This window comes from Staphylococcus simulans (assembly GCF_047037175.1).
Classification (GTDB): domain Bacteria; phylum Bacillota; class Bacilli; order Staphylococcales; family Staphylococcaceae; genus Staphylococcus; species Staphylococcus simulans_C.
Genome location: NZ_CP178241.1, coordinates 807,399 through 865,069, shown reverse-complemented (window position 1 = coordinate 865,069; position 57,671 = coordinate 807,399). Strand labels below are relative to the sequence as shown.

Here is a 57,671-nt window from a genome sequence, read left to right as displayed (position 1 = left end):
GAAATGAAAGCAGTATTATTTGATGTTGATGGTGTTTTTTTAAGTGAAGAAAGATGTTTTGATGTTTCAGCGTTAACTGTATATGAAATGCTGATGAGTCAGCACTTTTTAAAATTAATGCCGAGCGTGACATTTAATTCTATTAATGATAGTGAAATCAATTTAATTCGTCAAGTAGTTTTTGATCAAGATAATATTTTAAATGCGATGAAATCTCGTGGTTTAAATTCCAACTGGGACATGTTGTTTATTGTCTTATCCATTCACTTGATTGATTTACTTAAAACATTACCTAAAGCAGATAGAGAAGCCTTTTTAACTGCACATCCGTTCACAGATGTGACGCTTCAAGAAGTTGGAGAGTTGGTAGGCAAACAACAAGTCGATTTTATGAAGCCGCTGCACTTTATTGAAAACGCAGAATCAGGTAAAACTAAAATTTACCGCGATTTACGTGATTATGCGGCAGAACAACTTGAGACAGAAAATACCGAACTGTTTGAAATTCGCAGTTCTTTATGGGAAATTGCACAAGAGGTTTTCCAAGAATGGTATTTAGGTCATCGTTTATATCGTAAGGTAGAGGAAAAGACACCAAGAAGTGATTTTAAAACAGGCTATATTTATCATGAAGAAGAGTTGGCAGAAGCAGAAAAAATTAAAACATTGTTAAATGATTTACAAGAAGCGGGCTATACTTTAGCTGTTGCGACAGGACGACCAAGAACGGAAACTTTAGTACCTTTTGAAGATAAAGGCTTCTTGAAATATTTCGATGAGGCACATGTTGTTTCAGCAACAGAAGTGTTAAAAGCAGAAGAATTGTTTCCAAATCTTAAACCATTAGGCAAACCGAATCCGTTTTGTTATATTGCGGCATATAACGGTAATAGCGAAGCAGATTATCAAAATTATGCAGAACAACAAGAACAAAGATTTGCTGGAGAAGAGATATACATAGTCGGTGACTCTCTTGCAGACTTATTCAGTGCTCAAAAGACAGGTGCAACTTTCATTGGGACACTCACGGGTTTAAAAGGGGAAAAAGCGAAAGAAGAATTAGAATCTTATCATGCGGACTATATCGTGGATAATATTCTAGATATTCGTTCAATCTTATTATAATGAAAAACCGGTAAACTGGAATTTATATCCTAGTTTACCGGTTTTCTTAATGGTGTTGAACTATTTATTCAAGTCTACAAATTGAATAGATTCAAAACCATCAATTTGATGTAATGCTGAGATAACATCATCTGAAACAGGGTTATCTACTGAGATAATCATCATCGCATTACCGCCTTGTGTTGTACGTCCTAAATGCATAGACGCAATATTAATACCATATTCACCAAGAATTTGACCTGTGCGTCCAACAATACCTGGACGGTCTTGGTGATGAATAACTAATTGATATTTTTCTGGTTTGAAATCAACAGGGTAATCGTTGATTTGAACAATACGAGGACCATAACCGTTTAAGACAGTAGCACCGACAGTAACTTTACGATCTCTGTTAATCATTGTTAATTCAATATAGTTGTTGAAAGAACGTGATTTCGCATCTTTTTCAACATTATAAACAACATTTTGTTCGTTTAATAAGAAGAGGGCATTTACTAAGTTAACACGTTCAGCCAAGTCTTGAGATAAGAGTCCTTTGGCGATCGTACGTGTTAAAATATTTGTGTCTTCTTTAACTAATTCACCGCTGAATTTAATTTTTAATTCACGTGGTGCTTTACCTAATAATTGAATACATACTTTGCCGACCATGTCACAAAGATTCAAGTATTCTTGTAATTCATTGTCTTCTTCACCAAAAATCATTTTTGGTGCATTGACTGCATGGCGTACGTTACCAGTATGGAAGAATTCTTCAATTTCATTTGAAACAGACACTGCTACTTTTTCTTGTGCTTCAACAGTAGAGGCACCTAAGTGCGGTGTAACGATGATTTTATCATGTTTAGTAAGCGGTGAGTCTGTTGCTGGTTCATGTTCAAATACGTCAATAGCAGCACGTGCAATTAAACCTTGGTCTAAAGCATCAACTAATGCTTGTTCATCAATAATACCACCGCGAGCTACGTTGATAATTTGTAAGTTTGGTTTAGCTTGTGCAAAGAATGATGCATCAATTAAACCTTTTGTTTTTGGTGTTAGTGGGGTATGCACTGTGACAAAATCAGCACGTTGAGCAATTTCATCAACAGTGGCACGTTCGATATCTAACTCTTTGGCTTTTTCAGCTGTTAGATAAGGGTCAAATGCGATAATTTTCATACCGAAACTTTTCGCACGTTTTGCGACACCAAGACCAATACGGCCTGTACCGATAATACCTAATGTTTTATGGTATAACTCAGTACCTTTAAAGTGTGAACGATTCCATTGTCCTTCTTTTAAAGACTGATTGGCTTCTGGAATTTGACGGGCCATAGCAAGAATCATGGCCATTGAGTGTTCAGTTGCTGAAATCGTATTGCCATCTGGTGCATTGATCACTAAAATACCGTGTTTTGTAGCAGTATCTCTATCAATATTATCTACACCAACACCAGCACGTGCAATAATTTTTAAGTTTTCGGCTGCTTCTACGACCTCTGGTGTGACTTGAGTTTGACTTCTGATAATCAAACCATCATAGTCTTTAATTTTTTCAATTAATGCTTCTGGAGAAAGTCCTGTATCAATATCTACTTCGAAATCCGGATCGTCTAATAATGTTTGTAAACCATCTTTTGCAATGGGATCTGAAACTAAAATTTTATACATAAGCTTTTACCACCTCTAAATATGCTGTCGTTCCTTTGCCGATATATACTTGATGACGTAATTCAGAAAGGATAATTTCTAATGCGCTGATGCATTGTAAAATATCAGCAGTATCGATTTGTCCTAAGTGACCAATACGTAGAATTTGGCCTTTTAATTTACCTTGGCCGCCAGCTATAGTGATGTTGAACCGATTTAATAATTCATTTTTAATTGTAGCAACTTCATTTGGTGAACTAGGTACAAAGGCTGTAACTGTCGGTGAAGCAAATTCATCTTTAACAAGTAATGGTAAATCCAACGCTTTTAAAGCAGCTCTTAAACCATCTCTGATAGCATAATGACGTTCAATGACTTTATCAAAACCTTGTTCTTCAATAACATCTGCATAAGCAGCTACACCTTTATATAGGCTTACATTCGGTGTGAATGGCGTAGAATTATTTTCGGCAGATGCAATGTATTTATTGAAATCTAAGTAAAAGCGAGGTGTTTTCACTTCTGCAAAGCGTGTTTTAGCACGATCAGAATATGCAGCAAATGCTAATCCTGGCGGAAGCATGATTGCTTTTTGGCTACCTGAAACTAAGACATCAATGTAATCACGTTTTAAGTTGACATCGACAGCACCGACACAACTTACACCATCGACTACAAAATAAGTGTCAGGATAGTTTTCGTGAATGGCTTTACCTAAATCATGAATAGGGTGAAGGACAGAAGTTGATGTTTCGCAATATTGGCTGTAAACTGCTGTTACAGTTTCAGGCAATGTTTTTAAATATTGAATAAATGCGTCTACATCTACGGCTTCGCCCCAAGGTACTTCAAAGACATGTACATTTTTAAAGTAAGTTTGAGCAATTTGTTTATAACGATTACCGAAGGCGCCAGAAACAATCACAGCAACATGGTCTTCCGGGTTTAAGATATTAACCATACTTGCTTCTAATGCGCTTGTCCCACTGGAAGTAAAGATTAGAACCTCGTTCTCAGCCCCGAACACTGGTTTTAACCCTTTATATGCTTTTTCTGCAATAGCTTCAAATTCTTTTGTGCGGTGACCAATCATCGGTTCTTCAATCACGCGTTGAATGCGTTCAGGAATCGGAGTTGGTCCAGGTGTCAATAACAATGGATGATGATACATATAGATTTCCCCCTAATGTAAGATTTATTAATCTTACCAAATATTCTGAAAATAATAAAGGCAATTTAAGTGTAGTTTTACTTAAAATCCGATATTTTTATATCAAATCGATATTGTAAGCGCTTTTATATATAATAATAAGCAACCCAACACAAGGTTGGGTCACAATTATAAAATGACTGCTTCAATTTGAATTTCAACATTTCCTCTGATGGAATTAGAAATCATGCAGTTATTGTCTGCTATTTTCAGGAGTTTATTTAAGCGTTTTTCAAGTGCTTCCTTTTGGTCAGCTTCAACAGTGATTTTAGGATGATGTACAATTTTTTCCATTTTGAATTTACCGTTGTTGAGTGAAGCAGTTCCGACTGAAGATTGATTAATAGATACATTCGTAAAATGGGCACGTTCTAGTGTTGCTGCTAAAGAAATGATATAACAAGATGAAGCAGCCGCAATTAACATTTCATCTGGATTAGTTCCTTCACCGACACCGCCAAGTGTACTTGGAATTGAAATAGATTCATTTAATACATCACCAGAAACAGTACCAGTTTCGTCTCTGCCGCCGCTCCATTGTGTTGTCACAATAAAATCATGTTCTGCCATATCTCTTTGACCTCCGTATGAATTATGATAGATTGTTCTATAACAAATATAAAAGGGTGAATAACATGGAAAAAGTCATTCCGAGTGAGGATTTTCAAATAATTGCACATCGTGGTTTTTCATTAGATTATCCAGAAAATACATTGTTAGCGTATAAAGCTGCCTTGAATGCTTCTGTTGATATGCTAGAAATTGATGTGCATTTAACTAAAGATCATCAACTCGTGGTTATCCATGATGATAAAATAGATCGTACTTCTAATGGAAGTGGATATGTTAAAGATTATACGCGAGATGAATTAAAAAGCTATGATTTCGGTTCATGGAAAGATACAACTTTTACTGATGCCAAGATTATGACTTTTGATGAAGTTGCTAAACTTATTGAACCTTATGACACAACTTTATTGATAGAAATTAAGAAACCAAGCAAGTATCCAAATATAGAAGAACAATTATTAGAAGAAATAGAACAGACGCATCTCGATGCTGATAAGGTTATCATTCAATCTTTTGATGAAAAGAGTATCGAGAAAATTTCAAAAATCACGCGAAAATATCGACTAGGTGTCTTATTAAGCAAGAAAAAATACTTATTTAAAATGCCAAACTTTAACAAATTAGCTAAATTTTGCGAGTATGCGAATCCCAATTATGAACTCGTAAACAAAAAGTTTGTTGAAAGAGCACACCTGCATCACTTGAAAGTCTTGCCTTATACAGTTAATGATATCCAAGATATTCAAAAACTGATACGAGATGGGGTAGATGGCATTATTACGGATGGACCGAATCACTACTTTGAATTAGATTGATTAAAAAAGATACTGGTTGTATAATTAAATTATCTTATTATAGAAGGGAAGATAAGAGGAAAGCGATCAATCATTTAACGGTGAATTTCCTCATACGACCATGAAAATAAACTTCAAACCTATTAAATGTGCGGATAAAAAAGAATTAATAAGTTGGATCGTTGTCATAATAGGTGTAACTATTTATAGAGTGATAAAACGCAAAAAAGCGAAATCTGCACAAGCATAATAAAAGGATGTCTGATAACTACAGACATCCTTATTTTTTATACATTTTGATAACGGAATTTTACTAGTACCTATTGGTTTTGAAAAGAAGGAGAGGGTAAAAAATATAAAAAAATACTGCACCTTTTGAAAAGATGCAGTATCGAAATCTCGAAATTATTATTTACCTGAGTAGTACTCAACGATAAGTTGTTCGTTGATTTCAGCTGGTAATTCGCTACGTTCTGGAACGCGTACGAAAGTACCTGTTAATTTTTCTTCGTCGAATTCTAAGTATTCTGGTACGAAGTTGTTGATTTCAACTGATTCAAGTACGATGTCTAGTTTTTGAGATTTTTCTCTAACTGAGATCACTTGACCTGGTTTTAAAGTGTATGATGGGATATCAACACGTGCACCGTCAACTTCGATGTGACCGTGGTTTACTAATTGACGTGCTTGACGACGTGTACGTGCTAAACCTAAAGCATATACAACTGCGTCTAAACGACGAGCAAGTAAACGCATGAAGTTTTCACCGTGTACACCAGATTGTTTACCAGCGATATCGAATGTGTTACGGAATTGTCTTTCAGTGATTCCATATAAGTAACGTAATTTTTGTTTCTCACGTAATTGAATCGCATATTCTGATAATTTTTTTCTTTGGTTTGGACCATGTTGACCTGGTGCGTAAGGGCGTTTTTCTAACTCTTTACCAGTACCGCTTAAAGAGATACCTAAACGACGAGATTTTTTCCAGTTTGAACCTGTAAATCGAGCCATATTAAGACTCCTCCTTTTGTTTTTTGTAGTTGTTATGAAAAAACAAAGAAGAGTATTGTATGCTTATTAGGATATATTGTTTTGTGTGTCCTCGCCTCATAGCTCCGGTTACACGGCACGTCCGCGTTGGGAACAACATAGAGCCTAATAATATACAATTGCTACTTTCGTTATTTCACACAAAGAGTATTGTACCATGATGGCGAATAAAGTCAAGGGTTTATCCATATTTCAATGAAAAACAATTATTTCACAGTTTGTGCAATTTGTTCTTCTAGGATCTTCATTAATGAAACTAAACCTTCTTCATCCGTTTGCGTAAATCGATTTTTAATTGGAGCATCAATATCCAATAGCCCAATGACTTTACCATCACGATGAAGGGGGATAACAATTTCAGATTGACTGCGCGCATCACATGCGATGTGTCCAGGAAATTGATGGACATCCTCAACACGCTGCACGATATCTTGTTCTACTGATGTACCGCAAACACCGCTGCCGACTTGAATAGGCGTACAAGCAGGTCGGCCTTGGAAAGGTCCTAAAATTAATTGACCTTCTTCCATTAAGTAAAAGCCGATCCAGTTAATATCAGCTAAATTTTCATTTAATAAGGCAGAGGTATTACTTAATAATGTGATTAAGTATTTCTCGTCTGCATTTAAACCTTTCATTTGTTGAGCAATCGATGAATAATTTGTCGTCGTTTGTTTCATGAAATAGGACCTCTTTTCTGTCTATCGTTTTACATATTATAATATGGATGTCCATAAGACTTCAATTTAAGGTGCTTATTGAGGAATTTGTATAAAGAAAATTAATATTTTATTTTAATGAGGCAAGAAATTACGCTATAATGAGAAGTGATTAAATAGGAGGAGAAAACAATGGCACTGTATATCATCTTAGCAATTATAATTATTGCACTTATAATTGTCGGTATCATGTTCTATCTCCGTTCTTCAAAACGTCAAGTGGTCGAAAAAACCGAAGAGCGCAAGATAGAGGTTGAGAAACTAACATTAGACGATCGTCTGAAGTCTTTAGACGATTTAACCCTCGAGGGTGAAACACAACAAGAATATGACCGCTTAAAGCGCGAATCATTAAAGAATACTAATGATAATTTAAGTCCGGTTGAAGAGAAAATTCATAATGCGGAAGAAAACTTTGATAAATTCAAATTCACTGCGGCGCAAGCAGAATTAGACGATGCTAACGCATTAATGGATCGCTATGAAAGTCAACATGAGAAATTAGCTGAAGAAGTCGAAAACATTCTGGCTTTGCATAAAGAAAGTGACCGCTTATTTGAAGAAAGCAAAGTAGCATATCGTGAGATGAAACGTGATGTTTTAGCGAACCGTCATCAATTCGGTGAAGCTGCAGCACCACTAGAAAAAGAAATTGAGTTATTCGAACCTGAGCTTGTTAAGTACACTGAGTTAAAAGAAGAGGGGAACTACAAACAAGCTTATGAGCATATTAAAACGCTCAACGAAGACATCAATTACTTACAAAAAGATATGCTGGAAATTCCAGAATTAATTCGCGAAGCACAAAAAGAATTACCGGGACAATTCCAAGACTTGAAATACGGTTGCAGAGACTTAAAAGTTGAGGGTTATGATTTAGACCATGTCAAAGTCGACAGCAACTTACAATCCATGAAAACTGAGTTGAGCTTTGTTGAACCGATGATTAGTCGTTTAGAACTTGAGGAAGCAAATGACAAATTAAATGCTATCAACGATCAACTTGATGAAATGTATGATTTAATTGAGCACGAAGTTAAATCTAAAAATAAAGTAGATGAAACGAAAGAAGTCATCACAAATGACTTGTTCCGTGCGAAAGATACGAATTATACATTACAAACTGAAATTGAATATGTACGTGAAAATTATTATATTAATGAAACAGATATTCAAAACGTACGCCAATTCGAAAATGAAATTCAAAACTTGATTTCTGTTTATGATGAAATCTTAAGAGAAATGTCTAAATCGACTGTACGTTACAGTGAAGTACAAGACAATTTAGCTTATATCGAAGATCATGTGAAAGTTATCAATGAAAAGCAAGAAAAACTTCAAAATCACTTAATTCAATTACGTGAAGACGAAGCAGAAGCAGAAGATAACTTATTACGTGTTCAAAGTAAGAAAGAAGAAATTTACCGTAAATTGTTAGCATCTAACTTAACAAGTGTGCCAGAACGATTCATTATTATGAAAAATGAAATCGACCATGAAGTACGTGAAATCAATAGTCAATTTGATGAACGTCCAATTCATGTGAAACACTTAAAAGATAAAGTAACAAAAGTTGTCTTACAAATGAACAACTTTGAAAATGAAGCGATGGATGTCTTAGTCAATGCAGTGCTTGCGGAGAAATTAATCCAGTACGGCAACCGTTATCGTAAAGATGACAGCAGTATTGATAAGAGTCTGAATGAAGCAGAACGTCTATTCAAGAACAATAGATACAAACGTGCAATTGAGATTGCAGAACAAGCTTTAGATTCAGTAGATCCTGGTATTTCACAACGTATTGAAGATGAAGTAGTCTCACAAAGTCAAATTTAGCATTTGAAATGAGAAGGCGAGAACAGTATTTTTAGTTCTCGTCTTCTTTTTTGGATATTGAGAATTCATTGATTTGTGGTAAAATATTAAAATTGGAACAAAAGACTCGAAAGAAAGAATTCATTAAGTGGAAGTGACAAATAGTGATTTATTTAGATAATGCAGCGACGACCAAACCTGCACAAGATGTGTTAGATACCTATGTTAAAGTCAACCAAGATTTATATTTTAATCCAAATAGTCCACACCAAGCAGGTTTACAAGCTGAACAATTGTTGAAACAAGCAAAATTACAAATTAATCAAATTCTGAACTTAGAAGATAGATTCGATATTATTTTTACCAGTGGTGCAACGGAATCTAATAATATGGCATTAAAAGGCGCAGCCTATAATCGCAAGCCTTATGCGGATGAAATCATTGTTTCTGTTCTAGAACATCCCTCTGTGTTGGAAGTGATGCGTCATTTAGAAACAGAAGGCTTTAAGTTGCGTTATGTCAATGTAACAAAAGAAGGTACAATTGATTTAGAACATTTAAAATCATTAATGAATCCAAATGTCGGTTTGGTCACATGTATGCATGTGAATAATATTACTGGACAAATCCAGCCAATTGAAGCTATTGCAGAAATACTTGAAGCATACCCTAAAGCACATTTTCATGTAGATGCTGTTCAAGCAATCGGCAAAGTCCCACTTTACTTTAATGGTGTGGACAGTATGAGCTTTAGCGGTCATAAATTTAATGGCTTGAAGGGACAAGGTTTATTATTAGTGCGTAATATTCATAATCTTGAAACTGTAATACATGGCGGCGGACAAGAATATGGTTTAAGAAGCGGTACGGTCAATTTACCCATAGACATTGCGATTGTAAAAGGGTTGAAGCATGCGGTAAGTGAGCGTGAAGCACTTGTATCAAGATTAAGCCGTTGGAATGAAGATTTGCGTTCTTTCTTAGATGCGTATCCAGGCGTCCATGTGAATTCGCCGCAACAAGCTGCACCGCATATTTTAAATGTCGGTTTTGATGGAGTGAAAGGTGAAGTATTAGTCAATGCCTTTTCAAAACAAGGAATCATGTTATCAACAACGAGCGCATGTTCATCAAAACATAGCCGCTTAAATGAAGTGTTGCTGGCGATGGGTATTAGTGAATCAAAAATTGAAGGCAGTATTCGTATTTCGATGGGTGCTGTTACATCAGAAGAAGATATTGAAGGATTTAAAGAAGCATTTAAAAATGTATATGAAGAGATGAAGGAGTTGTTAAAACGATGATCTATGATCATATTTTAGTGCGCTATGGTGAATTAACACTTAAAGGTGCTAACCGTAAAATGTTTATTAACCGTTTACGTTCTAATGTGAAACAAGCGTTAATGCCGCTTCAAGGCTACCACGTTAAAGCCAATCGCGACAGAATGTATATTGAAGTAACACCTGAAGCGGATATCGAAGAGATTATGCGCCGTATCAGCCAAGTCTTTGGCGTGAAGTCGATCAGTCCTGTTATGAAACTTGAAAAAGACTTAGAAGTTGTTAAAAAACAAGCGAGTGAATTTGCGAAAGCTTATGCAGACGGCGATTCATTTAAAATCGATGTTAAACGTGCAGACAAACAGTTCCCTTACGACACATATGAACTTCAACGTATGCTGGGCGGTGCTGTATTAGAAGCAAATGAACAAGTGCACGTTAATGTTAAACAACCTGATCACGTCATCAAAACAGAAGTCCGTTTAGACGCGATTTATCTTTATGATCGCGTGATTGATGCTGTAGGCGGGTTGCCAGTCGGTACAGGCGGCAAAACGTTATTAATGTTATCAGGCGGTATTGATTCACCTGTTGCTGGTATGGAAATTATGCGCAGAGGTGTAACAGTTGAAGCCATTCATTTCCATAGTCCGCCATTTACTAGCGAAAAAGCTAAAGAAAAAGTGATTGAATTGACACGTATATTAGCTGAGCGTGTGGGTCCAATCAAATTGCATATTGTACCGTTTACAGAAGTGCAAAAACAAATCCATAAAGTTGTGCATGAACGTTATACAATGACTTCTACTAGAAGAATGATGATGCGTATCGCTGACAAAGTTGTTCATCAAATCGGCGCTGATGCGATTGTCAACGGTGAAAACTTAGGACAAGTAGCCAGTCAAACACTAAAAAGTATGTATGCGATTAACCATGTCACATCAACACCTGTACTACGCCCATTATTAACATTAGATAAAGAAGAAATTGTGATTAAAGCCAAACAGTTTGGCACGTATGAAACATCTATCCAACCTTTTGAAGATTGCTGTACAATCTTTACACCGAAAAATCCGGTTACAGAACCTGATTTCGAAAAAGTTGAACGCTATGAAAGTGTTTATGACTTCAGTGAAATGATTGATCGTGCAGTAGAAGGTATTGAAACGATTGAAGTAACTAAGAATTATCAAAGTCAAAAAGATAAAACAACAGAAGCATTAATGGAAGACTTGTTCTAACACGCTTAACGTAAAGGGGATGGACATCATGGAATGGGATCTGACACTGATATTAATCATTATAATATTTGGCTTCTTAGCAGCGTTTATTGATGCGGTTGTTGGCGGTGGCGGTTTAATTTCAACGCCCGCTTTATTAGCGATTGGTTTACCGCCGGCCACAGCACTTGGGACGAACAAATTAGCAAGTTCATTCGGCTCTTTAACCAGTGCGATTAAATTTATTCGTTCAGGCAAGGTGGATTTGAAAATAGTCGGCAAACTTTTTCCGTCTGTCTTTTTAGCAGCGGTAGGCGGTGCGAGCTTAGCTTCTTTTTTACCCGCCTCTGTCTTAAAACCGCTTGTGATAGTTATCTTAACCATCGTGATGATTTATACGCTTGTGCGCAAGGACTGGGGGAGTATCCGTACGTATCAAAAACTTTCGCCTAAGAAAGCAATCTTATTCACCAGTGTCTTGCTGTTGATTGGATTTTATGACGGCTTTTTAGGCGGCGGGACAGGGTCGTTCATGTTGTTTACTTTATTGATTGTCGGCTTTGATTTTTTAAGTGCTGCAGGTAATGCTAAGGTACTTAATTTCGCTTCCAATATCGGCGCACTATTACTGTTTATGCTACTTGGCAAAGTAGATTATGGTATTGGTCTTATTATGGCCTTTAGTATGGTGCTAGGCTCTTATGCAGGTGCCCAATTTGCGCTGAGACAAGGCGTGGGTTATGTCAGAGTATTATTTGTTGTCGTAACGAGTGCACTGATTTTAAAAAATATATATGATTATATCCATCAATGGTTTAATTAAAGCAAACAGCGTTCAATGAGGACGCCGTTTGCTTTTTAATTGAATGTTAATTCTTACAAAACTATGTAAAATCTTCATCAAAGTTGGAAAATAGTTGATTAATTCTGAGGATAATTATTGGAGTTGACGTGTTGATATCGGTATAATGGGGTAAAGAAAAGTACTAACAAATTCTCAGGAGGTTGTTTATTAATATGGTACAAATTACATTTGGCGGAGATCCCGTAACATTAGTAGGTAATGCAGTAGAAGAAGGGCAAGAAGCACCAGACTTTACAGTTGTAAACAATGACTTAGAAGCAGTAACACTTGCAGACTATGACGGCAAGAAAAAATTAATCAGTGCAGTACCTTCAATTGATACAGGGGTTTGTGACAAACAAACACGCAAATTCAATGAAGAAGCAGCATCTGAAGAAGGTGGCGTAGTGCTTACTATTTCTGAAGACTTACCATTTGCTCAAAAAAGATGGTGTGCAGCTAGTGGCTTAGATAATGTTATTTTATTAAGTGACTACCAAAAACATTCATTTGGTAAAAACTTCGGCGTATTAATGGACGACTTACAATTATTAGCACGTTCAGTATTCGTTTTAGATAAAAATAACAAAGTTGTATATTCAGAAATCGTAAATGAAGGTACAGACTTCCCTGATTTCGAATCTGCATTAAAAGCATATAAAGAATTAGACTAAAGTAATTGCTGAGATATAAAGCAATTTTAAGTTAATATATTAGACCAGACTGCTCATAATTAGTGTAAGATTTTAGATTCATTGATTATGAGCAGTCTTTTTAGGAAGGATTTTATTTATTATGACTGAAGCACAAACAATTATGGAACGTCTGTTTCATGCGTTAGATACAAAAACAAAAGCACTCAATAAAGAAAATGGTCAAAGTTTTATTGAGAACTTAGGCCTTGCGATGGAACAGATCTATCGCAACGACCGTGACTTACTAGAACAAGCAACATTAGCTGATCGACGTAAAGCATTCCAATTTGCATATTTAAGTTTATTACAAGAACAAGATATTCAAGCGAATCATCAAATTACGCCTGATTCAATCGGCTTGATTCTAGGCTACTTAGTACAACAGTTTACACAAGGCAAAGAAGAACTGAATATCGTAGACTTAACAAGCGGCAGTGGTCATTTAAGTGCGACTGTCCATGAAGTATTGACCGAGCAGACATTGATGCATCATCTTGTTGAAGTAGATCCAGTGTTATCTCGTGTGAGTGTACATTTAGCAAATTTCTTGGAAATTCCATTTGATGTATATCCTCAAGATGCGATACTGCCGTTGCCGTTTGAAGAAGCGGATGTTGTTATTGGTGATTTGCCTGTAGGCTATTATCCTGTAGATGAACGCAGTCATGAAATGAAACTAGGTTTTGAAGAAGGGCACAGTTACGCTCATTTCTTACTAATTGAACAAGCTATTGAAGCTTTAAGAGGTTCAGGTTTTGCATTTTTAGTTGTTCCTAGCAATATTTTTGAAGGTGAACATGTAAAACAGCTCGAAAAATTCATTGCAACAGATACAGAAATGCAAGCATTCCTGAACTTACCGAAAACTTTGTTCAAAACTGAGCAATCTCGAAAATCTATCTTAATTCTACAGAAAAAAGAACGTGAGGTAACGCATGCTGTTGAGGTGTTGCTAGCCAATATACCAGATTTCAAATCTCCGCAACAGTTTCAAGGATTTTTACGAGAATTGTCAGAATGGCTGCAACAAAATCATCACAAAAAATAAACTGTAATAATCTTGAAATTAAACTGTATTAATGGTTAAATAGATATGGTAAAAGAAAATGTAAATATTGGAGGCATAGTTTTATGTCAAAATTAGTGTTAGCAATTAACGCAGGTAGTTCATCACTGAAATTCCAACTTATAGAGATGCCTGAAGAAAAATTAGTAAGTAAAGGCTTAATTGAGCGAATCGGACTTAAAGGCTCAAAAATCACAGTAGAATTTAATGGTCAAAAATATACGGATGAAAAAGAAATTGGCGACCATATCCAAGCTGTTGATTTAATGTTGGACAGTTTGATCAGTCACGGTATTATCCGTGACATCAATGACATTGATGGTACAGGACACCGTGTAGTACACGGGGGAGAATTATTCCCTGAATCTGCGTTAGTTACAGACGAAGTAGAAAAACAAATTGAATCATTGACAGAATTAGCACCGCTTCACAACCCAGCAAACTTAATGGGTATTCGTGCATTCCGTAAATTATTGCCGAATATTCCACATGTTGCAGTGTTTGATACATCATTCCATCAAACGATGCCGGAACAAGCGTACTTATACAGCTTGCCATTCCACTATTATAAAGACTATGGTATCCGTAAATATGGTTTCCATGGTACAAGTCACAAATATGTATCACAACGTGCTGCTGAAATCTTAGATCGTCCAATTGAAGAATTACGTATTATTTCTTGTCATATTGGTAACGGTGCCTCTATCGCAGCAATCGACGGCGGTGAATCAGTAGATACTTCAATGGGCTTCACACCATTGGCAGGTGTAACAATGGGTACACGCTCTGGTGATATTGACCCTGCATTAATTCCATATATCATGGAAAAAACAGGTAAAAGTGCTGAAGCAGTATTAGATATCTTAAATAAAGAATCAGGTTTATTAGGTATCTCAGGTACATCAAGTGATTTACGTGACTTAGAACAAGACGCTGAAGAAGGTAAAACACGTGCACAATTAGCGTTAGACGTATTCGCTTCACGTATTCACAAATATATCGGTTCTTATACAGCGAAAATGCATGGTGTTGACGTGATTGTCTTCACTGCAGGTGTCGGTGAAAACTCTGACGAAGTTCGCGGCCGTGTATTAGAAGGTTTAGAATTTATGGGTGTTTATTGGGATCCTAAGAAAAATGAACAAATTCATGGTTCAGAAGGATTTATCAACTACCCGCATTCACCAGTTAAAGTATTAGTTATTCCAACAAACGAAGAAGTTATGATTGCACGTGATGCAGTTAAATTCGGTAGTTTATAATTTATAATTTAGATCCAGTTAATAGGGCAGATGGCTTATTAACTGGATTTTTTATTTGTATAATGAAACAAAAAAACCGATCAGTGAAACACTGACCGGCTAAGCATTCATGAGAGATGCTTATCATTATTTAGCTTGATATTGTTTACGTAATTCTTCTGTTGCTACTTGAGGTTGGAAATCTTCAGGCATTTCTTCTGTACGAACTACTAGAACATCACAAGGTGAATGACGAACAATAGCTTCTGAAACAGATCCTACGATAAAGCGTTCTACCGCATTCAAACCAGAAGTACCGCAAATTACTAAGTCAGCATTGACTTCTTGTGCGATTTTTTTAGGAATGATTGCTTTAGGTGAACCAAATTCAAGGAGTGTTTCAACATCCTCTACACCTTCATTTTGAGCAAATTCTTTATAGCCTCTAAGTAATTCTTCAGCGAATTGTTTAGATTTTTCAGTGAACTGAACATCATAAACCTCGTATGAAGTGTATGTTCTAGAGTCAATAACATTAGTGATGATAAGTTTAGCGTTGTTACGTTTCGCTACTTCCACCGCTTTATTGAATGCCCATTCAGCTTCTTGTGATCCATCTACTGCGATTAAAATATGTTTGTAAGTTAACATCGTACATGACCTCCTTCTTCTCTTCATGTTTATTTTACCACATTGTCAGAATATTAGATATAAAAGTAGTGCCTGAATTTTAACAATTAATTGAATTTTACAAATACCTTATCTTTAATGATAAATTAATCTTATCATTCTTTTCTATCTGTAATGATTGCGCTTTCATCGCATACGCGTTAGGATAAGGGTGGGAGGTGTACGGAATGAAAATAGGTATTCCAAAAGAGATAAAAAATAATGAAAACAGAGTAGGTTTATCACCAAGCGGTGTTCACGCTTTAGTTGAAGCAGGGCACACAGTTAAAGTAGAACGCAGCGCAGGTGAAGGTTCATTCTTTACGGATGAAGATTACAAAGAAGCAGGTGCTACAATTGTTGAAGGACCTGGTGAAGCTTGGGATGTAGAAATGGTTATCAAGGTTAAAGAACCAATTGAACCAGAATACAAATATTTCAAGAAAGATTTAATCTTATTCACTTATCTACACTTAGCAAACGACGAAGCATTAACAAAAGAACTTGTTGATAACGGAGTCGTTGCGATTGCATACGAAACGGTGCAATTACCAGACAGATCTTTACCATTATTAACGCCAATGAGTGAAGTTGCAGGTAGAATGGCGACACAAATCGGTGCGCAATTCTTGCAAAAATTCTATGGCGGTATGGGCGTATTACTAGGAGGTATTCCTGGTGTACCTAAAGGTAAAGTCACAATTATCGGTGGCGGCCAAGCAGGTACTAACGCTGCGAAAATCGCTTTAGGTTTAGGTGCTGACGTAACTATCTTAGACGTTAACCCTAAACGTTTACAAGAACTTGATGATTTATTCGGCGGACGTGTGCATACAGTTATGTCTAACCCGCTTAACATCGAGGAAAATGTTAAACAAAGTGATTTAGTTGTCGGAGCAGTATTAATTCCAGGTGCTAAAGCACCAAAACTTGTCACTGAACAAATGGTTAAAGATATGAAAGATGGAGCTGTATTGGTTGATATCGCTATCGACCAAGGTGGTATCTTTGAAACATCTGACCACGTTACAACACATGATGATCCAACATATGTTAAACATGGTGTGGTTCACTATGCGGTAGCAAATATGCCAGGTGCAGTACCACGTACTTCTACTATCGGTTTAAACAATGCGACATTACCTTATGCGTTACAAATCGCAAACAAAGGTTATTTAAATGCATTGAAAGATAACCAACCATTATCTTTAGGATTGAATGTGTACAACGGTCAAGTTACTAATGAAGGTGTAGCTAGTACGTTCGATCTTCCGTATACACCAGTAGATCAAGCATTAAATTCTTAATCAATTTAATGGGATGTAAGGAGCGTCTAAAGCTCTGAAAACATCAATATGACGCCACCTCGTTGCTGTTTGGGGTAATCACAGCAACAAGGTGGCGTCTTTCTTTTTAGTGAAAACATAAAAAAGTGAAGCACTTAGGCTTCACTTTATAACTAACGAATTAAAGCTTATTTATCATAATGTGTTAATACTTCATGACCATCTTCAGTGACTAGGATGTCATCTTCAATACGAACACCGACTACACCCGGTACATAAACGCCAGGTTCAACAGTGACTACCATACCTGGAACGAATTCATTAGTATTGAAACCTGCAACATCTTGATACTCATGTTCTTCTAAGCCTAAACCATGACCAAGACGGTGTACGAAATATTCACCATAACCCGCATCAGCAATAATACCGCGTGCTTTTCTATCTACATCGCCGATTACAACACCTGGTTTAATCATATCAATAGCGGCTTTTTCAGCTTCTAACACAACGTTATAAACAGATTGTGCTTTTTCACTAGGGTTGCCGAAAGCAACTGTACGTGTCATATCTGAACAATAGTTTTCATAAACAACACCTAAGTCGAATAATACATATTCATCTTTTGTAAGTTGACGATCGCCAGGAATACCATGTGGTGATGCAGCATGGTCGCCAAATAATACCATTGTATCGAAACTCATTTCGTCAACGCCATATTTTGTTTGAATTTCATATTCAATATGACGAACAACTTCTTTTTCAGTGACACCTTCTTTTAAGAAGTCGACACCGATTTCAATACATTTATCCGCAAGTTTTGCGGCTTCTTTGATTTTATCAATTTCTTCAGGTGTTTTGACATTACGTAAATTTTTGATGGTTTGATCAATTGGACCAAATGATTCAGCACCGAAACCTTCAATTAATTCTTTTTGACGTTTCAATGTTAAATGATCTTCTTCGACTAAAATTTTATCGAAGTGATAATCCACAAGTTTGAATGGGTCTTCACCATCTGCGTTACCGACAACTTTACCTGTGAACGGAGAGGCTTTAACCTCTTCTACTTCTAATTTAGGGACAAATAATACTTCTTCACCCTCAGCGGTAATTAATAAAGCTAATAGACGTTCATGAGGATCGCTTAAGTAGCCTGAAAAGTAGAATACGTTAAGCGGTGTCGTAATCCAAGCAGCCCCTGCGTCTTGGTTACGTATTTCTTTAACAATTTCTTCTGTTTTCAAAATTCTTCAACCTCCATTCATGTGATTAACTTTATTTTAAGCTAATCGCATACAGAATTCAAAAGTGCAAGGGTGTGATTTAGATTAAAGTAGGGTAAATGTTATACTAGAGTTAAGATTGAAACAGAAGGGGGCTTTAAAAATGGAATTATCATTTCATGGACAATCAACAATCTATTTTGAAGCAAACGGAAAGAAAGTCATCGTAGATCCATTTATTACTGGTAATGATTTATCAGATTTAAATGCAGAAGAATTAGAGGTAGATTATATTATTTTAACGCATGGCCACGCAGACCACTTTGGGGATACTGTGAAAATTGCGCAAAAAAATAATGCGACAGTTGTCGGCCTTGCAGAAGTGGCAGATTATTTATCAACAGCCCAAGGTGTAGAGAATGTACACCCAATGAATATCGGCGGTAAATGGGAATTTGACTTTGGATCAGTGAAGTATGTACAAGCGTTCCATAGTTCAAGTATCACAAACGAAAACGGTATTCCCGTTTATTTAGGGGCTTCAACAGGTCTAATTTTAGAAATCGAAGGCAAAACAATTTATCACTGTGGTGACACTGGCTTATTCAGCGATATGAAATTAATCGCAGATCGTCATCCAGTCGATGTATGTTTCGTACCAATCGGCGATAATTTCACAATGGGTATTGAAGATGCCAGCTACGCAATTAATGAATTGATTAAACCGAAAATTACAGTGCCTGTGCATTACAATACATTCCCTTATATTGAACAAGACCCTGAAGCATTCAAGAAATTAGTTACTGAAGGCGAAGTTCAAATCTTAAAACCAGGTGAATCTGTCGACTTTAAATAAAAAAGTGATAATAAAAATGCTTGTACAATCAAATGTACAAGCATTTTTCATTATTTTACAATTAATACTGGGATATGAGCACGTTTTGCGACTTTATGGCTGACGCTGCCTAGCACGAATTTCTTTTTCTCTTGTGCTTTACGGTTGCTGACTACTAAAATGTCATAATCACCGCTATTCGCAAATTTAACAAGTTCTTCTTTAGGGTTACCGCGTACAATGATTTCATCGTATTCGATACCGTATTCATCAAGAATATCACGTGTAGGCTGTAATTCTTGACTACGTGCTTTTGTTAATTCATTTAAATGCGTACCGCCTTTAATAGAAGCTTGTGCATCTTGTTCAGAAATCGCATTTAATAAAGTGACAATTGTGCCTTCACCAGACAATTTTCTGATATTTGCTAATGCTTTTTTGTTTTCTAAATCAGTATCAACGCCGAGTAAAATATTTTTATACATTCTCAATCCCTCCTTAATACATATTCTAATAAAAATGTGTCAACTTTTCCAATTAAATTTATGCTCAAATAAATAAACTGTGTTTAAATTTCAAAACAGCAACAGTTGAGTTAGGTACTCTGCTTATAACATGTTAAAATTCAAGAGAGGTTAGCTTCGATTTTTAGTCTGAATCAAGTTATAATTAATAAGAAGAGTAAGCAGAGAATGAGGGAAGTAAGTAATGACAAAACATGAACAGATTCTTGCACACATTGAATCACTCGCTGTGGGTCAAAAAATATCTGTCCGCAAAATAGCGAAAGATTTAGAGGTATCTGAAGGAACAGCTTACCGTGCAATTAAAGATGCTGAACAACTCGGACTGGTCGCAACCATCGATCGGGTCGGGACTGTGAGAATAGAAAAGAAGACAAGAGAACAGATTGAACAATTAACATTCGGTGAGATTGTCAAAATTATTGATGGTCAAGTACTCGCAGGGCGTAATGGCTTGCATAATACATTGACTAAATTTGCGATTGGAGCCATGAAATTAGAAAATGTCGTAAAGTATCTAACGAAACATACATTATTGATTGTAGGTAATAGAACAGATGTGCAGTTAGAAGCATTAAGACATGGCAGTGCTGTATTAATTACTGGTGGTTTCAACACAACACCTGAAATCAAACGCTATGCGGATCAACATGATTTGCCGATTCTATCTTCAAACTATGATTCCTATTTAGTCGCAAATATGATTAACCGTGCGATGTATAATCAGATTATTCGTAAAGAAATTCTAATTGTTGAAGACATTGTTAAACCTGTCACTGAAGAAACGGTATTAAAAGAAAATATGACGGTTGCTGATGTTAAAAGACGATCACAAATTACAGGACATTCAAGATTTCCAGTTGTCGATGATGACTTTAAATTAGTGGGTATCGTAACAAGCAAAGATATTATTGCGAAAGATTCAGAAGAATATCTATATAAAGTAATGACTAAACCGGTTTTAGATGTTCAAGTATCGACAACCGTTGCGACATGCGCACATATGATGATTTGGGAAGGAATTGAGCTGTTGCCGGTCACGACGCTTAATAAGAAATTGCTTGGTGTTGTTTCGCGTGAAGATGTTCTGCGAGCAATGCAGCTGTTAGGACGTCAACCGCAAGTTGGTGAAACAATTAACGATCAAGTCGGCAAGTACATTTCCATTCATAAAGATAAGATTACTGTAGATGTTGCACCACAATTGACGAGTCAATATGGGACGTTGAGTAAAGGTGCTTTTGTCGCAATTATCGAAGAAACCATTCGTTATAAGATGCGCCAAATTAAAAAACAAGAAGTGATGATTGAAAGTTTAAGTATTATTTATATGAAGACTGTTTCAATCGAAACTGAACTGGAAATTATTTATGACATGCTTGATGTTGGACGACATTTTGCGAAAATTGAAGTCAGCATGCGTGAAGGTAATCAAGATGTCGCAAAAGCATTGATTATTTGTCAAATGCTGGAAAGCTAATAGACGACATCAACTAAGAATGAAGGAGATTGACATGAATACATTTAATGAAATTATGAACCGTATAGAACAAGAAGATATAATTATTATCCATCGCCATGTGCGACCAGACCCAGATGCCTATGGCTCTCAATTAGGTTTAAAATCTTATTTACAATTAAAATTTCCGGACAAACAAATTTATGCTGTAGGAGAAAGTGAACCTTCTTTAGATTTCATGGGTACCTTTGATGCGGTAAGTGACGACACATATAAAGAAGCATTAGTCATTGTATGTGATACAGCGAATGCACCACGTATAGATGATCAACGCTATGCATCAGGCAAAGGTTTAATTAAAATAGACCATCATCCAGCGTTGGATCAATATGGTGAATTAAATTATGTTAATACAGAGGCTTCATCAACAAGTGAAATTATTTTTGATATCATTTCACATTTCAATGATACATCTATCATCAATGAAGCAACGGCACGTCTATTGTATTTAGGTATTGTTGGAGATACAGGCCGATTCTTATTCAGTAATACAAGTGTGCACACAATGGAAGTTGCAGCACAACTATTAACTTATCCATTTGACCATACTGCAGAATTAAATAAAATGGCTGAAAAAGACCCTAAATTAATGCCATTCCAAGGTTATGTGCTTCAAAACTTTGAAATGAACGACCATGGCTTCGCAAAAGTCCAAATTACGCAAGAAGTATTAAAACAATTTGGACTTAAACCAAATGAAGCTTCTCAATTTGTTAATACTATAGCTGATTTAAGAGGATTGAAAGTATGGGTCTTCGCTGTAGATGAAGGTGAAGATATCCGTTGTCGTGTGCGTTCTAAAAAATTAGTGATTAATGATATTGCACAACAATTCGGCGGGGGCGGACATCCGAACGCTTCTGGTGTAACTGTGTATAGTTGGGAAGAATTTGATCGTTTAGCAGATGCATTGAATCAAAAGTTAGTTGACGAACAATTATAATATTTGAAAAGGAGGGACTCAAGTCATGAAAGCACATCTAAATATCCATACCGCATATGATTTATTAGAATCCAGTCTGCGTGTTTCTGATATTGTTCAAAAGGCAGTTAAAGAAGGTTATCAAGCGCTGGCGTTGACGGATAGAAATGTTATGTATGCAGTCCCTCAATTTTATGATGCATGCCGACAAGCGGGCATCAAACCGATTATCGGTATGACCGTAGATTTAAGTGATGGTTTATCGGAAATAGAGACTATTGTATTAGCTAAAAATAATCAAGGCTTGAGTGCGTTGTATCAACTTTCTTCAGCAATTAAAATTCAAGATAAACAAACGATTTCTACTGAATGGCTAAAACATTATCAAAATGATTTAGTCATTATTTTTAAGCGTGTAAATGCTGAACAAATGAATTTAGCAGAAATGTTTAGTGAACATCCTGACGTTTATTTAGATCATTTAAGCAGTACAGCAGCAGAACATCTCGATTTAAATCAAGTATGGATGCAAGAGGCAAAATATCTGGATGAAAACGATGCGGATACTGTCAGTGCGTTACAGGCGATAAAGCATAATCAAGCCTTAGATTTAGTCAATACAGGCAGTGAACAACATGCGCATTTATATAGTCAAGCAGATATAGAACGCTTTGGCTTACCGCAAGAAATCATTGATAATACAAACACTTTAGCAGAACAATGTAATATCACGATTGATTATCATCAGTCTTTATTACCTCAGTATGATACGCCTGATGGTATTACTTCGAAAGATTATCTATATCAATTGCTTGATAACGCTATTAAACGCATGCATTTAGATAATAAACAATACCGCGAACGTTTAGATTATGAGTTTAGCGTCATCACAAAAATGGGATATGAAGATTATTTCCTTATTGTTAGTGATCTGATTCATTATGCGAAAACAGAGGACATTATGGTGGGGCCTGGTCGTGGATCTTCTGCAGGGTCTTTAATTAGTTATTTATTGAATATTACTACCATTGATCCAATCAAGAACAACTTATTATTTGAAAGATTCTTAAATCCAGAGCGTGTGACAATGCCTGATATTGATATCGACTTTGAGGATACACAGCGTGAACGTGTGATTGAATATGTCCAACAAAAATATGGGGATTACCATGTTTCAGGTATCGTCACGTTTGGTCATCTACAAGCGAAAGCAGTCGCTAGAGATGTTGGTCGTATTATGGGATTTGACGAAAAGACATTAAGTGAAATTTCTCGATTAATTCCCTCTAAGCCAGGTGTAACTTTGGATGAAGCTAATGCAACTGAAGCATTTCAAAGTTTTGTGCAACGTAATCACAGACATGAAATGTGGTTTGACTTGTGTAAGAAATTAGAAGGCTTACCAAGACATACATCTACGCATGCGGCAGGGATTATTATTAATGAACGTCCGCTCTATCAATATGTACCGTTGTTAATGGGTGACACAGGTTTATTGACACAATGGACGATGACCGAAGATGAAAGACTCGGGTTATTGAAAATTGACTTTTTAGGCATTAGAAACTTATCTATCATTCATCAAATTATTAAACAGGTGAAGCGAGATTTAAATATCGACATAGATATCGAAGCAATTCCTTTTGATGATGAAAAAGTATTTAAAATGTTGTCACTCGGTGAAACAACCGGTCTATTCCAATTAGAATCTGACGGCGTTAGAGATGCGCTAAGACGTTTACAACCTCAACATTTTGAAGATATTGTTGCTATGACGTCATTATATCGTCCAGGGCCGATGGAAGAAATTCCAACGTACATTGCACGACGCCACGATCCATCCAGAGTTGCTTATTTGCATCCAGATTTAGCACCGATTTTAAAATCGACATATGGCGTTATTATTTATCAAGAACAAATCATGCAGATAGCCAGCAAATTCGCAGGATTTAGTTATGGTGAAGCGGATATTCTACGTCGTGCAATGAGTAAAAAGAATCGTGCTGTTTTAGAAAATGAACGTCAACACTTTATCGAAGGTGCGAGCCGAAATGGTTACTCTGAACAATTAAGCAAACAGATTTTTGACTTAATTCTTAAGTTCGCTGATTATGGTTTCCCACGTGCGCATGCGGTGAGTTATTCGAAAGTAGCATATACGATGGCTTACTTAAAAGTACATTATACGAATTACTTTTATGCGAATATCTTAACGAATGTGATTGGCAGCGAGAAAAAGACAGAACAAATGATTGCTGAGGCAAAAACTATGAATTTGAAGATTTTGCCGCCAGACATCAATGAAAGTCATTGGTATTATAAAGCTGCTGAACAAGGGATTTATTTATCTTTAGGTACCATCAAAGGTGTGGGGTATCAAAGTGTTAAATCTATCGTAGATGAACGTTATCAAAACGGACGCTATAAAGACTTCTTTGATTTTACGAGACGATTATCTAAAAGGGTGAAAACACGTAAATTATTAGAAGCACTTATCTTAGTTGGAGCCTTTGACCAATTTGGTGAAACACGTGCAACGTTACTTGGCACGTTAGATGAAGTATTAGATTCTTCTAATCAGGTTGAACAAGATGAATTGATTTTTGATTTTGTTACACCTAAGTTAGAGTACCAACAAAAAGAAGAACTGCCTGATTTAGCTTTAAGCAATTTTGAAAAAGAATACTTAGGATTTTATATCACAAAACACCCGATAGAAAAATTGTTTGAAGCGAAGCAGTTTTTAAGCATCTTTAAGTTGAATAATGCCAAGAATAATCAACCAGTATTAGTACAAATGGATACACTTAGACGTATTCGTACGAAAAAAGGACAACCCATGGCATTTGCGACTTTGAACGATGGCGCAAATACGTTAGATAGTGTTCTTTTCCCTGATGCATTCCAACGTTATGAAACCTTATTGTTAGAAGAAAAACCGTTTATTGTAAAAGGTAAATTTGAAAACCGTAATCAAAAGCAGCAGCTGATTATTAATGAAATCCAAACATTAGAAGCTTATGAAAAATTGGTATTTGAACAAGCAACAAGAATTATTTTGAGAAAAATAGATGTCGAAACACTTCAGTTTGATAGAGAAACATCAGAAACGCATCAACAACTTCCTATTTATTATTATGATGAAAAATCGAATCAAATGAGACAAGTTGGAAGAATTGAACGTGATATTGAGACAATAGAAAGATTAGTGCAACAAATCGCACCTGAAAATATTCGTTTAATGTAACGTAAAAGTCTGTGACAATGCTTCACATTGATTGCAGACTTTTAAAATTTTTAAGCGATTCGTTGACAAAATTAAGGAAATTAATAATTTGACACATGAGAATCAGTGAAACAGTATTATCTGTGTTATAATCAGTACATAAAATTCAGAGTAGTACTAAAAATGAAAGTTTATTTGTAAATTTTCAGTAAATATAATGGATCAACTAAGTAATAGTTTTAACATAGAAAAAGTGAATTTATTTCGATAAATGATTCAAAATGAAGGAGCGATTGGTTTGTCATTAAGAGACGATGCTTTAGAAATGCATAAAAGAAATCAAGGTAAATTTGATGTTACACCTAAAGTGAAAGTTACAAATAAAGAAGAATTAAGCTTAGCTTATTCTCCTGGTGTAGCAGAACCCTGTAAAGAGATCTATGAGGATCCTCGCAAGGTTTATGATTATACATCAAAAGGCAATACTGTCGCAGTAGTGACAGATGGCACTGCAGTGTTAGGCTTGGGTAATATTGGACCTGAAGCCAGTATTCCTGTGATGGAAGGTAAGGCAGTCTTATTCAAAAGTTTTGCTGGCGTCAGCGGTGTACCAATAGCTTTAGACACGACAGATACAGAAGAAATTATCAAAACAGTTAAATTGCTTGAACCGAACTATGGTGGTATCAACTTAGAAGATATTTCTGCACCGCGCTGTTTTGAAATTGAAAATCGTTTAAAGAAAGAGACAAAAATTCCAGTCTTTCATGATGACCAGCACGGGACAGCAATCGTGACAATGGCTGGATTGATTAATGCGTTAAGAATTACTGAGAAATCATTGTCTGATATCAAAGTTGTTTTGAATGGTGCAGGTGCTGCAGGTATTGCCATTGTTAAATTATTATATTCTTATGGTGTGCGTAATATGATCATGTGCGATTCAAAAGGTGCAATTTATAAAGGCCGTCCGCATGGCATGAATGAAACGAAAGAATTTGTAGCTGAATGGACAAATAAAGATAAAGAAGATGGAAAATTAGCAGATGTAATTCAAGGTGCTGATGTCTTTATCGGTGTATCTGTTGCTAATGCATTATCACAAGATATGGTAAAATCAATGAATAAAGATAGTATTATTTTTGCGATGGCAAATCCTAATCCAGAAATCAATCCGGATGATGCCAAAGCAGCAGGGGCAAAAGTTGTGGGAACTGGACGTTCAGATTATCCGAACCAAATCAATAACGTATTAGCTTTCCCAGGTATTTTCAGAGGGGCTTTAGATGTACGTGCTACACATATCAATGAGAAAATGAAACAAGCAGCTGTACAAGCTATCGCAAATTTAATTGAACCGGACGAATTATCACCGGAATACTGTATTCCAGCACCTTTTGACAAGCGTGTAGCACCATCGGTTGCACGCAATGTAGCGAAAGCAGCTATGGAATCTGGAGTTGCTAGGGTTGAAGTTGACCCAGATGAAATATACAATAAAACGATGAGATTAACTGATATTAAATAGTTTATTTTTACAAAGTGCTGTTATGTTTATAAATCAACATAATAGTGATGTGGAGGTTGACCAATGTTTAAAGATTTTTTCAATCGCGGCAGTAAAAAGAAAAAATATGTAACTGTCCAAGATTCAAAACAGAATGACGTTCCATCAGGTATCATGACTAAATGTCCAAAATGTAAGAAAATCATGTATACGAAAGAACTTTCTGAAAACCTCAATGTATGTTTCAATTGCGATCATCACTTATCATTGACTGCATATAAACGTATTGAAGCGATTTCAGATGAGGGAACATTTAAAGAGTTTGATAAAGGAATGACATCTGCCAATCCTTTAGACTTTCCTGGTTACGAAGAAAAAATTCAAAAAGATCAAAGCAAAACTGACTTAAATGAAGCTGTGGTAACTGGAACAGCCGAATTAGATGGTACAAAATACGGTGTTGCAGTGATGGATTCACGTTTCAGAATGGGGAGTATGGGTTCTGTAGTCGGCGAAAAAATTTGCCGTATTATTGATTATTGTACTGAACAGCGTTTGCCATTTATCCTATTTTCTGCAAGTGGCGGTGCCAGAATGCAAGAGGGGATTATTTCATTAATGCAAATGGGTAAAACAAGCGTTTCATTAAAACGTCATTCTGATGCCGGCTTATTATATATTTCTTATATGACGCATCCAACAACAGGCGGCGTTTCTGCCAGCTTTGCGTCAGTAGGTGATATTAACTTATCAGAACCACGTGCTTTAATCGGATTTGCGGGACGTCGTGTCATCGAACAAACAATTAACGAAAAATTGCCAGATGATTTCCAAACTGCGGAATTCTTATTAGAACACGGTCAATTAGACAAAGTAGTGCATCGTAAAGATATGAGAGCTACTTTAAGTCAAATATTGAAAATGCATACAGGACAAGAGGTGAATAAAGATGCTTGATTTTGAAAAGCCGTTATTTGATATTAAAAATAAAATAGATGCTTTGAAAGAATCACAAGAGAAAAATGATGTGGATTTGCAAGAAGAAATTGACATGTTAGAGGCTTCTCTTGAGCGTGAAACTGAAAAAATTTACAAGCATCTTAAACCTTGGGATCGTGTTCAATTAGCAAGATTGCAAGAAAGACCTACAACACTAGATTATATTTCATATATTTTTGATGACTTTATGGAATTACATGGGGATAGAAATTTCAGAGATGATCCAGCAATGATAGGTGGAATTGGTTATTTAAACGGTCAACCAGTCACTGTCGTTGGACAGCAACGTGGTAAAGACACGAAAGATAATATTTATCGTAATTTCGGTATGGCGCATCCTGAAGGATATCGTAAAGCGCTGCGTTTAATGAAACAAGCAGAAAAATTCAATCGACCAATCTTTACTTTCATTGACACAAAAGGTGCCTATCCAGGTAAATCCGCTGAAGAACGCGGACAAAGTGAATCAATTGCGAGAAACTTGATTGAAATGTCTAGTTTGAAAGTACCTGTTATCACATTGGTAATTGGGGAAGGCGGAAGCGGCGGTGCTTTAGGTATCGGTATCGCGAATAGAGTATTAATGCTTGAAAATAGTACGTACTCTGTTATTTCACCAGAAGGTGCTGCAGCACTATTATGGAAAGACAGCAATCTTTCTAAAATTGCGGCTGAAACAATGAAAATTACTGCACCTGATTTAAAAGAATTAGGTGTGATTGATGAAGTAATTACTGAACCACTTGGCGGCGCACATAAAGATGTTGAACAACAAGCGAGCAGTATTAAAAAAGCGTTTGTTTCTCACTTAGAAGCGTTGAAAAAATTAGATGGACAAGCATTAGCGGATGATCGTTTTGAAAAATTCCGCCAAATGGGTGAATATAAAGAATAATTAGGGAAAAGGATTCTATACTTCTATTTTAGGGAAGAGTGTAGAATCCTTTTCATTTTGTATTAGAGTGTTACGCTAATTGTGATGATTAAAAATATCAGAAATTGTAAGAATCATACTGTAAAAATATGCGTATTGTATCCATATTAAATAAAAAGTGTGGCTATATTTCGAAAATAGAAATATAAAACGTTTACATTATGGATTGCATGGTATTTTTATGGATAACCACGCTATTTTATGGTATTTTTAATGTAAATCATACAAGTTAGGAAGGTCAGTTGTCATGAAAAAAATTGCAGTTTTGACAAGTGGTGGAGACGCTCCGGGAATGAACGCTGCTGTTCGAGCAGTTGTGCGTACTGCCATTTATAATGGGATTGAAGTTTACGGTGTGTACCAAGGCTATCTCGGATTGATAAATGATGATCTTAAAAAGCTTGAATTAGGATCAGTGGGAGATACAATTCAACGCGGCGGTACATTCCTTTACTCTGCACGTTGCCCAGAATTCAAGGACAAAGAAGTACGTGCGAAAGCAATTGAAAACTTAAGAAGTCATGGTATTGATGGATTAGTTGTAATCGGCGGTGACGGCAGTTATCGTGGTGCACAACGTATCAGTGAAGAATGTCCAGAAATTCAAACAATCGGTATTCCGGGAACTATCGATAATGATATTCCAGGTACAGACTTCACAATTGGTTTTGACACAGCACTCAATACAATTATTGATTCTGTCGATAAAATTAGAGACACTGCATCAAGTCATGCCAGAACATTTATTATCGAAGTTATGGGTCGTGATTGTGGTGACCTTGCATTGTGGGCTGGTTTAGCTGTCGGTGCAGAAACAATCCTTGTTCCAGAAGAAAAAACAGATATTAAAGATATCGCAGAAAAAATAGAAGCCGGTATTAAAAGAGGTAAAAAACATTCTATCGTCATCGTAGCTGAAGGTGTCATGTCAGGACAAGAATGTGCAGATGAATTAGCAAAATACATCCATGTGGATGGACGCGTATCTGTACTTGGTCATATCCAACGTGGCGGCAGCCCGACTGGACAAGACAGAGTGTTGGCATCAAGACTTGGCGGTCATGCCGTAGAATTACTACTTGAAGGTAAAACAGCATTGGGAGTTGGCATTAAACAAAATGAATTAACTCAAACACCATTTGATGAAATCTTCGGTAATAAAGGTAGTAAGTTTAATTTTAATATGTATGAGTTAGCACAAGAATTATCAATTTAATGATAGACTTAGTGAAATTTTTAGGAGGCTTTTATAATGAGAAAAACTAAAATCGTTTGTACGATTGGACCTGCATCAGAATCTGAAGAAATGTTAGAAAAATTAATGAACGCCGGCATGAACGTTGCCCGTTTGAACTTCTCACACGGTGACCACGCGGAACATAAAGTTCGTATTGACCGTATCAGAGAAGTAGCACAACGTTTAGACAAAACGATTGCGATCATGCTTGATACAAAAGGACCTGAAATCAGAACACACAACATGAAAGATGGTGTGATTTTCTTAGAAAAAGGTAAAGAAGTTATCGTAAGCATGGAAGAAGTTTTAGGTACAGCTGATAAATTTTCTGTAACTTATTCAGATTTAATCAACGACATTGAAATTGGTTCTTACATTTTATTAGACGATGGTTTAGTAGAATTAGAAGTTAAAGAAATCAATAAAGATAAAGGCGAAGTTTTATGTGAAATCCTCAACTCAGGTGAAATTAAAAACAAAAAAGGTGTAAACTTACCAAACGTTAAAGTTAACTTACCTGGTATTACTGATAAAGATGCTGATGATATCCGCTTCGGTATTGATCAAAACATCGATTTAATCGCAGCAAGCTTTGTACGTCGCCCAAGTGACGTATTAGATATCCGTAAAATTTTAGAAGAAGAACGCAGCACAAACATTCAAATTCTTCCTAAAATCGAAAACCAAGAAGGTATCGACAATATTAAAGAAATCCTTGAAGTTTCTGACGGTTTAATGGTAGCACGTGGTGACATGGGTGTTGAAATTCCACCTGAAAATGTACCAGTTATCCAAAAAGACCTTATCAGACAATGTAATAAATTAGGTAAACCAGTTATCACTGCAACTCAAATGTTAGACTCAATGCAACGTAACCCACGTGCAACAAGAGCCGAAGCAAGTGACGTAGCGAACGCTATCTATGATGGTACAGACGCAGTTATGTTATCTGGTGAAACTGCTGCTGGTTTATATCCAGAAGAAGCTGTTAAAGCAATGAGAAATATTGCCGTTGCAGCAGAAGCAGCTCAAAACTACAAAAAATTATTGAACGACCGTACTAAATTAGAAGAAACTAACTTAGTTAACGCAATCGGTGTTTCTGTAGCACACACTGCATTAAACTTAAAAGTTAAAGCAATCGTAGCTGCAACTGAAAGTGGTTCAACTGCAAGAACTATCTCTAAATTCCGTCCACATTCAGACATTATCGCTGTTACACCAAACCCAGAAACAGCTCGTCAATTAGCATTAGTATGGGGCGTATTCCCAGTCGTTAAAAAAGGACGCAAAACTACTGACGCATTACTTAACAATGCAGTAGCAACAGCTATCGAAACTGGACGCGTTCAAAATGGTGACTTATTAATCATCACTGCTGGTGTACCAACTGGTGAAAAAGGTACAACTAACATGATGAAATTACACTTAGTTGGCGATGAACTTGTTAAAGGTCAAGGTGTTGGACGTAATTCAGTAGTAGGTAATGCAATCGTGGTAAACGAAGCATCTGAATTAGAAGGCAGAGATCTTTCAGACTCAATCATCGTTACACATTCTACAGATGAAACATTTGTACCATATGTAGAACAAGCTGCTGGTTTAGTTGCTGAAGAAGCTGGTATCACTTCACCAAGTGCAATTATCGGTTTAGAACAAGGCATTCCAACAATTGTTGGTGCTAAAAACGCAACTAAATTAATCGCTGATGATGTAACAATCACAGTAGATGCAAACACTGGCCGTGTCTATGACGGTTATGCAAACGTCCTATAATTGATAGAACAAAAACATTAAATATTGAATATACAAGCTGTCTGTTCCTTTGGAGCAGGCAGTTTTTTTGTATGCAGATCTAGAAAAATACACTCTAAAGTAATGTATTAAAGTTGCATCTCGTTATTTCCTGTTTTAAGCACTATTTAGCGCGATGAAAGAGGTGAGGTTAAATTTTATAGGCTCAAGACAATTTGCGCGCCAATAGCCTTGTAAAAGCGTTATATGCGATGTAGATAGCAAAAGAAAATGCGCTTACTCTAAAAATGAGTAAACGCATAAAGATAGGGTGCACAATTTAATATATTTTATGAGTGATGTTTCTTAAGTTGTTGAGTGTATCTCCAGTACATGAAACCTAGTAAGATAAACCAGATTGGAGATAAAAATACTGCAGTTCTTGTTACTGGGTTGACGAATAATAAGGCGAATACAAAAACGAAAAAGATTAGAATTAAGTATCCTGAGAAACGTCCACCATGTAATTTATAAATTGAATTCTTATGTGCTTGAGGATTACGTTTTTGATAGTTAATATAAGCAACGATAATTAATGCCCAAACGACTAAGAATAATACGGTTGATATTGTTGTTACATATGTGAATACTAATGTTGCATCTGGGAAGATATAGTTTAATAATGCTGCGACAAGTAACAATGCACATGAAACAAAGATTGCGATGTGCGGTACACCGTGTTTATTTGTTTTGTTGAAAATAGGTGGTGCTTGTTCTTGTCTAGATAAACCGAATAACATACGGCTATTTGAGAAAATACCACTGTTACATGATGATGCAGCAGCTGTCAGAACTACGAAGTTGATGATACCTGCTGCGAATGGTATTCCGACTAATGCGAACAATCTTACGAACGGACTGTCAGATGGATCTACTTTGTACCAAGGAATAATTGACATAATCACTGCAAGTGATCCCACATAGAATAGAAGGATACGTACAGGTACACTATTAATCGCTTTTGGAATTGTCTTTTCAGGATCTTTGGTTTCTCCAGCTGTTACACCTATTAACTCAATCCCTACGAATGAGAAGAGTGCCATTTGGAATGACATGAAGAAGCCTGATACCCCTTTAGGGAAGATTCCGTGATTATATAAGTGTGTGAAGCTGGCATGACCGAATTTAGTTTGATAAGCCATAAAAATCATGCCTAAACCAACAACGATTAAAACAATGATTGTTGTAACTTTGATAATCGCAAACCAGAATTCTAATTCACCGAAAATCTTTGCACTTAATAAGTTAAATGCCATTAACACAAGTACACAGACAAGTGCGCTGACCCAGTTAGGAATTGCTGGCCACCAGAAGCTGACATATTTTGCGACGGCTGTCACTTCTGCCATTCCTGTGATGATCCAACATAACCAATATGTCCAACCTGTCACAAAGCCTGCGAAAGGCCCGATATATTCATTCGTAACATCTGCGAATGATTTAAAATTAGTGTTTGAAATTAAGATTTCCCCTAAACCTCTCATAAACATAAACAACATCAAACCGATAATGATGTAGGTTAGTAGTATGGAAGGTCCTGTCATTGCAATCGTTTGTCCTGCCCCTAAGAACAATCCAGTACCAATCGCGCCGCCAATCGCGATTAACTGTATGTGTCGATTGCTTAACTCTCTTTGTAAATTGTTTGCCATAAATTAATTCAACTCCCTTTTTGCACCTTATTAATATTATGCACATATCCATAGAATATGACAAATGGTTTTTGTAAATATTGGGAATTTTCATGCAATTATCAATGAATAAAAGTTATGAAGAATGATAATTAATTAGAAATAATCGGCAGATTTACAGGGGTTTTCGTTACTTAAAACTATAAAAATGTAATATAATACCTATAAAAGCAATGAGATGTGGTCAAAACAGGTTGTTTTAGCTGTTAGAACATTGGAACCGCTTTATGTAAAGTTTCGAAATTGTTCACAAATGGGTATATATTGGATATAATACTAAATGAAAGCCATTTCAATTTGTTATAGAAAAGGGGAAATTAATATGGCAGAATTGCATAAAGGTTTAGAAGGGGTAATTGCAGCTGAAACTAAGGTAAGCTCAATTATCGATAGCCAACTGACATATGCTGGTTACGACATCGATGATTTAGCAGAAAACGCATTATTTGAAGAAGTAGTATTTTTATTATGGAACTATAGACTACCAACGCAAGACGAATTGGATAAGTTGCAAGAGAAATTATACGAATATGCGAAGTTAGATCAAAAAGTCTATGAGCATTTCGAAGATTATGCGACAGATGATGTTCATCCAATGACAGCATTAAGAACATCAGTATCATACATTGCACACTTTGATGATAATGCTGAAACAGAGACTGATGAAGAAAAATTAGAACGCGCAATCAGAATTCAAGCTAAAATGGCATCACTTGTGGCGTCATTTGAACGTGTAAGACAAGGTAAAGAGCCGGTTTATCCTAAGAAAGGTTTAAACTATGCGGCAAACTTCCTTTATATGTTACGCGGTGAAGAACCAACTGACATTGAAGTTGAAGCATTTAACAAAGCATTGGTATTGCATGCAGACCATGAATTAAATGCATCAGCATTCACAGCACGTTGTGCAGTATCATCTTTATCAGATATGTATTCAGGTATTGTTGCGGCAGTAGGTTCATTAAAAGGACCTCTACATGGCGGTGCAAACGAACGTGTTATGAACATGTTATCTGAAATTCATTCAGTGGATGAAGTTGAACCATATATTGATAATAAATTGAAAAACAAAGAGAAAGTTATGGGCTTTGGACACCGTGTTTATAAAAACGGAGATCCACGTGCAAAATATTTAAAAACTATGAGTAAAAAAATTACGGATGAAACAGGCCAAAAACATCTCTATGATATCTCAGTAGCGATTGAAGACTTAATGAAAGAACGTACAGGAATCATCGCTAACGTAGACTTTTATAGTGCCACTGTTTATCACAGCATGAACATTCCGCATGATTTATTTACTCCAATCTTCGCAGTGAGTCGTTCTGCAGGTTGGTTAGCACACATTTTCGAGCAATATAGAGATAATCGTATTATGAGACCACGTGCGCGATATATCGGTGAAACAAATCGTAAATATTTACCGATTGAAGAGCGCTAGATTTTAACAGCGACATTCTTGAATCATACAGCACAAAATTTATATTAACGGAGGAATTTAGAATGGCACCAGAAAAAATTGTTAAACAAGAAGACGGTTTATTAGTACCAAACAATCCTATTATTCCATTTATCATCGGTGATGGTATTGGACCAGACATTTGGAGAGCAGCAAGCCGTGTATTAGATGCAGCGGTTGAAAAAGCATACAACGGTGAGAAAAAAATCGAATGGAAAGAAATCTTAGCTGGTCAAAAAGCATATGATGAAACTGGCGAATGGTTACCACAAGAAACTTTAGATACGATTGAAGAATATTTAATCGCAATCAAAGGACCTTTAACTACACCAATCGGTGGCGGTATCCGTTCATTAAACGTAGCATTACGTCAAACATTAGACTTATATGCTTGCTTACGTCCAGTACGTTGGTTCAAAGGTGTTCCATCTCCTGTTAAACGTCCTGAAGACACTGACATGGTTATCTTCCGTGAAAACACTGAAGACATTTATGCAGGTATCGAATTTAAAGAAGGTACACCTGAAGCTAAGAAATTAATTGATTTCTTACAAGATGAAATGGGTGCTAAAAATATCCGCTTCCCAGAAACTTCTGGTATCGGTGTAAAACCTGTCTCTAAAGAAGGTACTGAACGTTTAGTACGCTCAGCTATCCAATATGCGATTGATAACAATCGTAAATCAGTAACATTAGTGCACAAAGGTAATATTATGAAATTTACTGAAGGTGCATTCAAACAATGGGGTTATGATTTAGCTGAAAGTGAATTCGGCGATAAAGTCTTCACTTGGCAACAACATGATCGCTTAGTAGAAGAAAAAGGTAAAGAAGAAGCAGATAAAATCCAAGATCAAGCAGTGGCTGATGGTAAAATCATCATCAAAGACTCAATTGCGGATATCTTCTTACAACAAATCTTAACACGTCCTGCTGAATACGACGTTGTAGCAACTATGAACTTAAATGGTGACTACATTTCTGACGCATTAGCAGCACAAGTTGGCGGTATCGGTATTGCACCTGGTGCAAACATCAACTATGATACTGGCCATGCGATTTTCGAAGCAACGCACGGTACTGCACCTAAATATGCAGACCAAGATAAAGTGAACCCTTCATCAGAATTATTAAGTGCAGTATTAATGTTAGAACACTTAGGTTGGCAAGAAGCTGCTGACTTAATCACAGATTCAATTGAAAAAACAATTGCATCTAAAGTTGTAACGTATGACTTCGCACGTATGATGGATGGTGCGAAAGAAGTGAAAACTTCTGAGTTTGCTGATGAATTAATCAAAAACCTATAAGCATCAATCTGTTTCAAGCTATACCGCTCTCTAAAAGGGTGGTATAGCTTTATTTTTTTGCTTTTATAGGTTATTAAGCGTATGTTAAGTTTATGTAAAGATGTTTCGTACTATGTTATCTTTTTGAAAATATAAGTTATAATTAAGATGAAAAATACACAGGGGGTAACACGATGTCACAAAAAATTTTAGTAGTCGATGATGAACAATCAATTGTAACTTTGCTGAAGTATAATTTAGAAACAGCGGGTTATTTAGTAGAAGTTGCTTATGATGGTGAAGAAGCACTTCAAAAATTGAATGCCGTACAACCAGATTTAGTGGTATTAGATGTAATGCTGCCAAAGTTGGATGGTATTGAAGTTTGTAAAACGATTCGTTCAGATCGAAATCTTGTTCCTATTTTAATGTTGACTGCCAAAGATGATGAGTTTGATCGCGTATTAGGCTTAGAATTAGGTGCAGATGATTATATGACGAAACCATTCTCTCCGAGAGAAGTTGTTGCACGCGTTAAAGCGATTCTACGTAGATCTAAACAAGTCCAAAGTCAAAAAGAAGAAGAAACAGACAGTGAAGATGTGGTTATCGGTTCTATTAAAATTAGACCTGAGTACTTTGAAGTCTATAAAAATAATGAACTGTTAGAATTAACCCCTAAAGAATTTGAGTTGCTTCTTTATTTAATTGAACGCCAAGGCCGTGTGATTACACGTGAACATATGTTGAACTCTGTTTGGAATTATGAGTTTACAGGTGATTCTAGAATTGTGGATGTGCATATCAGTCATTTAAGAGATAAATTAGAGGAGAACCCTAAGCAGCCGAAACTAATTAAAACGGTTCGTGGATTAGGCTATAAACTAGAAAGACCTAAATCTGCAAATTGAAGTTCTACACAAGATTACTGCTGACGTTAGCCGTTTTAATTATCTCTTGTCTCGTTGCGCTAGGTTTATTGATCAATCATGCGATATATACCACAATCTCATCAAGAGATGCGGAGAATCTAAGGCATGATGCAGAGCGTATTAATGAGACATACAAAGCACATCATGAAGCGTCTCTAAAAGAATACGCACACTTAAATAATTTTACAATTTCCATACATAGTAATGATGGAGGTAAAACATTATTTAAATCAGATCACAAAGTACCCGCAAATCCAAACATCAATGTCGTCGGAAATCCATCAAATCTACTTTATGATACGCATAAAGATCATCAAAGATATACTTACAAATTTATAAGCAATGATCATTTCATTATTATTACTGGGTACGATAATGAAATCATACAACTTCAATTTGAAGCTTGGAAATATATTACGATTATTGGATTATTCATAATCGCTTTAGTCTTTTTAATCGTTAGAAACATTAACCGTACGTATATCAGACCTATCAATGATGTGACATACGCGACGAAACTCTTGGCACAAGGGCATTATCACATCAGAGTACCTGAAAGTAATGTCAAAGAAACGAGAGATTTATTCGTCACAACGAATGAATTGGCACGTCGTTTACAAAAAATGTATAACGAACAAAAAATTCAATCGAATCGTTTGAAAACGACACTAGAGAATATTCCAAGTTCTGTCTTAATGATTGATAAATACGGTAAGATAGTCATTGCGAATACAGCTTATTACGAAATGTTCAATCCTGAAACCAATGTCGTGAATCAAAATTATAATCGTGTCATTAAAGGCAAACTCAATACCTTAATTATAGATGCCTTTAAAACTGAGAAAACGATGAACGAACAGGTTAAAGTTTACTTGAACAATGTGCATGAACGTTACTTTGATACGGTTTGTGTACCAATACTTTCTCGTAAGAAGAAACGTATGCAAGGTATGGTTGTAGTACTGCATGACATTACTAGCTTGAAAAAGTTAGAGAATTTAAGACGTGAATTCGTCGCAAATGTTTCTCATGAATTGAAAACACCAATCACTTCAATCAAAGGCTTTGCGGAAACTTTAATAGATGGGGCAAAAAATGACGAAACAACATTGGACGAATTCTTGAATATTATCTTGAAAGAGTCCAATCGTATTGAATCATTAGTTGAAGATTTATTAGACTTATCGCATATTGAGCAACAAAAAGAAGTTGAAATCGAACCTGTTGATTTATCTGAAGTGACAAGAAATACTGTAAAAACGTTATATACAAATGGTAAAAAGAAAAATATTTCTTTAGAAACCGATATCGAAGATTATGTGATTATTGATGCGCAAACCTCAAAAATTGCGCAGGTTGTCGTTAATATCGTCAGCAACGCGATTAATTACTCTCCTCAAGACAGTAAAGTTTATGTACGTGTTTATAAAGAGGGAGAAAAATGTGTGTTAGAAGTTGAAGACTTTGGGATTGGTATTGCTCCTGAAGATCAAAAACATATCTTTGAGCGCTTTTACCGTGTCGATAAAGCCAGAAGCCGTGATTCAGGCGGCACAGGTCTAGGTTTATCTATCACAAAACACATTGTTGAAGCTTACCACGGACGTATTCAAATCGACAGTCAAGTGGGTGTCGGTACCACTTTTAAAGTGATCTTTTTCGACAATAAAACAAAATCAATTAAATTATCATAATTTAAGCGCTGGAAGGAATTCCGGCGCTATTTTTATGAGAGGGTATGTGACATATGATAAAATAGAAACAAATCAATTCTGGAGGTTATAGTTTGGAAAAATTAGTGTTAATTGATGGGAATAGTTTAAGTTTCCGAGCATTTTATGCATTGCCTCTACTAACGAATCGTGCAGGCATTCATACAAATGCCACTTATGGATTTGCGATGTTATTAGAAAAAATTATTAAAGAAGAGCAGCCGACGCATTTCTTAGTCGCATTTGATGCTGGGAAAACAACATTCAGACATCAAACATTCAAAGATTATAAAGGCGGCAGACAAAAGACGCCACCAGAATTAAGCGAACAATTTCCGTTAATCCGACAATTATTAGATGCTTATCATATTAAGCATTATGAATTAGAAAATTATGAAGCGGATGATATTATCGGTACATTAAGCAAAGCGGCAGATAAAGCAGGTTTTGAAACAATTATTGTCACAGGTGACCGCGATTTAACCCAATTGGCTTCAGAACATGTCACAATATATTATACGAAGAAAGGTGTTACAGACGTTGATCACTATACGCCTGATTTTATTGCGGAGAAGTATAACGGTTTAACACCTTCACAAATTATTGACATGAAAGGCTTAATGGGAGACAGCTCAGATAATATTCCTGGTATTGCCGGCGTTGGTGAAAAGACAGCAATCAAATTATTAAATCAATTTGAAACTGTTGAAAACTTATATCAACATTTAGATGAAGTCTCAGGTAAAAAATTAAAAGAAAAACTTGAAAATGGTCATGATGATGCATTGATGAGTAAACAACTTGCGACGATTAATCGAGAAAGTCCTATCGAAGTAACACTTGAAGAAACAAAGCTGCCTGAAGATGTGGATCAATCTCAAAAGATTGAATTGTTCAAGGAACTAGACTTCAAACAAATGTTAAATCAAATCGATGTTGATGCAGATGTGGAAACAACATCAGAGAAAACATATGACATTGAAACAGATTTCAGTCAAATCGATTTCAATCAATTAAAACAGGCAGCAATACATTTTGAAGTGGATGAAGGCGACTATTTAACTGCAGATATTTTGAAATTCGGCTTTAAAGCAGAAGACCATTTCGTAGTGATAAATGCAGATGAAATTCAAAATAATTCTGAGCTCATTCAATGGTTAGAAGATGAACAAACTGAGAAATATGTTTATGATGCGAAGAAAACGTACGCGGAAGCACATCGTTTAGACATTGATATTAAAAACATTACGTTTGATATTATGTTAGCAAGCTATATTTTAAATCCATCTCGTTCTATTGATGATGTCCATTCAGTTGTCGTGGATTATGGCCAACATTATGTATCTGAAGCGGTACATGTCTTCGGCAAAGGTAAAAAGAGACAGATTCCTGAAGATAACGTCTTAAATCCTTATATAGCATCAATTTTAGATGCGATTGATGCGAGTACACCAGTGATGATTGATGCTTTGAAGGAATATAATCAATTAGATTTATTCAATGATCTAGAGTTGCCGCTTGCTCGTATTTTAGGTCAAATGGAAGAAATGGGTATCTATACTGATATGGAAGCACTTAAAGAAATGGAAAGAGAAATTCAAAGTAAGTTAGATACTTTAATTGCACGAATCCATGAAGCAGCGGGAGAAGAATTCAATATTAATTCCCCAAAACAACTGGGTGTAGTTTTATTTGAAAACCTCAAATTACCTGTGATTAAGAAAACAAAAACAGGCTATTCGACTGCAGTAGATGTTTTAGAACAACTACAAGGTGAACATCCTATTATTGAAGATATTTTAGAATATCGCCAGTTATCGAAATTACAATCTACGTATGTAGAAGGATTACAAAAAGTAATTCAAGAGGATAACCGTATTCATACACACTTTAACCAAACACTTGCGCAAACAGGTCGTCTATCATCTGTTGATCCTAACTTGCAGAATATTCCTGTACGTTTAGAAGAAGGGCGTCGCATCAGAAAAGCATTTAAACCTGCTGAAGCGAACAATGTGATTTTATCAGCGGACTATTCTCAAATTGAATTACGTGTGTTAGCACATATTACACAAGATGAAAGTATGATGAAAGCCTTCAGAGAAGGGCATGATATTCATACAGCAACGGCGATGAAAGTATTTGATGTAGAAGCGGATGAAGTAGATAGTTTGATGCGTCGACAAGCGAAAGCGGTCAACTTTGGTATTGTATATGGCATCAGTGACTATGGTTTAAGTCAAAGTTTAGGGATTACAAGAAAAGCAGCGAAAAAATTTATTGATGATTATTTAGACAGCTTCCCAGGTGTTAAGCAATATATGAGCGACATCGTTAAAGAAGCGAAAGCAAAAGGCTATGTAGAGACGTTGCTTCATCGTCGCAGATATATACCTGATATTACAAGTAGAAACTTTAACCAACGTAGTTTCGCAGAAAGAACGGCGATGAATACACCAATCCAAGGCAGTGCTGCAGATATTATTAAATTAGCGATGGTCAATTATGACAAAGCGGTTAAAGAAACGGATTTCCATGCGCATTTACTACTGCAAGTGCACGATGAACTGATTTTCGAACTTCCAAAAGAGGAAGTAGAGGCATTTAGTGCATTTATTGAAGATATCATGGATAATGCCATTGAATTAAACGTACCTTTACAAGTGGATACTAATTATGGTCCAACTTGGTACGATGCAAAATAGAAAGAAGGTCCAAAATTGCCTGAATTACCAGAAGTAGAACATGTTAAAAGAGGGATTGAGCCCTTTGTGCTCAATCAAACGATAGAACATGTCTTGTTCTCAGACAAAGTCATTGATGGAAAAGCCAGTGGCAGAGACACAATTATTAAACAAATTGATTTATCTATGTTTAAAAATCGTACAGAAGGCTATAAAATTACACGTGTGGAACGCAGAAGTAAGTATATCCTTTTGTATTTAGAAAAAGATGAAGATAAAAGAGTGCTGGTCAGTCATTTAGGTATGACTGGCGGCTATTTTGTCGTTAATGATTTAAAGGATATTAACGTACCGAATTATCAAAAACATTGGCACGTCAATTTTAAACTTGGCAACGGCAAACAATTAATTTTTTCTGATATTCGACGCTTTGGCGAGATTAAAAATGTAGATGATATCACTGCTTATACTACATTTGAAAAGATGGCGCCAGAGCCATTTGATGATAATGCATATACACACTATCAAAAACAATTAGCATTGCCGAAATATCAGAATAAGCCGATTAAACAAGTGATCTTAGATCATCATGTTATAGCAGGTTGTGGCAATATTTATGCTTGTGAAGCTTTATTTAATGCGAGGATTCATCCCAAACGTAAAGTACAAGACTTAACGAAACGCGAACAAAAGCGTGTGTTTGATGAAGTGGTTCAAGTACTTGCGCTTGGTATTGAACAAGGCGGCACAAGTATTTCTGATTATCGCCATGCAGATGGTCAAACTGGACATATGCAAGATTATTTAAATGTTTATAAAAAGAAAACATGTCCAGTATGCGGCGGGCCAATTCACACAGAAGTGATAGGCGGCAGAAACAGTCACTTCTGTCCAAATTGTCAAAAATAAATATATTGAACGAGGGAGATTAAATTATGCAAAAAGTAATTGGTTTAACAGGCGGAATCGGAACAGGAAAATCTACTGTATCTGAATTGCTTGCAATTCATGGTTTTAAAATTGTGGATGCAGACGTAGCAGCGAGAGAAGCGGTAGAAAAAGGTTCTGAAGGTTTAGCACAAGTCCGCCAAGTATTTGGCGATGAAGCGATAGATGAGAATGGTGAAATGAATCGCAAATACGTCGGTGAAATCGTATTTAACGATCAAAAAATGCGAGAAAAATTAAACCAAATTATTCATCCTATCGTGAGAACTTTAATGGAAAAGCAAAAAGAAGCTTATTTAAATGAAGGATTTAATGTGATTATGGATATTCCATTATTATTTGAAAATAACCTTCAAGATACTGTAGATGAAACATGGTTAGTCTATGCTTCTGAGAGTATTCAAGTAGAACGATTAATGGAACGTAATGATTTAACGCTAGAAGAAGCAAAAGCACGTGTTTATAGTCAGATTTCAATCGATAAGAAACGTCGAATGGCAGATCGTGTGATTGATAATAGAGGAACAATGTTAGAACTTAAACAAAACCTTGAAGCATTGTTGATGGAGGAAGGTTATATTCAAAGCTCTGAGGGAGTTTAAAATGAATGTAATTTAAATCTAAATGCTAAATAAAAAATTGCTTATCATTAGTGATAAGTAATTTTTTTAATTATTTTGCTAAAACGCTTTCATTCTGGCGCGATTATGTTATACTGATTCCATAAAGTATAACACATATAAAAATCGAGGGGTGCTTTTTATGACAACGAATATTGCAATTAATGGAATGGGACGTATTGGGCGCATGGTTTTGCGCATTGCTTCTAAAAATGATGATTTAAATGTAGTAGCAATTAATGCGAGTTACCCACCAGAAACGATTGCACATTTAGTAAAATACGATACGACACATGGTAAATATGACGGTGATGTTGAACCGACAGAAAACGGTATTCGTATTGATGGTCATGACATTAAATTAGTTTCAGATCGTAATCCAGAAAATTTACCTTGGAAAGAATTAGATGTTGATATTGTCATAGAAGCGACTGGAAAATTCAATCACGGTGACAAAGCGGATGCACATATTAAAGCTGGCGCTAAAAAAGTTTTATTAACAGGTCCTTCAAAAGGCGGCCACGTACAAATGCTAGTTAAAGGCGTTAACGATGACACATTAGATATTGAAGAATTCGATATCTTCAGTAATGCATCATGTACTACAAACTGTATCGGTCCAGTAGCTAAAGTCTTAAATGATAACTTTGGAATCGAAAATGGTTTAATGACTACTGTACATGCGATTACAAACGATCAAAATAACATTGATAATCCACACAAAGATTTACGCCGTGCACGTTCATGTAACGAAAGTATCATTCCAACTTCAACTGGTGCAGCAAAAGCATTAAAAGAAGTATTACCTGAATTAGAAGGTAAATTACATGGTATGGCACTACGTGTCCCAACTAAAAACGTTTCATTAGTAGACTTAGTTGTAGACTTAAAAGAAGACGTTACAGCTGAACAAGTGAACCAAGCATTTAAAGATGCTGATTTAGAAGGTGTCTTAGATGTTTCAGAAGAACCTCTTGTATCAATGGACTTTAACACAAACGCTAACTCAGCAATCGTTGATGCGATGTCAACAATTGTAATGGGTGATAATAAAGTTAAAGTTATCGCATGGTACGACAATGAATGGGGTTACTCAAACCGCGTTGTTGATATTGCAGTTCAAATTGGTGAATTGTTAAATACAAAAGAAACAGCAACAGCTTAATTGAAACTGCTGTCATAAATTTTTGCCAGATAATCAGAAGTAGGGCTCTGATTATCTGGCTTTTTCTTGTCTTAGTTTCCTTTCTTTTGTGACTTGCACTTTTATAGTATAATAGGCGTAATTAATCAAAGAGGTGAAAATGAATGAAATGCCCTAAATGTAATTCTACGCATTCGCGTGTAATAGATTCTAGACATGCAGATGAAGCTAATGCCATTCGTAGACGCCGTGAATGTGAAAATTGCGGGACGCGTTTTACCACATTTGAGCATATTGAAATGAGTCCGCTGATTGTTGTGAAAAAAGATGGGACACGTGAACAATTTTCACGTGAAAAAATCTTAAATGGGCTTGTTCGTTCGTGTGAAAAGAGACCAGTCGGTTATCAACAACTCGAAGATATTACTAATAAAGTGGAATGGCGTTTAAGAGATGAAGGTCAAGCGGAAGTTTCGTCAAGAGAAATCGGTGAACATGTGATGAACTTACTCATGCATGTCGATCAAGTATCTTATGTTCGATTCGCTTCTGTCTATAAAGAATTTAAAGATGTAGATCAATTATTAGAATCTATGCAAGGTATCTTACAAGAAAAGAATAAACGGAGTGAATCTTGATGAAGCTAAGTCAAAGTGACTTCGGATTACGTCCGCAAGATCCATTCAAAGTACTGCAAGCGCAAAAGCTTTCAGCAGCACAACTTGAAGTATTGAATCGCTTATTTATACCACTAATCGGTACGACAGCAATTGGTGTTTATCACTATCTTTCTCAATTTGTTTCAGTCAAACAACAAAAAGATTATACACATTATGTCATTATGAGTGAATTAAAATTAAATTTAGGTCAGTTCAGAGAAGAAATGAATCGTTTAGAGGCGATTGGATTGATTAAAACGTATGCGAAGCATGATGAAAATCAATCACAATTTGTATATCAACTTGTCGATCCGCCTTCTCCTAAAACGTTCTTCAATGATCCAATGTTATCTGTGTATCTTTATAAAGAAGTTGAAGGTAAACGATTCCATGAATTGCGCCGTTATTTTGAAAGCACACCCATTGATTTATCGGATTATTATGAAGTAACGCGAAACTTTACGGATGTATTTAAAGTGCCGAATCAGGCATTAGATAATATAGATATGTCACACCAAATTACGGAAAGTCAAAGTTATGAGGGTATGAACATAGCGCGTGTACATTTTGACTTTGAATTACTGTATCAATTATTGAGTAATCATTTTGTCAGTGCAGAAATTATAAAAGATGACACTAAACATCTTATTACACAATTAGCTGTTCTTTATGGTATTACACCTGAAGGTATGAAAAATTTAATTTTGAAATCATTAACAAGTGCACAAAAGATCTCGTTTGAAGAGTTGCGTAAACAAGCACGTGCATTTTATGCGATAGAACACGAAAATCAATTGCCACCTTTAGAAATGAAAACTGAGCCATTGAATATAGATACAACTAATGAAGAAGGCCAAATTGAAATCACTTCAATTCCTCAAACTGATGAAGAATTTAAACAATGGTTCAAATTGATGGATACCATGAGTCCGATTGATATGTTAACAGGGTGGGCAAAAGCAGAACCAACACCTAAACAAAAGTATTTAATAGAAGACTTGATTGTGCGTGAACAATTGCCATTTGGTGTGATTAATATGTTATTGCAATATGCGATGCTGAAAAATGATATGAAATTAACGAAATCATATATATTGGAAATTGCATCAAACTGGAAAAAATTAGAAATTTCATCAGCTGAAGAAGCGTATCACCATGTGATGAAATTGAAAAAAGCTGAACAAGAACGTCAAAACAAAAGTTATCCATCATCAGGTGACTCAAAACGATTTAATAATAGAAGAAATCAAGTATCCAAAGAAATTACACCTGAGTGGTTATTGAATCGTGAACATGAAAAACGACGTAAAAAAGGTGACAAACGGTCATCTGCTTCAACTGATCAATCACTCGCACAAGACAGTGCGGCCTTTTTACAACACTTAAAAGAAACATGGAAGGAGGATGAATAATATGAAACGTTTCAGCAATATCATGCAGACTTCTCCAGATTTTCAGAAGCGATTTGAGAAAATCAAAAGAGATGTCGTGAATGACCCGGATGTTAAACGCTTCTTAGAAGCACATCAATCTGAAGTGACAAATCGGATGATTGAAGAAGATTTGAATATCTTACAAGAATATAAAGATCAGCAAAAACATTATGATGGTCATGAATTTAAAGATTGTCCTAACTTTGTGAAAGGGCATGTGCCTGAACTTTATATCGAACATAATAGAATTAAAATCAAATACCTTCCTTGTCCATGTAAAATTAAGCATGATCAAGAACAGCGTGAAGCACATTTGATTACGTCGCATCATATGCAGCGAGATACATTGGATGCGAAGTTAGCTGATATCTATATGGATAATCGTGAACGATTGAATGTTGCGATGAAAGCTGATGAATTATGCAAAGCGATTGTAAGAGGAGAAAGTGTTAAAGGTTTATACTTATATGGTTCATTTGGTACAGGTAAATCCTTTATTTTAGGAGCCATTGCCAATCAATTGAAGTCAAAACTTATCCCTTCAACCATTGTTTACTTACCAGAGTTTATCCGTACATTAAAAAATGGATTTAAAGATGGGTCGTTTGAACGTAAATTACAAGTTGTCAGAGAAGCCAATATTTTAATGCTAGATGATATTGGCGCAGAAGAAGTCACACCATGGGTAAGAGATGAAGTCATTGGACCATTATTGCATTATAGAATGGTTCAAGAGTTGCCGACATTCTTTAGTTCTAACTTTGATTTTAAAGCGTTAGAACATCATTTAGCGATGACGAGAGACGGCTCTGAACAAACGAAAGCAGCAAGAATTATGGAGCGTATTAAATCTTTAGCAGAACCTTATGAATTAACTGGCGAAAATTATCGGGATGATTGATATTTTGTGAAAATGAGTTATAATGGAATTAAATCTAAATCAACGTAAACATTAAAGGATATGACATGTATTTCATCTGTTGTACAGAAAATTGCTGGTGATGAGAATGCAGTTAACAGACACACATGTTACTCCCTTTTAGATATGATATTCGTAATGAGTATCCGGCTCAAGACCGTTATCTTATGCAGAGATAAGAAGCAGTTCACGGGAATGTTCTGTTTCTTAAACTAGGGTGGTATCACGAGAACCTCGTCCCTTTATAGGGCGGGGTTCTTTTTGTTTTACGTGAAGATTATAAATGGAGGCGTTTATGAATGGACAAAATTAGTATTACATTTCCAGATGGCAACAGTTCTGAATTTGACAAAGGCATTACTACTGAAGAAATCGCACAATCCATCAGTCCGGGGTTAAGAAAAAAAGCGGTCGCAGGTAAATTTAACGGACAAATGGTTGATTTAACACGCCCACTTGAAGAAGATGGCGCAATTGAAATTATTACACCAGGCAGCGAAGAAGCACTTGAAGTATTACGTCACTCTACAGCACACTTAATGGCGCAAGCATTAAAACGTTTATATGGCGATGTTAAATTTGGCGTAGGTCCTGTCATCGAAGGTGGTTTCTACTATGATTTCGATACTGATGCTAAAATCTCATCAGATGATTTCCCTGAAATTGAAAAAACAATGAAACAAATTGTAAATGAAAATCATAAAATCGAACGTAAAGTAGTCAGCCGCGATGAAGCGAAAGATTTCTTTAAAGACGATCCGTATAAACAAGAATTAATTGATGCAATTCCAGAAGATGAAAACGTGACACTCTATACACAAGGTGAATTTACTGACTTATGCCGTGGTGTTCATGTGCCATCTACTTCAAAAATTAAAGAATTCAAACTATTATCTACAGCTGGTGCGTACTGGCGTGGTGACAGTGACAATAAAATGTTGCAACGTATCTACGGTACGGCGTTCTTTGATAAAAAAGAATTAAAAGCACACTTAAAAATGTTGGAAGAACGTAAAGAGCGTGACCACCGTAAAATTGGTAAAGAATTAGATTTATTTATGAACAGCCAATTAGTAGGTGCTGGTTTACCACTTTGGTTACCAAACGGTGCGACAATTCGTCGTGAAATCGAACGCTATATTGTAGATAAAGAAGTTAGCTTAGGTTATGACCACGTTTATACACCAGTTATGGCGAATGTTGATTTATACAAAACTTCTGGTCACTGGGATCACTATCAAGATGATATGTTCCCGCCAATGAAATTAGACGAAACTGAAGAAATGGTGTTACGTCCAATGAACTGTCCACACCATATGATGATTTATAAAAATAAACCACATTCATACAGAGAATTACCGATTCGTATTGCAGAATTAGGTATGATGCACCGTTATGAAGCAAGTGGTGCAGTTTCAGGTTTACAACGTGTACGTGGTATGACTTTAAACGATGCGCATATTTTCGTACGTCCAGACCAAATTAAAGAAGAATTCAAACGCGTTGTAGAATTAGTTCAAGAAGTATACAAAGACTTCGGTTTTGAAAACTATAACTTCCGTTTAAGCTATCGTGATCCAGAAGATACAGAGAAATACTTCGACGATGACGAAATGTGGAACAAAGCTGAAGCAATGTTGAAAGAAGCGGTAGATGAAATGAACTTGCCTTATGAAGAAGCATTAGGTGAAGCGGCATTCTACGGTCCAAAACTCGATGTTCAAGTTAAAACAGCCATGGGCAAAGAAGAAACGTTATCTACAGTTCAACTTGACTTCTTATTACCAGAACGTTTCGACCTTGCTTATATCGGTCAAGATGGTGAAGAACATCGTCCAGTGGTTATCCACCGTGGTGTTGTCTCTACTATGGAACGTTTCGTTGCATTCTTAACTGAAGAAACAAAAGGGGCTTTCCCAACATGGTTAGCACCAAAACAAGTTGCAATCATTCCAGTTAATGTTGATTTACATTACGATTATGCGCGTCAAATTCATGATGAATTAAAATCACAAGGTGTACGTGTTGAAATTGATGATCGTAATGAAAAAATGGGTTATAAAATCCGTGAAGCACAAATGCAAAAAATCCCTTACCAACTTGTAATCGGGGATAAAGAGATTGAAAATAATGAAGTGAACGTGCGTAAATACGGTTCAAAAGATCAAGAAACAGTTGAAAAAGACGAATTCATTTGGAATTTAGTTGATGAAATCCGTCTGAAAAAGCAACGTTCAAACTAAGACCTTGAAATCATTCATGAATTAAGGTATATTACAATGTAGTTAATTAAATATAAAAAAGTGTTAGAGGTTGCATCTTTGATGAGTTGCTTATCAGAAGCTTTATTGGAGCGTATGTTGAATAAGTTAAAGGTAAAGATGCCGAAATTTACAATAGCCATAACTATTGTATTTTGGGTCAGTTTCCGAATAGGAGCTGAACTGTCACATAATGTGATGTGCTACCGTATATGATAAATTTCAAATGATGGTCGCATATCTCAGCGGCCATCATTTTTGTATTCACGCAAGCCTCTATACTAAAGAAAGGAATCGATTATGAACAATCAATCTAGTAGTCAGGATGCAGGCATCCAAAGAGGTCTGAAAGACCGTCATATTTCCATGATTGCCATCGGAGGATGTATCGGAACGGGATTATTCGTTACATCTGGTGGTGCAATTCATGATGCCGGCCCACTTGGTGCATTAATCGCTTATGCGGTGATCGGTATTATGGTATTCTTCTTGATGACATCATTAGGAGAAATGGCAACGTACTTACCAGTATCTGGTTCATTCAGTACGTACGCAACACGATTTGTAGACCCATCATTAGGCTTTGCTTTAGGATGGAACTATTGGTTTAACTGGGTTATTACTGTCGCAGCAGACGTTACCATTGCGGCACAAGTAATTCAGTACTGGGATCCGATGAAAGGCATTCCAGCCTGGGCATGGAGTGTATTCTTCCTTATCATCATCTTCGCTTTAAACTCACTATCAGTAAGAGTTTACGGTGAAAGTGAATATTGGTTTGCATTAATTAAAGTAGTTACTGTAATTGTCTTTATCGCAATCGGTTTATTAACAATTGTCGGCATTATGGGCGGCAAATTTATCGGATTTGAAACATTCACATCTGGTAGCGGTCCAATTTTAGGCGGCAATTTAGGCGGCAGTTTATTATCTATCTTAGGTGTATTCTTAATTGCCGGATTCTCATTCCAAGGAACAGAGTTAATTGGTATTACAGCAGGGGAATCAGAGAATCCTGAACGTGCTGTACCTAAAGCAATTAAACAAGTGTTCTGGAGAATTTTACTATTCTACATCTTAGCAATCTTTGTAATTGGTATGATTATTCCTTATACTCATCCAGCATTAATGGGTGGAGATAATGATATTGCGACATCACCATTTACATTAGTATTTAAAAATGCTGGGTTAGCATTTGCAGCATCATTTATGAATGCGGTCATCTTAACTTCAGTATTATCAGCAGGTAACTCTGGTATGTACGCTTCAACACGTATGTTGTACTCTATGAGTAAAGATAAACTTGCAGCTAAAGCATTCAGCAGAACAACAAAACAAGGTGTACCATTATTAGCGTTAATCGCAACAGGTGCTGTAACAGTTTTCATTTTCATCTTACAACATTTAAATGGTGATGCTTATGAATATATCGTAGCAGCAAGTGGTATGACAGGATTCATCGCATGGGTAGGTATTGCGATCAGTCATTACCGATTCAGACGTGCATTTAAAGTTCAAAATTATGATAAACATGAATTGAAATATAAAGCGAAATGGTTCCCATTCGGTCCGATTTTTGCAGGTATCTTATGTTTGATTGTAATTATCGGCCAAGATGTTGATTTTATTAAAACAGGTGACTTTGATCCAAACCGCTTCATCATCACTTATATGGGTATTCCAGTTTTCTTAGCATTCTTTATTTATCACAAATTAAGATATAAAACTAAAAAAATTCCATTAAATGAAGTTGACTTAAGTCAAGACGTGGATATGAGCCAATTTAAATAAAGTTTAAAATTTTAATTGACTTTGTCTTGTAATGTTGATATGATTGTATACGTTGAATACGAAACGAACCAAGTAGAAGCTTCCCGCTTCTCACCTGTAGCGACGCTTAAGGCTGTTGGCAGGTCCAAAACAACGTTACAAGAATAACGTTGACTTTATGGAAAAGAGCGGGCACTTCTGTGTCCGCTCTTTTACTTGGGATATTTCGTAAATATAACGGAGGTGTTAACCATAGCAAAAGATCAAACGCAAGTTAACGATAGAATTCGCGCAAGAGAAATTCGTGTCATTGGTCAAGACGGTGAACAAATCGGTGTTAAACAAAAACGTGAAGCATTAGAAATGGCTGATCGTGTCGGTTTAGATTTAGTCGTAGTAGCGCCTAACGCTAAACCACCTGTTGCTCGTATTATGGATTACGGAAAATACAAATTCGAGCAACAGAAAAAAGAAAAAGAAATGAAGAAGAAACAAAAAGTTATCAACGTTAAAGAAATTCGTTTAAGTCCAACAATTGAGGAACATGATTTCCAAACTAAGTTGAAACAAGGACGCAAATTCTTAACAAAAGGCGATAAATGTAAAGTTTCAATTCGTTTCAGAGGCCGTGCCATTACGCATAAGGAAATTGGTCAACGTGTATTAGAGAAATTTGCAGGAGAATGCAAAGATATCGCTTCCGTTGAACAAAAGCCTAAAATGGAAGGGCGTCAAATGTTTATTATGCTAGCGCCACTAGCAGAAAAATAATTTTTAAAGATATTACAGGAGGAATTTCATTATGCCTAAAATGAAAACACACCGCGGAGCAGCTAAACGTGTTAAAAGAACTGCTTCAGGTAAATTAAAACGTTCAAGAGCTTACACTTCTCACTTATTCGCAAACAAAAGCACTAAACAAAAACGTAAATTACGTAAATCATCTTTAGTTTCTAAAAGTGATATGAAACGTGTAGCACAATTATTAGCTTACAAAAAATAAGTTTTAATAAGACAAACGCACAGGTTCGCTTTAGCTTTGTGATAAAGAAAGCGTCCTGACAACAAACTAAAAATAATCAGAGTTATAGATATAACCAAGGAGGAATTCAATATGCCACGTGTTAAAGGTGGAACAGTAACAAGAGCGCGTCGTAAAAAAGTAATCAAATTAGCTAAAGGTTACTTCGGCTCTAAACATACTTTATACAAAGTAGCTAAACAACAAGTAATGAAATCAGGTCAATACGCATTCCGTGACCGTCGTCAAAGAAAACGTGACTTCCGTAAATTATGGATCACACGTATCAATGCAGCAGCACGTAACCACGGCTTAAGCTACTCAAAATTAATGAACGGCTTAAAACAAGCTGACATCGACATCAACCGTAAAATGCTTTCTGAAATTGCGATTTCAGACGACAAAGCTTTCGGTGAATTAGTTGAAAAAGCTAAAGCAGCTTTAAAATAATTCATAAACAAATACTCAATCATCAGTAGTTAAGTGTACTGATGATTGAGTTTTTTATTACAACTTTACGGGGATTTTAAATCTTTGATAGAATACAGACAAGTACATAATACAAAGTAAAGGAGAAACACATGTCGAAATTTGATGAAAGAATTATTGTAGTACCACGAGAAATTGTCTTTAACAAAGAAAAAGATGCTTTCAATGGTTTTTTATCTAAAAATGATCCGTCAGGGGAAGCCATTTTCGATAACTTAGAAAAATACGAAGTCAAACGTCGTGGAGATATGGAAGAAGACCCGACATATAAACAATTAATTTCTTACTGTATCTTAGAAAATGAAAAAGGCGAAACATTAGTGTATGAACGTCTTTCAGGCGGCGGAGAAAGTCGTTTGCATGGCCAATCATCCATTGGCGTCGGTGGCCATATGAATGATGTCATGGATGCTCAGACAATTAATGAAGTCTTACGCGTGAACGCACAACGTGAACTCGAAGAAGAAGTTGGCCTTAATTCCAGCAAGTCACAAAATATGGAATATATTGGTTTTATTAATGACGACACAAATGAAGTTGGAGAAGTTCACTTAGGTGTGGTATTCAAAATCAGAGTAGATTCAAATAGTGTGGAAGCAAAAGAAACTGATACACTTAAAATCAAATGGATGAATCAAGGTAAAATCGAAGATTATGATGATTTCGAAACTTGGAGTGCATTAATCTTAAAAGCATTTAATTAGAAGCGGGTGTAAATAATGACTGATATTATCCCATTTCCACAAAACCAAAAGAAATTGATTCATGATATTAAATCGTATTTTAAGCACGAACAATATGATGAAATGTATGATGCTTTTATAAAGTATGAGAAAGATTTTGAGCTCGATACCGAATTAGCTTTATTAAAGTGTGAAATGCTGCTGCGAATGGAACAGTATTTAGAATTAAGAGAAGAAGCCATTATCTTATTGAAGCAAGGTTTCGATGCATACAATCGTTTGATGGTATATTATATGACAAGTTTGCATGGTTTGGGCCAATATTATGAATGTGTCGAACTTTTCAATCAGATTATTGATCAAGTTAAAGACCATGATATACGAATGCAGCTGTTTCCTATTAAAGAAGATGCACAAATGCAGTTGAATCAAAACAAAAAGCATTATATTTCGAAAATGCGACGTTTTACGTCTTTAAATATTGATCAACAACTATATTTGTTGTTTGATATGATGCATGAAGGTCAATATGGTTTTGCTGAAACCTTTGCGGAACTTTTAAGCCAAGAGCAACTTCATTCACACGTGCAGACAATCATTTTAGAATACTTGAAAAAAGCACAATATCAACAACCTATCAAATTTGTTAAAAATGATGCTGAATTTGAAGTAATCCCAAAAACATTGCCTGGACTAGAATATGCTACTTTCACCCAAAAGGTGATTCCTGAAGTCATGCAACGCTTTGAAGATGAGTTCGGAAGTCAGATGCGCAGTGAAATTTCACAGATGTTACAAGGCTTCGCAATTGGTATTTATCCATTGGACATTGAACAAGAAGCACCTGTTGGGGCATGGATTGATACATTCTTTAATTATATAGAAGGAATGTTGAATCTTTCAGAATCAGCAGAAAAGCATATGAGTGAACCTGTCTTGAAGTGGATTCAAGCGATTGAACAGCATATCACTCAATAATTGGGGTAATATGATATTATTGACCTTGATAGTAAAGAAAAATTAGTTTGTTCTAGCATTGTATATTCGTTCTAATCACAAGGTTTGTAACCAATATAGACGTATGCTATAATGAAAAAGTTGAAAAATTAAAAAAGGATTATCATGGAGGTTTTTATACATGACAGCAACATGGGAAAAAAAGGAAGGTAACCAAGGCGTTTTAGAAGTTACAGTTCCTGCTAAAAAAGTAGATCAAGCAATCGATCAAGCATTCAAGAAAGTAGTTAAACAAGTAAATATTCCTGGTTTCCGTAAAGGGAAAGTTCCTCGCCAAATTTTTGAACAACGTTTTGGTGTAGAAGCACTTTACCAAGATGCAGTAGATATCTTATTACCAGAAGCTTATGGTGAAGCTATCGAAGAAACTGGAATCAAACCAGTTGATCAACCAGAAATCGAAGTAACACAAATCGAAAAAGGTAAAGACTTAAAATTCAACGCAAATGTTACAGTTGAGCCAGAAGTTAAACTTGGTGAATATAAAGGTCTTGAAATCGAAAAACAAAATGCTGAATTAACAGATGAAGAAGTGCAAGAACAAATTGATCACAGCTTAGGTCACTTAGCTGAAATGGTAATCAAAGAAGACGGTGCAGTTGAAGATGGCGATACTGTAAACTTAGACTTCGATGGTTATGTTGATGGCGAACAATTTGAAGGCGGACAAGCTGAAGGCTACGATTTAGAAATCGGTTCAGGTATGTTCATCCCTGGTTTCGAAGAACAATTAGTAGGCTTAAAAACTGGTGAAGAAAAAGACGTTAAAGTTACATTCCCAGAAGAATACCACGCTGAAGAATTAGCTGGTAAAGAAGCAACATTCAAAGTAAAAATCAATGAAATCAAATACAAAAATGTTCCAGAATTAGACGATGAAATTGCGAACGAATTAGATTCAGAAGCAGATAACGTTGAAGAATATAAAGCAAATCTTCGCAAACGTCTAGAAGAAGAAAAGAAAGTCAATGCTGAAAATGTTGAAAAAGAAGAAGCAATCAACAAAGCAGTTGAAAATGCTGAAGTAGACATTCCTGAAGCAATGATTAACACTGAATTAAACCGTATGATGCAAGAATTCGAACAACGTATTCAACAATCAGGTTTAAATTTAGAAACTTACTTCCAAATCTCTGGACAAGATGAGTCTCAATTAAGAGAACAAATGAAAGACGATGCAGAAGCACGTGTTAAAACTAACTTAACATTAACTGCAATTGCGAACGCTGAAGACATTGAAGCATCTGAAGAAGATATTGACAAAGAGTTAGAAGCGATGAGCGCTCAATTCGGTATCTCTGCTGAAGATATCAAGAAAACATTAGGCAACACTGATTTAATTAAAGGTGATGTACGTGTTAAAAAAGTTATCGATTTATTAGTAGACAACGCTAAATTTGTTGAAGCTAAAGAAGATAACAAAGAAGAAAAATAATTCATTGATTTCCAATTAAATAAATGAATAGGTAGAGGGTGAAGTTGCATGGTAACTGATTCATACAAAGATGATGTGCATCGTATGAATTTAAGGATGTGATTTCATCCTCTACCGTGGTTTGTGGTCGAAATCATTTCGTTTTAACAAAGCTTATGCTATATTGTTTGTAAGCAATTTTGTTGCATAACCTTTACAAAATGATATATTCAATATACAAGTTGATAAAGTAATGAAATCACCATAGATATAATAAATTTATTTGTAAATAAACTAAAACCTGCAAAGTAATATCCAATAGATACAGGTTTTAAAAGTAACGATAAAGTCTATAAACACATTAATTGCATACTATAAAGTGTTTTAGTATAGTCTTTATGGAATAGAGGTGTAAATAATAAATGTTTAAGTTCAATGAAGATGAAGAAAAATTGAAATGTTCTTTCTGTGGTAAAGACCAAGACCAAGTTAAGAAACTTGTGGCTGGCAGCGGTGTATACATTTGTAACGAATGTATCGAGCTATGTTCTGAGATTGTTGAAGAAGAGCTTGCACAAACTGCTACAGAAGAATTTACAGATTTACCGACTCCAAAAGAAATTATGGATCAATTAAACAATTATGTAATTGGTCAAGAGAAAGCTAAGAAATCATTATCTGTTGCGGTATACAACCACTATAAACGTATCCAGCAATTAGGACCGAATGATGACGATGTAGAACTTCAAAAAAGTAACGTTGCTTTAATCGGACCTACAGGTAGCGGTAAAACATTACTTGCACAAACTTTAGCTAAAACATTGAATGTGCCATTTGCAATTGCAGATGCTACTAGTTTAACTGAAGCGGGTTATGTAGGTGAAGACGTAGAAAATATTTTATTACGTTTAATCCAAGCTGCTGACTTTGATATTGATAAAGCAGAAAAAGGTATTATTTACGTGGATGAAATTGATAAAATTGCACGTAAATCAGAAAATACTTCAATCACACGTGATGTGTCAGGTGAAGGTGTACAACAAGCATTGCTTAAAATTCTTGAAGGTACAACAGCAAGCGTTCCACCACAAGGCGGACGTAAGCATCCAAACCAAGAATTTATCCAAATCGATACTACAAATATCTTATTCATCTTAGGTGGTGCCTTTGATGGTATCGACGATGTTATTAAACGTCGTTTAGGTGAAAAAGTAATTGGTTTCGCAAGCAATGATGCAGCGAAAGTTGATGAAAGTGCATTATTAGAACACATCCGTCCAGAAGATTTACAATCTTATGGTTTAATCCCTGAATTTATCGGACGTATTCCTATTGTTGCAAACTTAGAAACGTTAGATATTTCAGCATTGAAAAATATCTTAACACAACCTAAGAATGCCTTAGTTAAACAATACAAAAAAATGCTTGAACTAGATCATGTAGAGCTTGACTTTACTGACGAAGCTTTAACAGCAATCGCTGAAAAAGCAATTGAACGTAAAACAGGTGCACGTGGTTTACGTTCAATCATTGAAGAATCATTAATTGAAATTATGTATGATATTCCATCTACAGACGATGTTG

At 35.8% G+C, this 57,671-nt stretch carries 48 protein-coding genes, 1 riboswitch and 1 other annotated feature (1 of these 50 only partly in view); of the genes, 39 read left to right on the top strand and 9 right to left on the bottom strand.

The features are described from left to right. Positions 1–3 precede the first annotated feature (3 nt). Entirely contained in the window at positions 4–1,125 is a 1,122-nt protein-coding gene (locus ACFCT9_RS04095; protein ID WP_412521112.1) for an HAD family hydrolase, read from the top strand. A gap of 60 nt (positions 1,126–1,185) precedes the next feature. Here the strand turns inward: ACFCT9_RS04095 and serA are convergent, their stop codons facing one another. From serA to ACFCT9_RS04080, 3 genes are all read right to left on the bottom strand, one after another. Then, a complete protein-coding gene (serA, locus tag ACFCT9_RS04090) occupies positions 1,186–2,778 on the bottom strand; it encodes a phosphoglycerate dehydrogenase (RefSeq protein WP_412521110.1) in 1,593 nt (530 codons plus the stop codon). Further along, the gene (locus ACFCT9_RS04085) at positions 2,771–3,928 is read right to left on the bottom strand and encodes a pyridoxal-phosphate-dependent aminotransferase family protein (RefSeq protein WP_412521109.1); all 1,158 of its coding nucleotides are present in this window, start codon (positions 3,926–3,928) and stop codon (positions 2,771–2,773) included. Before ACFCT9_RS04085 ends, serA begins: the two co-directional genes overlap by 8 nt. 168 nt (positions 3,929–4,096) lie before the next feature. Then, a complete protein-coding gene (locus ACFCT9_RS04080) occupies positions 4,097–4,537 on the bottom strand; it encodes an SACOL1771 family peroxiredoxin (protein ID WP_412521108.1) in 441 nt (146 codons plus the stop codon). A gap of 65 nt (positions 4,538–4,602) precedes the next feature. Here ACFCT9_RS04080 and ACFCT9_RS04075 point away from each other — a divergent pair, with 65 nt between their 5' ends. After that, positions 4,603–5,352, top strand: a complete 750-nt coding sequence (locus ACFCT9_RS04075; protein ID WP_412521107.1) for a glycerophosphodiester phosphodiesterase — start codon at positions 4,603–4,605, stop codon at positions 5,350–5,352. Positions 5,353–5,739: 387 nt separating this feature from the next. Here ACFCT9_RS04075 and rpsD read toward each other — a convergent pair whose 3' ends face one another. Beyond that, a complete protein-coding gene (rpsD, locus tag ACFCT9_RS04070; protein ID WP_412521106.1) occupies positions 5,740–6,345 on the bottom strand; it encodes a 30S ribosomal protein S4 in 606 nt (201 codons plus the stop codon). 245 nt (positions 6,346–6,590) lie between these two features. Then, the gene (locus ACFCT9_RS04065; protein WP_412521104.1) at positions 6,591–7,064 is read right to left on the bottom strand and encodes a GAF domain-containing protein; all 474 of its coding nucleotides are present in this window, start codon (positions 7,062–7,064) and stop codon (positions 6,591–6,593) included. 171 nt (positions 7,065–7,235) lie between these two features. On the opposite strand from ACFCT9_RS04065, the gene ezrA reads away from it, so the two are divergent. From ezrA to ACFCT9_RS04030, 7 genes are all read left to right on the top strand, one after another. Then, complete coding sequence (gene ezrA / locus ACFCT9_RS04060) at positions 7,236–8,939, top strand: septation ring formation regulator EzrA (protein ID WP_412521102.1); 1,704 nt, start codon at positions 7,236–7,238, stop codon at positions 8,937–8,939. 143 nt (positions 8,940–9,082) lie between these two features. Next, the gene (locus tag ACFCT9_RS04055) at positions 9,083–10,222 is read left to right on the top strand and encodes a cysteine desulfurase family protein (protein WP_412521101.1); all 1,140 of its coding nucleotides are present in this window, start codon (positions 9,083–9,085) and stop codon (positions 10,220–10,222) included. Further along, complete coding sequence (gene thiI, locus ACFCT9_RS04050; protein ID WP_412521099.1) at positions 10,219–11,442, top strand: tRNA uracil 4-sulfurtransferase ThiI; 1,224 nt, start codon at positions 10,219–10,221, stop codon at positions 11,440–11,442. The genes ACFCT9_RS04055 and thiI overlap by 4 nt, the downstream gene beginning before the upstream one ends. Before the next feature lie 28 nt (positions 11,443–11,470). Next, positions 11,471–12,244, top strand: a complete 774-nt coding sequence (locus ACFCT9_RS04045; protein ID WP_412521097.1) for a TSUP family transporter — start codon at positions 11,471–11,473, stop codon at positions 12,242–12,244. Between the two features lie 194 nt (positions 12,245–12,438). Beyond that, the gene (gene tpx / locus ACFCT9_RS04040) at positions 12,439–12,939 is read left to right on the top strand and encodes a thiol peroxidase (protein ID WP_412521096.1); all 501 of its coding nucleotides are present in this window, start codon (positions 12,439–12,441) and stop codon (positions 12,937–12,939) included. 121 nt (positions 12,940–13,060) lie between these two features. After that, a complete protein-coding gene (locus ACFCT9_RS04035; RefSeq protein ID WP_412521094.1) occupies positions 13,061–14,008 on the top strand; it encodes a class I SAM-dependent methyltransferase in 948 nt (315 codons plus the stop codon). Between the two features lie 83 nt (positions 14,009–14,091). Next, positions 14,092–15,288, top strand: a complete 1,197-nt coding sequence (locus tag ACFCT9_RS04030) for an acetate kinase (RefSeq protein WP_412521092.1) — start codon at positions 14,092–14,094, stop codon at positions 15,286–15,288. A 126-nt stretch (positions 15,289–15,414) separates the two neighbouring features. Here the strand turns inward: ACFCT9_RS04030 and ACFCT9_RS04025 are convergent, their stop codons facing one another. Beyond that, positions 15,415–15,918 carry a universal stress protein gene (locus ACFCT9_RS04025; RefSeq protein ID WP_412521090.1) on the bottom strand — a complete coding sequence of 168 codons (504 nt, stop codon included), beginning with the start codon at positions 15,916–15,918 and terminating at the stop codon, positions 15,415–15,417. A 206-nt stretch (positions 15,919–16,124) separates the two neighbouring features. On the opposite strand from ACFCT9_RS04025, the gene ald reads away from it, so the two are divergent. Then, positions 16,125–17,243, top strand: coding sequence for an alanine dehydrogenase (gene ald, locus ACFCT9_RS04020; RefSeq protein ID WP_412521088.1), 1,119 nt, complete (start codon positions 16,125–16,127; stop codon positions 17,241–17,243). A 167-nt stretch (positions 17,244–17,410) separates the two neighbouring features. On the opposite strand, the gene ACFCT9_RS04015 is transcribed toward ald, so the two are convergent. Then, positions 17,411–18,466: a M24 family metallopeptidase gene (locus ACFCT9_RS04015; protein WP_412521086.1), complete on the bottom strand. Its 1,056-nt coding sequence runs from the start codon at positions 18,464–18,466 to the stop codon at positions 17,411–17,413. A 142-nt stretch (positions 18,467–18,608) separates the two neighbouring features. Here ACFCT9_RS04015 and ACFCT9_RS04010 point away from each other — a divergent pair, with 142 nt between their 5' ends. After that, a complete protein-coding gene (locus tag ACFCT9_RS04010; protein WP_412521084.1) occupies positions 18,609–19,301 on the top strand; it encodes a metal-dependent hydrolase in 693 nt (230 codons plus the stop codon). Positions 19,302–19,351: 50 nt separating this feature from the next. Here ACFCT9_RS04010 and ACFCT9_RS04005 read toward each other — a convergent pair whose 3' ends face one another. Further along, entirely contained in the window at positions 19,352–19,765 is a 414-nt protein-coding gene (locus ACFCT9_RS04005) for a universal stress protein (protein WP_107604757.1), read from the bottom strand. A 223-nt stretch (positions 19,766–19,988) separates the two neighbouring features. Here ACFCT9_RS04005 and ACFCT9_RS04000 point away from each other — a divergent pair, with 223 nt between their 5' ends. The 8 genes from ACFCT9_RS04000 (at position 19,989) to pyk (ending at position 31,924) form a co-directional block, all read left to right on the top strand. Next, positions 19,989–21,284, top strand: a complete 1,296-nt coding sequence (locus ACFCT9_RS04000) for a DRTGG domain-containing protein (RefSeq protein ID WP_412521081.1) — start codon at positions 19,989–19,991, stop codon at positions 21,282–21,284. A gap of 34 nt (positions 21,285–21,318) precedes the next feature. After that, the gene (locus ACFCT9_RS03995; RefSeq protein ID WP_412521079.1) at positions 21,319–22,266 is read left to right on the top strand and encodes a DHH family phosphoesterase; all 948 of its coding nucleotides are present in this window, start codon (positions 21,319–21,321) and stop codon (positions 22,264–22,266) included. A gap of 25 nt (positions 22,267–22,291) precedes the next feature. Beyond that, positions 22,292–25,492, top strand: coding sequence for a DNA polymerase III subunit alpha (locus tag ACFCT9_RS03990; RefSeq protein WP_412521078.1), 3,201 nt, complete (start codon positions 22,292–22,294; stop codon positions 25,490–25,492). Between the two features lie 277 nt (positions 25,493–25,769). Further along, the gene (locus ACFCT9_RS03985) at positions 25,770–26,999 is read left to right on the top strand and encodes an NADP-dependent malic enzyme (RefSeq protein ID WP_412521076.1); all 1,230 of its coding nucleotides are present in this window, start codon (positions 25,770–25,772) and stop codon (positions 26,997–26,999) included. A gap of 63 nt (positions 27,000–27,062) precedes the next feature. Further along, the gene (gene accD, locus ACFCT9_RS03980) at positions 27,063–27,935 is read left to right on the top strand and encodes an acetyl-CoA carboxylase, carboxyltransferase subunit beta (protein WP_412521074.1); all 873 of its coding nucleotides are present in this window, start codon (positions 27,063–27,065) and stop codon (positions 27,933–27,935) included. Next, complete coding sequence (locus ACFCT9_RS03975) at positions 27,928–28,872, top strand: acetyl-CoA carboxylase carboxyltransferase subunit alpha (RefSeq protein WP_412521072.1); 945 nt, start codon at positions 27,928–27,930, stop codon at positions 28,870–28,872. The genes accD and ACFCT9_RS03975 overlap by 8 nt, the downstream gene beginning before the upstream one ends. 286 nt (positions 28,873–29,158) lie before the next feature. Further along, positions 29,159–30,127 (top strand): 6-phosphofructokinase, encoded by a 969-nt coding sequence (pfkA, locus tag ACFCT9_RS03970; protein ID WP_412521071.1) that lies wholly within the window; start codon positions 29,159–29,161, stop codon positions 30,125–30,127. Positions 30,128–30,163: 36 nt separating this feature from the next. Next, positions 30,164–31,924: a pyruvate kinase gene (pyk, locus tag ACFCT9_RS03965; RefSeq protein WP_412521070.1), complete on the top strand. Its 1,761-nt coding sequence runs from the start codon at positions 30,164–30,166 to the stop codon at positions 31,922–31,924. Positions 31,925–32,232: 308 nt separating this feature from the next. Here pyk and ACFCT9_RS03960 read toward each other — a convergent pair whose 3' ends face one another. After that, the gene (locus ACFCT9_RS03960) at positions 32,233–33,594 is read right to left on the bottom strand and encodes an amino acid permease (protein ID WP_412521068.1); all 1,362 of its coding nucleotides are present in this window, start codon (positions 33,592–33,594) and stop codon (positions 32,233–32,235) included. 361 nt (positions 33,595–33,955) lie between these two features. On the opposite strand from ACFCT9_RS03960, the gene ACFCT9_RS03955 reads away from it, so the two are divergent. The 20 genes from ACFCT9_RS03955 to clpX form a co-directional block, all read left to right on the top strand. After that, positions 33,956–35,074: a citrate synthase gene (locus tag ACFCT9_RS03955; RefSeq protein ID WP_412521066.1), complete on the top strand. Its 1,119-nt coding sequence runs from the start codon at positions 33,956–33,958 to the stop codon at positions 35,072–35,074. 62 nt (positions 35,075–35,136) lie between these two features. Next, positions 35,137–36,402, top strand: coding sequence for an NADP-dependent isocitrate dehydrogenase (gene icd / locus ACFCT9_RS03950; protein WP_412521064.1), 1,266 nt, complete (start codon positions 35,137–35,139; stop codon positions 36,400–36,402). Positions 36,403–36,575: 173 nt separating this feature from the next. Further along, positions 36,576–37,292, top strand: coding sequence for a response regulator (locus tag ACFCT9_RS03945; RefSeq protein ID WP_412521062.1), 717 nt, complete (start codon positions 36,576–36,578; stop codon positions 37,290–37,292). Beyond that, positions 37,289–39,007, top strand: a complete 1,719-nt coding sequence (gene pnpS, locus ACFCT9_RS03940; RefSeq protein ID WP_412521060.1) for a two-component system histidine kinase PnpS — start codon at positions 37,289–37,291, stop codon at positions 39,005–39,007. Before ACFCT9_RS03945 ends, pnpS begins: the two co-directional genes overlap by 4 nt. A gap of 92 nt (positions 39,008–39,099) precedes the next feature. Beyond that, positions 39,100–41,730 (top strand): DNA polymerase I, encoded by a 2,631-nt coding sequence (gene polA, locus ACFCT9_RS03935; protein WP_412521058.1) that lies wholly within the window; start codon positions 39,100–39,102, stop codon positions 41,728–41,730. Between the two features lie 15 nt (positions 41,731–41,745). Then, positions 41,746–42,618 carry a bifunctional DNA-formamidopyrimidine glycosylase/DNA-(apurinic or apyrimidinic site) lyase gene (gene mutM, locus ACFCT9_RS03930; RefSeq protein WP_412521056.1) on the top strand — a complete coding sequence of 291 codons (873 nt, stop codon included), beginning with the start codon at positions 41,746–41,748 and terminating at the stop codon, positions 42,616–42,618. A gap of 26 nt (positions 42,619–42,644) precedes the next feature. Continuing rightward, positions 42,645–43,259: a dephospho-CoA kinase gene (coaE, locus tag ACFCT9_RS03925; protein WP_412521055.1), complete on the top strand. Its 615-nt coding sequence runs from the start codon at positions 42,645–42,647 to the stop codon at positions 43,257–43,259. A gap of 160 nt (positions 43,260–43,419) precedes the next feature. Continuing rightward, positions 43,420–44,442, top strand: coding sequence for a glyceraldehyde-3-phosphate dehydrogenase (locus tag ACFCT9_RS03920; protein ID WP_412521053.1), 1,023 nt, complete (start codon positions 43,420–43,422; stop codon positions 44,440–44,442). 143 nt (positions 44,443–44,585) lie between these two features. Next, positions 44,586–45,059 carry a transcriptional regulator NrdR gene (gene nrdR, locus ACFCT9_RS03915; protein WP_412521051.1) on the top strand — a complete coding sequence of 158 codons (474 nt, stop codon included), beginning with the start codon at positions 44,586–44,588 and terminating at the stop codon, positions 45,057–45,059. Continuing rightward, positions 45,059–46,492 (top strand): replication initiation and membrane attachment family protein, encoded by a 1,434-nt coding sequence (locus tag ACFCT9_RS03910; protein WP_412521049.1) that lies wholly within the window; start codon positions 45,059–45,061, stop codon positions 46,490–46,492. Before nrdR ends, ACFCT9_RS03910 begins: the two co-directional genes overlap by 1 nt. A gap of 1 nt (position 46,493) precedes the next feature. Beyond that, the gene (gene dnaI, locus ACFCT9_RS03905; RefSeq protein WP_412521047.1) at positions 46,494–47,414 is read left to right on the top strand and encodes a primosomal protein DnaI; all 921 of its coding nucleotides are present in this window, start codon (positions 46,494–46,496) and stop codon (positions 47,412–47,414) included. A 317-nt stretch (positions 47,415–47,731) separates the two neighbouring features. Continuing rightward, positions 47,732–49,675 (top strand): threonine--tRNA ligase, encoded by a 1,944-nt coding sequence (gene thrS, locus ACFCT9_RS03900; protein WP_412521046.1) that lies wholly within the window; start codon positions 47,732–47,734, stop codon positions 49,673–49,675. A gap of 56 nt (positions 49,676–49,731) precedes the next feature. Further along, positions 49,732–49,907: riboswitch (Lysine riboswitch) on the top strand. Positions 49,908–49,993: 86 nt separating this feature from the next. Next, positions 49,994–51,484 (top strand): amino acid permease, encoded by a 1,491-nt coding sequence (locus ACFCT9_RS03895; RefSeq protein ID WP_412521044.1) that lies wholly within the window; start codon positions 49,994–49,996, stop codon positions 51,482–51,484. A 64-nt stretch (positions 51,485–51,548) separates the two neighbouring features. Next, positions 51,549–51,685 (top strand) — a sequence feature (ribosomal protein L20 leader region). A gap of 21 nt (positions 51,686–51,706) precedes the next feature. Next, complete coding sequence (infC, locus tag ACFCT9_RS03890) at positions 51,707–52,234, top strand: translation initiation factor IF-3 (RefSeq protein ID WP_107604780.1); 528 nt, start codon at positions 51,707–51,709, stop codon at positions 52,232–52,234. A gap of 31 nt (positions 52,235–52,265) precedes the next feature. After that, the gene (rpmI, locus tag ACFCT9_RS03885) at positions 52,266–52,466 is read left to right on the top strand and encodes a 50S ribosomal protein L35 (RefSeq protein ID WP_412521041.1); all 201 of its coding nucleotides are present in this window, start codon (positions 52,266–52,268) and stop codon (positions 52,464–52,466) included. Between the two features lie 111 nt (positions 52,467–52,577). Beyond that, positions 52,578–52,934 carry a 50S ribosomal protein L20 gene (gene rplT / locus ACFCT9_RS03880; protein ID WP_002481155.1) on the top strand — a complete coding sequence of 119 codons (357 nt, stop codon included), beginning with the start codon at positions 52,578–52,580 and terminating at the stop codon, positions 52,932–52,934. A 131-nt stretch (positions 52,935–53,065) separates the two neighbouring features. After that, positions 53,066–53,677, top strand: coding sequence for an NUDIX domain-containing protein (locus ACFCT9_RS03875; protein WP_412521039.1), 612 nt, complete (start codon positions 53,066–53,068; stop codon positions 53,675–53,677). 15 nt (positions 53,678–53,692) lie between these two features. Next, positions 53,693–54,634 (top strand): hypothetical protein, encoded by a 942-nt coding sequence (locus ACFCT9_RS03870; protein WP_412521038.1) that lies wholly within the window; start codon positions 53,693–53,695, stop codon positions 54,632–54,634. 160 nt (positions 54,635–54,794) lie between these two features. Further along, positions 54,795–56,108 (top strand): trigger factor, encoded by a 1,314-nt coding sequence (gene tig / locus ACFCT9_RS03865; RefSeq protein WP_412521036.1) that lies wholly within the window; start codon positions 54,795–54,797, stop codon positions 56,106–56,108. Positions 56,109–56,509: 401 nt separating this feature from the next. Next, positions 56,510–57,671, top strand: partial view of an ATP-dependent Clp protease ATP-binding subunit ClpX gene (gene clpX / locus ACFCT9_RS03860; protein ID WP_412521034.1) — the 5' portion only. The gene runs 101 nt beyond the window's last position; only the first 1,162 of its 1,263 coding nucleotides appear in the window; the start codon lies at positions 56,510–56,512; its stop codon lies beyond the right edge, outside the window.

What these genes read in the sequence shown, in the direction of transcription:
- ACFCT9_RS04095 (WP_412521112.1), top strand. Translation starts at nt 4, where the DNA reads ATGAAAGCAGTATTATTTGATGTTGATGGTGTTTTTTTAAGTGAAGAA.
- serA (WP_412521110.1), bottom strand. Translation starts at nt 2,778, where the DNA reads ATGTATAAAATTTTAGTTTCAGATCCCATTGCAAAAGATGGTTTACAA.
- ACFCT9_RS04085 (WP_412521109.1), bottom strand. Translation starts at nt 3,928, where the DNA reads ATGTATCATCATCCATTGTTATTGACACCTGGACCAACTCCGATTCCT.
- ACFCT9_RS04080 (WP_412521108.1), bottom strand. Translation starts at nt 4,537, where the DNA reads ATGGCAGAACATGATTTTATTGTGACAACACAATGGAGCGGCGGCAGA.
- ACFCT9_RS04075 (WP_412521107.1), top strand. Translation starts at nt 4,603, where the DNA reads ATGGAAAAAGTCATTCCGAGTGAGGATTTTCAAATAATTGCACATCGT.
- rpsD (WP_412521106.1), bottom strand. Translation starts at nt 6,345, where the DNA reads ATGGCTCGATTTACAGGTTCAAACTGGAAAAAATCTCGTCGTTTAGGT.
- ACFCT9_RS04065 (WP_412521104.1), bottom strand. Translation starts at nt 7,064, where the DNA reads ATGAAACAAACGACGACAAATTATTCATCGATTGCTCAACAAATGAAA.
- ezrA (WP_412521102.1), top strand. Translation starts at nt 7,236, where the DNA reads ATGGCACTGTATATCATCTTAGCAATTATAATTATTGCACTTATAATT.
- thiI (WP_412521099.1), top strand. Translation starts at nt 10,219, where the DNA reads ATGATCTATGATCATATTTTAGTGCGCTATGGTGAATTAACACTTAAA.
- ACFCT9_RS04045 (WP_412521097.1), top strand. Translation starts at nt 11,471, where the DNA reads ATGGAATGGGATCTGACACTGATATTAATCATTATAATATTTGGCTTC.
- tpx (WP_412521096.1), top strand. Translation starts at nt 12,439, where the DNA reads ATGGTACAAATTACATTTGGCGGAGATCCCGTAACATTAGTAGGTAAT.
- ACFCT9_RS04035 (WP_412521094.1), top strand. Translation starts at nt 13,061, where the DNA reads ATGACTGAAGCACAAACAATTATGGAACGTCTGTTTCATGCGTTAGAT.
- ACFCT9_RS04030 (WP_412521092.1), top strand. Translation starts at nt 14,092, where the DNA reads ATGTCAAAATTAGTGTTAGCAATTAACGCAGGTAGTTCATCACTGAAA.
- ACFCT9_RS04025 (WP_412521090.1), bottom strand. Translation starts at nt 15,918, where the DNA reads ATGTTAACTTACAAACATATTTTAATCGCAGTAGATGGATCACAAGAA.
- ald (WP_412521088.1), top strand. Translation starts at nt 16,125, where the DNA reads ATGAAAATAGGTATTCCAAAAGAGATAAAAAATAATGAAAACAGAGTA.
- ACFCT9_RS04010 (WP_412521084.1), top strand. Translation starts at nt 18,609, where the DNA reads ATGGAATTATCATTTCATGGACAATCAACAATCTATTTTGAAGCAAAC.
- ACFCT9_RS04005 (WP_107604757.1), bottom strand. Translation starts at nt 19,765, where the DNA reads ATGTATAAAAATATTTTACTCGGCGTTGATACTGATTTAGAAAACAAA.
- ACFCT9_RS04000 (WP_412521081.1), top strand. Translation starts at nt 19,989, where the DNA reads ATGACAAAACATGAACAGATTCTTGCACACATTGAATCACTCGCTGTG.
- ACFCT9_RS03995 (WP_412521079.1), top strand. Translation starts at nt 21,319, where the DNA reads ATGAATACATTTAATGAAATTATGAACCGTATAGAACAAGAAGATATA.
- ACFCT9_RS03990 (WP_412521078.1), top strand. Translation starts at nt 22,292, where the DNA reads ATGAAAGCACATCTAAATATCCATACCGCATATGATTTATTAGAATCC.
- accD (WP_412521074.1), top strand. Translation starts at nt 27,063, where the DNA reads ATGTTTAAAGATTTTTTCAATCGCGGCAGTAAAAAGAAAAAATATGTA.
- ACFCT9_RS03975 (WP_412521072.1), top strand. Translation starts at nt 27,928, where the DNA reads ATGCTTGATTTTGAAAAGCCGTTATTTGATATTAAAAATAAAATAGAT.
- pfkA (WP_412521071.1), top strand. Translation starts at nt 29,159, where the DNA reads ATGAAAAAAATTGCAGTTTTGACAAGTGGTGGAGACGCTCCGGGAATG.
- pyk (WP_412521070.1), top strand. Translation starts at nt 30,164, where the DNA reads ATGAGAAAAACTAAAATCGTTTGTACGATTGGACCTGCATCAGAATCT.
- ACFCT9_RS03960 (WP_412521068.1), bottom strand. Translation starts at nt 33,594, where the DNA reads ATGGCAAACAATTTACAAAGAGAGTTAAGCAATCGACACATACAGTTA.
- ACFCT9_RS03955 (WP_412521066.1), top strand. Translation starts at nt 33,956, where the DNA reads ATGGCAGAATTGCATAAAGGTTTAGAAGGGGTAATTGCAGCTGAAACT.
- icd (WP_412521064.1), top strand. Translation starts at nt 35,137, where the DNA reads ATGGCACCAGAAAAAATTGTTAAACAAGAAGACGGTTTATTAGTACCA.
- ACFCT9_RS03945 (WP_412521062.1), top strand. Translation starts at nt 36,576, where the DNA reads ATGTCACAAAAAATTTTAGTAGTCGATGATGAACAATCAATTGTAACT.
- coaE (WP_412521055.1), top strand. Translation starts at nt 42,645, where the DNA reads ATGCAAAAAGTAATTGGTTTAACAGGCGGAATCGGAACAGGAAAATCT.
- ACFCT9_RS03920 (WP_412521053.1), top strand. Translation starts at nt 43,420, where the DNA reads ATGACAACGAATATTGCAATTAATGGAATGGGACGTATTGGGCGCATG.
- nrdR (WP_412521051.1), top strand. Translation starts at nt 44,586, where the DNA reads ATGAAATGCCCTAAATGTAATTCTACGCATTCGCGTGTAATAGATTCT.
- ACFCT9_RS03910 (WP_412521049.1), top strand. Translation starts at nt 45,059, where the DNA reads ATGAAGCTAAGTCAAAGTGACTTCGGATTACGTCCGCAAGATCCATTC.
- dnaI (WP_412521047.1), top strand. Translation starts at nt 46,494, where the DNA reads ATGAAACGTTTCAGCAATATCATGCAGACTTCTCCAGATTTTCAGAAG.
- thrS (WP_412521046.1), top strand. Translation starts at nt 47,732, where the DNA reads ATGGACAAAATTAGTATTACATTTCCAGATGGCAACAGTTCTGAATTT.
- ACFCT9_RS03895 (WP_412521044.1), top strand. Translation starts at nt 49,994, where the DNA reads ATGAACAATCAATCTAGTAGTCAGGATGCAGGCATCCAAAGAGGTCTG.
- rpmI (WP_412521041.1), top strand. Translation starts at nt 52,266, where the DNA reads ATGCCTAAAATGAAAACACACCGCGGAGCAGCTAAACGTGTTAAAAGA.
- rplT (WP_002481155.1), top strand. Translation starts at nt 52,578, where the DNA reads ATGCCACGTGTTAAAGGTGGAACAGTAACAAGAGCGCGTCGTAAAAAA.
- ACFCT9_RS03875 (WP_412521039.1), top strand. Translation starts at nt 53,066, where the DNA reads ATGTCGAAATTTGATGAAAGAATTATTGTAGTACCACGAGAAATTGTC.
- ACFCT9_RS03870 (WP_412521038.1), top strand. Translation starts at nt 53,693, where the DNA reads ATGACTGATATTATCCCATTTCCACAAAACCAAAAGAAATTGATTCAT.
- tig (WP_412521036.1), top strand. Translation starts at nt 54,795, where the DNA reads ATGACAGCAACATGGGAAAAAAAGGAAGGTAACCAAGGCGTTTTAGAA.